Annotated in this window: 45 protein-coding genes, 1 other RNA gene and 1 riboswitch; of the genes, 24 read left to right on the top strand and 22 right to left on the bottom strand. The window is 62.8% G+C overall.

What is annotated here, in order from left to right; translation table 11 throughout:
• Both P3T25_RS44215 and P3T25_RS44210 read left to right on the top strand, forming a co-directional pair.
• A partial coding sequence (locus P3T25_RS44215; RefSeq protein ID WP_429363678.1) for a hypothetical protein occupies nt 1–231 on the top strand: 231 nt, incomplete at its 5' end.
• Between the two features lie 43 nt (nt 232–274).
• Nucleotides 275–1201: a bestrophin family protein gene (locus P3T25_RS44210; protein WP_266241366.1), complete on the top strand. Its 927-nt coding sequence runs from the start codon at nt 275–277 to the stop codon at nt 1199–1201.
• 11 nt (nt 1202–1212) lie between these two features.
• Here the strand turns inward: P3T25_RS44210 and P3T25_RS44205 are convergent, their stop codons facing one another.
• The 5 genes from P3T25_RS44205 to apbC all read right to left on the bottom strand — a co-directional run bounded on the left by P3T25_RS44205 (nt 1213) and on the right by apbC (nt 6915).
• Nucleotides 1213–1968 (bottom strand): lysozyme inhibitor LprI family protein, encoded by a 756-nt coding sequence (locus P3T25_RS44205; RefSeq protein ID WP_171928870.1) that lies wholly within the window; start codon nt 1966–1968, stop codon nt 1213–1215.
• A gap of 2 nt (nt 1969–1970) precedes the next feature.
• Entirely contained in the window at nt 1971–4256 is a 2286-nt protein-coding gene (locus tag P3T25_RS44200; protein ID WP_154562075.1) for an arginine/lysine/ornithine decarboxylase, read from the bottom strand.
• An 84-nt stretch (nt 4257–4340) separates the two neighbouring features.
• Nucleotides 4341–4910, bottom strand: coding sequence for a dCTP deaminase (dcd, locus tag P3T25_RS44195; protein WP_012432068.1), 570 nt, complete (start codon nt 4908–4910; stop codon nt 4341–4343).
• Nucleotides 4911–5161: 251 nt separating this feature from the next.
• Nucleotides 5162–5695, bottom strand: coding sequence for a superoxide dismutase family protein (locus tag P3T25_RS44190; protein WP_171928866.1), 534 nt, complete (start codon nt 5693–5695; stop codon nt 5162–5164).
• Nucleotides 5696–5826: 131 nt separating this feature from the next.
• Nucleotides 5827–6915, bottom strand: a complete 1089-nt coding sequence (apbC, locus tag P3T25_RS44185) for an iron-sulfur cluster carrier protein ApbC (RefSeq protein WP_154562079.1) — start codon at nt 6913–6915, stop codon at nt 5827–5829.
• A gap of 340 nt (nt 6916–7255) precedes the next feature.
• Here apbC and P3T25_RS44180 point away from each other — a divergent pair, with 340 nt between their 5' ends.
• The gene (locus P3T25_RS44180; protein ID WP_154562081.1) at nt 7256–7909 is read left to right on the top strand and encodes an OmpA family protein; all 654 of its coding nucleotides are present in this window, start codon (nt 7256–7258) and stop codon (nt 7907–7909) included.
• Between the two features lie 407 nt (nt 7910–8316).
• On the top strand, nt 8317–10452 hold the full coding sequence (gene metG / locus P3T25_RS44175; RefSeq protein ID WP_429363674.1) for a methionine--tRNA ligase: 2136 nt from the start codon (nt 8317–8319) through the stop codon (nt 10450–10452).
• Between the two features lie 119 nt (nt 10453–10571).
• Here the strand turns inward: metG and P3T25_RS44170 are convergent, their stop codons facing one another.
• Complete coding sequence (locus P3T25_RS44170; protein ID WP_429363672.1) at nt 10572–14825, bottom strand: translocation/assembly module TamB domain-containing protein; 4254 nt, start codon at nt 14823–14825, stop codon at nt 10572–10574.
• Between the two features lie 28 nt (nt 14826–14853).
• Entirely contained in the window at nt 14854–16692 is a 1839-nt protein-coding gene (locus P3T25_RS44165) for an autotransporter assembly complex protein TamA (RefSeq protein ID WP_429363670.1), read from the bottom strand.
• Nucleotides 16693–17104: 412 nt separating this feature from the next.
• On the opposite strand from P3T25_RS44165, the gene P3T25_RS44160 reads away from it, so the two are divergent.
• The 4 genes from P3T25_RS44160 (at nt 17105) to panD (ending at nt 19626) form a co-directional block, all read left to right on the top strand.
• Entirely contained in the window at nt 17105–17290 is a 186-nt protein-coding gene (locus P3T25_RS44160; protein ID WP_154562089.1) for a DUF3460 family protein, read from the top strand.
• A gap of 4 nt (nt 17291–17294) precedes the next feature.
• The gene (locus P3T25_RS44155) at nt 17295–18167 is read left to right on the top strand and encodes a segregation and condensation protein A (protein ID WP_093636239.1); all 873 of its coding nucleotides are present in this window, start codon (nt 17295–17297) and stop codon (nt 18165–18167) included.
• 188 nt (nt 18168–18355) lie between these two features.
• A complete protein-coding gene (gene panC / locus P3T25_RS44150; RefSeq protein ID WP_154562093.1) occupies nt 18356–19189 on the top strand; it encodes a pantoate--beta-alanine ligase in 834 nt (277 codons plus the stop codon).
• Between the two features lie 50 nt (nt 19190–19239).
• Nucleotides 19240–19626 (top strand): aspartate 1-decarboxylase, encoded by a 387-nt coding sequence (gene panD / locus P3T25_RS44145; RefSeq protein ID WP_012432059.1) that lies wholly within the window; start codon nt 19240–19242, stop codon nt 19624–19626.
• A 74-nt stretch (nt 19627–19700) separates the two neighbouring features.
• Here the strand turns inward: panD and P3T25_RS44140 are convergent, their stop codons facing one another.
• Entirely contained in the window at nt 19701–20339 is a 639-nt protein-coding gene (locus tag P3T25_RS44140; RefSeq protein WP_429363667.1) for a ParA family protein, read from the bottom strand.
• Nucleotides 20340–20549: 210 nt separating this feature from the next.
• Here P3T25_RS44140 and P3T25_RS44135 point away from each other — a divergent pair, with 210 nt between their 5' ends.
• Nucleotides 20550–20969 carry a PaaI family thioesterase gene (locus tag P3T25_RS44135; protein ID WP_429363665.1) on the top strand — a complete coding sequence of 140 codons (420 nt, stop codon included), beginning with the start codon at nt 20550–20552 and terminating at the stop codon, nt 20967–20969.
• A 160-nt stretch (nt 20970–21129) separates the two neighbouring features.
• Here P3T25_RS44135 and P3T25_RS44130 read toward each other — a convergent pair whose 3' ends face one another.
• Together P3T25_RS44130 and P3T25_RS44125 are read right to left on the bottom strand one after the other, a co-directional pair.
• On the bottom strand, nt 21130–21546 hold the full coding sequence (locus tag P3T25_RS44130) for a DoxX family protein (protein ID WP_266260041.1): 417 nt from the start codon (nt 21544–21546) through the stop codon (nt 21130–21132).
• 143 nt (nt 21547–21689) lie between these two features.
• Nucleotides 21690–23159 (bottom strand): cobyric acid synthase, encoded by a 1470-nt coding sequence (locus P3T25_RS44125; protein WP_429363680.1) that lies wholly within the window; start codon nt 23157–23159, stop codon nt 21690–21692.
• Between the two features lie 167 nt (nt 23160–23326).
• Between P3T25_RS44125 and cobU the strand changes: the two genes are divergently transcribed.
• Genes cobU through P3T25_RS44105 form a run of 4 tightly spaced genes read left to right on the top strand, consistent with a single transcriptional unit; the run spans nt 23327 to nt 26754 of the window.
• Nucleotides 23327–23881, top strand: coding sequence for a bifunctional adenosylcobinamide kinase/adenosylcobinamide-phosphate guanylyltransferase (gene cobU / locus P3T25_RS44120; RefSeq protein WP_266260040.1), 555 nt, complete (start codon nt 23327–23329; stop codon nt 23879–23881).
• Nucleotides 23881–24816, top strand: a complete 936-nt coding sequence (gene cbiB / locus P3T25_RS44115; protein ID WP_154562103.1) for an adenosylcobinamide-phosphate synthase CbiB — start codon at nt 23881–23883, stop codon at nt 24814–24816. The genes cobU and cbiB overlap by 1 nt, the downstream gene beginning before the upstream one ends.
• A complete protein-coding gene (cobD, locus tag P3T25_RS44110) occupies nt 24809–25846 on the top strand; it encodes a threonine-phosphate decarboxylase CobD (RefSeq protein WP_429363662.1) in 1038 nt (345 codons plus the stop codon). The genes cbiB and cobD overlap by 8 nt, the downstream gene beginning before the upstream one ends.
• Nucleotides 25843–26754, top strand: a complete 912-nt coding sequence (locus P3T25_RS44105) for a cobalamin-binding protein (protein ID WP_408518675.1) — start codon at nt 25843–25845, stop codon at nt 26752–26754. Before cobD ends, P3T25_RS44105 begins: the two co-directional genes overlap by 4 nt.
• A gap of 36 nt (nt 26755–26790) precedes the next feature.
• Here the strand turns inward: P3T25_RS44105 and P3T25_RS44100 are convergent, their stop codons facing one another.
• The 7 genes from P3T25_RS44100 to P3T25_RS44070 all read right to left on the bottom strand — a co-directional run bounded on the left by P3T25_RS44100 (nt 26791) and on the right by P3T25_RS44070 (nt 34741).
• Nucleotides 26791–28206, bottom strand: a complete 1416-nt coding sequence (locus tag P3T25_RS44100; RefSeq protein WP_266260037.1) for a Fic family protein — start codon at nt 28204–28206, stop codon at nt 26791–26793.
• 206 nt (nt 28207–28412) lie between these two features.
• Entirely contained in the window at nt 28413–29003 is a 591-nt protein-coding gene (gene cobC, locus P3T25_RS44095; protein ID WP_429363659.1) for an alpha-ribazole phosphatase, read from the bottom strand.
• Nucleotides 28988–29764 carry an adenosylcobinamide-GDP ribazoletransferase gene (locus tag P3T25_RS44090; protein ID WP_429363657.1) on the bottom strand — a complete coding sequence of 259 codons (777 nt, stop codon included), beginning with the start codon at nt 29762–29764 and terminating at the stop codon, nt 28988–28990. Before P3T25_RS44090 ends, cobC begins: the two co-directional genes overlap by 16 nt.
• Before the next feature lie 63 nt (nt 29765–29827).
• Nucleotides 29828–30889, bottom strand: a complete 1062-nt coding sequence (cobT, locus tag P3T25_RS44085; RefSeq protein ID WP_266260035.1) for a nicotinate-nucleotide--dimethylbenzimidazole phosphoribosyltransferase — start codon at nt 30887–30889, stop codon at nt 29828–29830.
• 37 nt (nt 30890–30926) lie between these two features.
• Nucleotides 30927–31766, bottom strand: a complete 840-nt coding sequence (locus P3T25_RS44080) for an ABC transporter ATP-binding protein (protein WP_429363654.1) — start codon at nt 31764–31766, stop codon at nt 30927–30929.
• On the bottom strand, nt 31763–32818 hold the full coding sequence (locus P3T25_RS44075; RefSeq protein ID WP_154562119.1) for a FecCD family ABC transporter permease: 1056 nt from the start codon (nt 32816–32818) through the stop codon (nt 31763–31765). Before P3T25_RS44075 ends, P3T25_RS44080 begins: the two co-directional genes overlap by 4 nt.
• Before the next feature lie 27 nt (nt 32819–32845).
• A complete protein-coding gene (locus P3T25_RS44070) occupies nt 32846–34741 on the bottom strand; it encodes a TonB-dependent receptor domain-containing protein (protein WP_429363652.1) in 1896 nt (631 codons plus the stop codon).
• Between the two features lie 91 nt (nt 34742–34832).
• A riboswitch (cobalamin riboswitch) is annotated at nt 34833–35089 on the bottom strand.
• A gap of 207 nt (nt 35090–35296) precedes the next feature.
• Here P3T25_RS44070 and P3T25_RS44065 point away from each other — a divergent pair.
• From P3T25_RS44065 to P3T25_RS44045, 5 genes are all read left to right on the top strand, one after another.
• Nucleotides 35297–35653, top strand: coding sequence for a hypothetical protein (locus tag P3T25_RS44065; RefSeq protein WP_054035121.1), 357 nt, complete (start codon nt 35297–35299; stop codon nt 35651–35653).
• On the top strand, nt 35650–35961 hold the full coding sequence (locus tag P3T25_RS44060) for a cell division protein ZapA (protein WP_054035122.1): 312 nt from the start codon (nt 35650–35652) through the stop codon (nt 35959–35961). Before P3T25_RS44065 ends, P3T25_RS44060 begins: the two co-directional genes overlap by 4 nt.
• A 93-nt stretch (nt 35962–36054) precedes the next feature.
• A non-coding RNA gene (gene ssrS / locus P3T25_RS44055) (6S RNA) lies at nt 36055–36236 on the top strand.
• Between the two features lie 91 nt (nt 36237–36327).
• Nucleotides 36328–36786, top strand: coding sequence for an EVE domain-containing protein (locus P3T25_RS44050; RefSeq protein ID WP_154562123.1), 459 nt, complete (start codon nt 36328–36330; stop codon nt 36784–36786).
• A 196-nt stretch (nt 36787–36982) separates the two neighbouring features.
• Nucleotides 36983–37714 (top strand): SIMPL domain-containing protein, encoded by a 732-nt coding sequence (locus P3T25_RS44045; protein WP_429363649.1) that lies wholly within the window; start codon nt 36983–36985, stop codon nt 37712–37714.
• 100 nt (nt 37715–37814) lie between these two features.
• Here the strand turns inward: P3T25_RS44045 and lgt are convergent, their stop codons facing one another.
• Both lgt and P3T25_RS44035 read right to left on the bottom strand, forming a co-directional pair.
• Nucleotides 37815–38720: a prolipoprotein diacylglyceryl transferase gene (lgt, locus tag P3T25_RS44040; RefSeq protein ID WP_171929421.1), complete on the bottom strand. Its 906-nt coding sequence runs from the start codon at nt 38718–38720 to the stop codon at nt 37815–37817.
• Between the two features lie 143 nt (nt 38721–38863).
• Entirely contained in the window at nt 38864–39847 is a 984-nt protein-coding gene (locus tag P3T25_RS44035; protein WP_429363647.1) for a LysR family transcriptional regulator, read from the bottom strand.
• Between the two features lie 225 nt (nt 39848–40072).
• Between P3T25_RS44035 and ilvD the strand changes: the two genes are divergently transcribed.
• Nucleotides 40073–41746, top strand: a complete 1674-nt coding sequence (gene ilvD / locus P3T25_RS44030; RefSeq protein ID WP_429363645.1) for a dihydroxy-acid dehydratase — start codon at nt 40073–40075, stop codon at nt 41744–41746.
• A 188-nt stretch (nt 41747–41934) separates the two neighbouring features.
• Entirely contained in the window at nt 41935–42276 is a 342-nt protein-coding gene (locus P3T25_RS44025) for a c-type cytochrome (RefSeq protein WP_266241321.1), read from the top strand.
• A gap of 83 nt (nt 42277–42359) precedes the next feature.
• Here P3T25_RS44025 and P3T25_RS44020 read toward each other — a convergent pair whose 3' ends face one another.
• The 3 genes from P3T25_RS44020 to P3T25_RS44010 form a co-directional block, all read right to left on the bottom strand.
• Nucleotides 42360–43052, bottom strand: a complete 693-nt coding sequence (locus tag P3T25_RS44020; RefSeq protein WP_429363642.1) for a DUF2486 family protein — start codon at nt 43050–43052, stop codon at nt 42360–42362.
• A gap of 93 nt (nt 43053–43145) precedes the next feature.
• Nucleotides 43146–43562 (bottom strand): DNA polymerase III subunit chi, encoded by a 417-nt coding sequence (locus P3T25_RS44015; RefSeq protein WP_134960722.1) that lies wholly within the window; start codon nt 43560–43562, stop codon nt 43146–43148.
• Nucleotides 43563–43614: 52 nt separating this feature from the next.
• The gene (locus tag P3T25_RS44010) at nt 43615–45156 is read right to left on the bottom strand and encodes a leucyl aminopeptidase (protein WP_408518683.1); all 1542 of its coding nucleotides are present in this window, start codon (nt 45154–45156) and stop codon (nt 43615–43617) included.
• Between the two features lie 137 nt (nt 45157–45293).
• Between P3T25_RS44010 and lptF the strand changes: the two genes are divergently transcribed.
• The 4 genes from lptF (at nt 45294) to P3T25_RS43990 (ending at nt 48786) form a co-directional block, all read left to right on the top strand.
• Nucleotides 45294–46391 carry an LPS export ABC transporter permease LptF gene (gene lptF, locus P3T25_RS44005; RefSeq protein WP_408518684.1) on the top strand — a complete coding sequence of 366 codons (1098 nt, stop codon included), beginning with the start codon at nt 45294–45296 and terminating at the stop codon, nt 46389–46391.
• Between the two features lie 3 nt (nt 46392–46394).
• Nucleotides 46395–47543 carry an LPS export ABC transporter permease LptG gene (lptG, locus tag P3T25_RS44000; protein ID WP_171929427.1) on the top strand — a complete coding sequence of 383 codons (1149 nt, stop codon included), beginning with the start codon at nt 46395–46397 and terminating at the stop codon, nt 47541–47543.
• 11 nt (nt 47544–47554) lie between these two features.
• On the top strand, nt 47555–47935 hold the full coding sequence (locus tag P3T25_RS43995; protein ID WP_408518685.1) for a sirohydrochlorin chelatase: 381 nt from the start codon (nt 47555–47557) through the stop codon (nt 47933–47935).
• 317 nt (nt 47936–48252) lie between these two features.
• Nucleotides 48253–48786 carry a transposase gene (locus P3T25_RS43990; RefSeq protein WP_429363638.1) on the top strand — a complete coding sequence of 178 codons (534 nt, stop codon included), beginning with the start codon at nt 48253–48255 and terminating at the stop codon, nt 48784–48786.
• The last annotated feature ends 80 nt before the right edge of the window (nt 48787–48866 follow it).

Below are 48866 nucleotides of genomic sequence, written 5' to 3'. Positions count from 1 at the left end.
TTCGTGCGTCAGGTCCTTGAAATCGGGCATCTTCGTCATGTCCTTCACTATGCACAGCCTGGTGGCAGTTTACAAGCGCTGAATAGTTACGCGGCGGCAAAGAAAGTAAGTGCCGCCCCGCACAGGGGCAACGCTAATAGACCACTAACAATTCAAGGAAAGGCCAAAGCCCTAAGAACACGGCCAATGCCGCCGCCAAAGGCAAAAAAAACCATGGTCCAACGCCATTAGCGATAATAGAACCCCACCCGCCGAAGGCAAAAACCCCCTTGCGATGATCATCCGCCCCCACCTCCATTGGTTCCGCATGCTGCTTGCCTGGAGAGGCTCCGTCCTCCCGCAACTGCTGCCCAGGCTATTCCTCATTTTCTGCATCGCGATCGTCGCGGTAGCCGCCCACGACCACCTGCTGCCGGTCTCGCTCAATCTCAATACCACCGCCCCATTTTCCCTGATAGGCATAGCGTTGGCAGTCTTTCTAGGCTTCCGGAACAACGCCAGCTACGACCGCTGGTGGGAAGCCCGCAAACTCTGGGGCCAGTTGCTGAACGAGTCCCGCTCGCTCACCCGCCAGGCCCTCACGCTGCAAAATAAACAGTTGCCGAAGGAAGACATCAAGGAGTTCGTCGCCGCCCTCAGCGCCCTCCCCCATGCCCTGCGTCACCAGCTCCGCAATAGCGACCCGCGTGAAGATCTCGCAGCACGCCTGCCCAAAGCGCTTTTCGACCGCGTCATAGCGTCGCGCTACAAACCGGCAACACTGCTGCTGTTTCTCGGCGAATGGGTGCAGCGCCACGCACAAACAGGCGCGATCGATCCGATGGCGGTGCTCGCTTTCGATCGGAACTTGAATGGTCTGTCGGATGTGATCGGCGGTTGCGAGCGTATCGTGTCGACGCCGCTGGCCTTCGCCTACTCGGTGATGATTCACCGCACGGTGTATTTCTTTTGCGCGTCCCTGCCGTTCGGACTGGTCGACAGCATCGGCATCTTCACGCCGGTCTTCGCAGTGTTCGTCGCGTACACCTTCATGGCGCACGAAGCGATCGCCTCGCAGATCGAAGAGCCCTTCGGTACCGACGACAACGACCTCGCGCTCGAAACAATGTCGCTCGGTATCGAAGACGCCATGCGCGACCTGCTAGGGGAGCCGGCACTTGCGCGGCCCTCGTCGCAAGCCGAAGCCTACCTGCTCACGTAAGCCGCGAACACTCAGTCGTTGCCGACCGTCTCCGACAAGCGCTTGAGCGTCGCCACCCGCGCACCGATGATATCGATACGGCTGCCTTCGTCGATCACCGGCGTGGCGGCGTTGAGATACGCGGTCCAGGCCTTTTGGGCGCGCGCAAGCGTCGGACGCGAGCGCGTCGGCATCTTCGATTGCAAGCGGCGGTAATAGCGGTTCAGATCGAACATCGCGTGTTCGCATTGCGCGTCCGCGGTACAGGCGCGCGGAGGGCGCGGTGGGTCCCCGCCGCCGGCGCTGGTCCTGGCCAAGGCGCTGCGCAGCGCAAGCGCGCGGTCTCGCACCGGCTGTAATTGCATATCGGCTTCGGCCAGCACATACATCGAGCCATGCGTCGTCGCGAACACGGCCGCCAGCAACTGCTTCTCGACATCGCGCGAGGCCAGCCAGCTTGCCTGGCTCTTTTCCCATGGTTTGCGTTGCGCCGGCGGCAACTTCGCCTGAAGCTGCTGCCACGCGCCGTCCAACGCGGCCTTCCAGCCGATCCGCGCGGTGTCCATGCACTGCACCTGCCCCGCCGTCGACGACATGTCACTGCGCGCAAGACAGGTGCGCATCGACGCGTCGATCGGGTCGGCAGCGGCGACTTCGGCATGCGCCGCCGAAGGCATCACACCGAGCGCCACAGCAAGCAGCCCCACCGACAGCGCCGACGTCAGGGTCAGCGCGCCAAACGCGCGCCGCCAGCCGTCAGCACCCAGCGGGGACTTCACCACCCACATCGTCAGGCGCGCACGCAATCGACGAAGTATTCGATGCGCCCGTTGATGGTTTCGCCGACAAGCCCGTGGATATCCGTGTGGAAACCCGGGAAGCGCTCGTTGAACTCGCGCGCGAAACGCAGATAGTTGACGATGGTCTTGTTGAAGCGTTCGCCCGGAATCAGCAGCGGAATGCCCGGCGGATACGGCGTCAACAGGATCGAGGTGACACGGCCTTCGAGTTCGTCGATCGGTACCCGGTCGATCTCACGGTGCGCGAGCTTGGCGAACGCATCCGACGGTTTCATTGCCGGTTCCATGCTCGACAGGTACATCTCGGTCGTCAGGCGCGCAATGTCGTTCGCGCGATACACGCTGTGGATCTGCTCGCATAGATCGCGCAGACCGACACGCTCGTACATCGGATGATGCGAGACGAACTCGGGCAGCACGCGCCACAGCGGCTGGTTGTTGTCGTAGTCGTCTTTGAACTGCTGCAACTCAGTCACCATCGAGTTCCAGCGGCCCTTGGTGATGCCGATCGTGAACATGATGAAGAACGAATACAAGCCGGTCTTTTCGACGATGATGCCGTGCTCGGCCAGATACTTCGTGACGATCGCAGCCGGAATGCCGGACTCGCCGAAGCCGCCGTCCATATCCAGACCCGGCGTGACGATGGTCGCCTTGATCGGGTCCAGCATGTTGAAACCTTCGGCGAGCGGGCCGAAACCGTGCCACGCATCGTTCGGGCGCAGCATCCAGTCTTCGCGCGAGCCGATGCCTTCTTCCGCGAACGTCTCCGGGCCCCACACCTTGAAGAACCAGTCGTCGCCGTATTCGGCGTCGACCTTGCTCATCGCGCGGCGGAAATCCAACGCTTCGGCAATCGACTCTTCAACCAGAGCCGTGCCGCCCGGCGCTTCCATCATGGCCGCCGCCACGTCGCACGAGGCGATGATCGCGTACTGCGGGCTGGTCGACGTGTGCATCAGATACGCTTCGTTGAAGCGATGCTTGTCGAAGCGGCTGTTCTTCGAATCCTGCACGACGATCTGCGAAGCCTGCGAAATACCGGCCAGCAGCTTGTGCGTGGAGTGCGTGGCGAACACCAGTGCGCCGATGCGCGGACGGCCGGCGCCGATCGCGTGCATGTCCTGATAGAACTCGTGGAACTCGGCATGCGGCAGCCAGGCTTCGTCGAAGTGCAGCGTATCGAGCCAGTCGCCGAGCATTTCCTTGATCATCTCGACGTTGTAGATCACGCCGTCATAGGTGCTCTGCGTGATGGTCAGGATGCGCGGCTTCAGGTCCGGATTCTTGGCCAAGGCTTCGCGGGCGAACGGATTCGCCAGGATCTTCTTGCGAATGTTTTCCGGCTCGAATTCGCTGCGCGGAATCGGGCCGATGATGCCGAAGTTATTGCGCGTCGGCGTGAGGAACACCGGAATCGCGCCGGTCATCGTGATCGCGTGCAGGATCGACTTGTGGCAATTGCGGTCCACCAGCACGATATCGCCCGGCGCAACCGTGCCGTGCCAGACGATCTTGTTCGAGGTCGACGTGCCGTTGGTCACGAAGAACACGTGGTCCGCGCTGAAGATGCGCGCCGCATTGCGCTCGGAGGCGGCAATCGGGCCGGTGTGATCGAGCAACTGACCGAGTTCGTCGACGGCATTACACACGTCGGCGCGCAGCATGTTCTCGCCGAAGAACTGGTGGAACATCTGGCCAAGCGGGCTCTTCAGGAATGCGACGCCGCCCGAGTGCCCCGGGCAATGCCATGAATACGAGCCTTCGTCCGCGTACTGCACCAGTTCCTTGAAGAACGGCGGTGCGAGCGAATCCAGGTACACCTTGGTCTCGCGGATGATGTGGCGCGCGACGAACTCCGGCGTGTCCTCGAACATGTGGATGAAGCCGTGCAGCTCGCGCAGGATATCGTTCGGCAGGTGGCGCGAGGTGCGCGTTTCGCCGTACAGGAAGATCGGAATATCGGCGTTGCGGCGGCGCACTTCGGTCACGAACGCGCGCAGCGCGATGATCGCGGCCGCCAGTTCCGGCGTCTCGCCTTCCACCACCACGTTGTCGACGTACGGCAGCAACTCGTCGTCGTCGATCGAGAGGATGAAGCACGACGCACGGCTCGACTGCTGCGCGAACGAAGTCAGGTCGCCGTAGCTCGTCAGCCCGAGCACTTCCGCGCCTTCTTTCTCGATAGCTTCGGCCAAAGCCCGGATGCCGGAACCCGAGATGTTCTCGGAGCGAAAATCTTCGTCAATGATGACGACGGGAAAACGAAACTTCATGGGCGATTCTCCAAAAAGAACGACCGCTGCATTTGACTAAGCAGCGGTCACCCGAATAGCTGGTGGGTCAGTACGCTGCCGACGTCACGTCTTGGGCAACGTGACGCCGTGCTGACCTTGATATTTGCCGCCGCGATCCGCGTACGACGTCTCACAAATTTCGTCGCTTTCGAAAAACAGCACCTGGGCGACGCCTTCGTTCGCGTAGATTTTCGCAGGCAAAGGTGTCGTATTCGAGAATTCGAGCGTGACGTGTCCTTCCCATTCCGGCTCGAACGGCGTCACGTTCACGATGATCCCGCAACGCGCATACGTGGATTTGCCCAGACACACGGTCAGGACGCTGCGCGGAATGCGGAAATATTCGACGGTGCGAGCCAGCGCGAACGAATTCGGCGGGATGATGCAGACATCGCCCTTGAAGTCGACAAACGACTTCTCGTCAAAGTTCTTCGGATCGACGATGGTCGAGTTGATATTGGTGAAGATCTTGAATTCGTCGGCGCAGCGGATGTCGTAGCCGTAGCTCGAGGTGCCGTAGCTGACAATCTTCCGGCCGTCTTCGGAGACGCGGACCTGATCCGGTGCAAACGGCTCGATCATGTTGTGCGACGCGGCCATGCGCCGGATCCACTTGTCGGATTTGATAGTCATAGGTGAACGCTGCTCGACTTGAGTGACAGATGTGTGACGGGTAACGATCCGGGGTAAGGTCCGGGCCGGGCGCCGCCGGCTACGCGCCCCGGGCTCGGCGACCCCGGCCGAAAGGCGCTTATTTTACGCGATCAGGAGAATGCTGCCGCGGGCGGGGCCTGAGAGCCGTTCCCTGCACCGCAAAAGGCTTGCCGCAAGGCCATTCAAACGGCTAACCGCTTGCACCGGATGAGACCCGCAGGGCATTGCCCTCACTGGCGAATCAACCCGCATGCGAGCGCGGGACCTGCGCCATGCAGCGGATACGCGTAAGGGTCGGTCGCGTCGTGATGCAACAGAACCGCGCGTTGCAACACCGAGCGGATACCGTCAAGCGACACGTCCGGCGCAACGATGAAGCCGGTGGCCACGCCGTTCGCGTCCGCGTGGATGTTGCCGAGATCGCCTTCGACCCGGGCACCGGCTTTCAGACGCTCGGCTGCCGGCGAGAACACCTGGCCGGCGCTGGAGCCGTCAGCGGCATTGCAGTCGCCGCGCTCATGCACTTGCAACGCGTGATCGCTATCGGGTGGCAAGCCCGTGAGATTGTAGGTGACCTGCACACCGTCCGAACGCTCGATGAACGTGACGAGACCGCGTGCCTGATTGCCCACGGTGGGCAGCAACTGCGCGTCGGCACGCTTTTCCTGTGGTCTCAGGAACGTGCTACAGCCGCATAACAGCACACTGCTGGCAGCCAGGACGATGAACGCATGCACCGCCTGCCCGTCGATTCGTTTTCCCATGCGATCCTCTTGCCGGCCTGGTGGCCGCCCCTGCGGCCGCCGAGCCGAACTTGTGAAGTCGACATGATACCGCGAGACCAGACGCAAATTGGCGACTTGGCCCCGCTTTAACCCCTTGTCCGAACGGCTAGTCAGGTGTTCTGGACAACGATGCTGGGAAACTTCGAGGTCATGTCGCGCGCCCGCTCGGCGATATGGATCGCAACCTTGCGCGCGATCGACCGGTAGATCTCCGCAATACGCCCTTGCGGGTCCGCCACGACGGTGGGTCTGCCGGAGTCGGCCTGCTCACGGATGGCGATGTCGAGCGGCAGGCTGCCGAGCACGTCGACGCCGTATTCCTTGCCCATCCGCTCGCCGCCGCCCGCTCCGAAGATATGCTCTTCGTGGCCGCAATTCGAGCAGATATGCATACCCATATTCTCGACGATGCCGAGAATCGGAATGCCGACCTTCTCGAACATCTTGAGACCCTTCTTCGCGTCGAGCAGCGCGATGTCCTGCGGCGTCGTGACGATCACGGCGCCCGTCACCGGCACGCGCTGCGACAAGGTTAGCTGAATGTCGCCGGTGCCCGGCGGCATGTCGACGATCAGGTAGTCGAGGTCTTGCCAGTTGGTCTGCCGCAGCAACTGTTCGAGCGCTGAGGTTGCCATCGGGCCGCGCCACACCATCGGATTGTCCTGCTCGATCAGAAAGCCGATCGAGTTGGCCTGCAAGCCGTGGCCGGTCATCGGATTCATCGACTTTTCGTCGGGTGATTCCGGACGGCCGACAATCCCGAGCATCATCGGCAGCGACGGGCCGTAGATGTCCGCGTCGAGGATGCCGACCGACGCGCCTTCGCTCGCCAGTGCCAGCGCGAGGTTCACCGCGGTCGTGCTCTTGCCGACCCCACCCTTTCCCGACGCCACAGCAACGATGTTTTTAACGTTCGGCAAGAGTTTCACGCCGCGCTGCACGGTGTGCGCGGCGATCTGCTGGGACACCTGGACGCGTGCGCCTGCCACGCCGGGAACGGCTTTCAGCGCGTCGGTGAATTGCGTGTGGATCGCTTCAAACTGCCGTTTGGCCGGATAGCCGAGTACCACCTCGAGGCTAACCGTGTCACCCTCCACGGCCACGTTCTTAACGTTTTTGGCAGCCGCGTAGGGCTTGCCCGTGTTGGGGTCAGTGACGGCCGCGAGGGCAGCGTCGACCAAAGCCCGATCGATACTCATTGACACTCCGTGGGGAACACTTGCGGCGCGGTGGAATCCAAGTCTTCGCCACGCGCCAGAATTTGAAAAAAATTGTTAGACAGCATTGCTAAAACCAGGCACGCCGTGCACCCTTCGGGCAGGCGGAACGCCATGGGGTCGCATCGCTGCGTACTTCATTCATCATTGTAGTGGCTGACGCCAAGCCTTGCCGGAAGACCCTTCTCCACTGTCGGACCGGGAACAGGGAAGACGCAGGATTCTCATATTGTCGAGTAACGCGCTTTACGGCCGTCACGTTCGACGGATAGATTGATCGCTTCCACCCGCTTTACTCGCTTCACTCAAGAGGAATCAAAAAATGAATGCAAAAATCATGACTCGCCTGGCTGTTTTCGCCGTTGCAGGTTCGTTGCTGGCAGGCTGTGCAAGCCAACAAGGTACGGACACCGCCGTCGGCACGGGCGTGGGCGCCGCCACCGGCGCGGCGATCGGCGCGATCTTCGGCGGTGGCAAGGGCGCGGCGATCGGAGCGGGCGCCGGCGCAGCGGTGGGCGGTATCACCGGCTACAACTGGCAAGCCATTCACAACAAGCTGTCGGGCGCCACCAAGGGCACCGGCACGCAGATCACCGAGCAGCCGGACGGCTCGCTCAAGCTGAACATCCCGAGCTCGGTCACGTTCGATACCAACAGCTACGCGGTCAAGCCGTCGTTCGCGCCGGTGCTGGATCAGTTGACGCAGACCATGCAGCAGAATCCGGAACTGATCGCCCAGGTAATCGGCTACACGGATAGCACGGGTCAGCCGGCTTACAACCAGACGCTGTCGGTCAACCGCGCTGAAAGCGTGACGGGTTATCTGGGGCAACGCGGCGTCGCGCCGCAACGCCTGTCGGCAAGCGGCATGGGCCAGAACCAGCCGGTCGCTGACAACAACACCGAAGCCGGCCGTGCCGCAAACCGTCGCGTGGAAATCTATCTGCGCGCTACGGCTCAGCACGCCACGCAATAACGACACAGACTGAAGAGGGAGAAGCAACCGGGCGCCGGGCGGCTTTTGCCACTGGCCCTTGCCACCTTGGCCAGAGGCGTCCGGCAAGCCGTAAAAAGCGGGGGAAACAAAATCTCGCGCGAGAACGAAAAAAATTTCGAACTCTGCCGAAAATCCGCGGTCTGTCTTTACGGTACGTGGCTGGCGAAGCCGCCGCGTCACCATTCTCCTCTTGTCGTTGTTGCTCCGGGGTTAATAGCCCCGGTTTTTTTTGGGCGCTCGGTTTTCGCTCCGCAGGAAGTCTCCCTGGGGGACACACCGTCCTGCCCTGGCAGCGACCCAGCCGCGGCCCAAGCGGCCCAGCCCGCGCCGGGCGTCCGCCCTGCTAGAATCAACGTTTCGTCCCACCGCAGGCTCCCACCATCCTTATGTCAGCACCCGCAACCGATCTCTCCGCAGGCGCGCCGTCAGGCTGTCGCCAGGTTCTCGTCACGTCGGCCCTTCCGTATGCGAACGGGCAAATCCATATTGGCCATCTGGTTGAATATATCCAGACGGACATCTGGGTCCGGACGTTGCGAATGCACGGGCACGAGGTCTACTACGTGGGCGCCGACGACACACACGGCACACCGGTCATGCTGCGCGCGGAAAAGGAAGGTTTGACGCCGAAGCAACTGATCGACCGCGTCTGGCAGGAACACAAGCGCGATTTCGACAGCTTCGGGATTTCGTTCGACAATTACTACACGACCGATTCCGAAGAGAATCGCGTGCTGAGCGAATCGGTCTATCTGGCGCTCAAGGAAGCCGGCCTGATCGAAGCGCGCGACATCGAACAGGCATACGACCCCGTCAAGGAAATGTTCCTGCCGGACCGCTTCATCAAGGGCGAATGCCCGAAGTGCGGCGCGAAAGATCAATACGGCGACAGCTGCGAAGTGTGCGGTTCGACCTATCTGCCGACCGATCTGATCAATCCGTATTCGGTCGTCTCGGGCGCCACGCCGATTCGTAAGACCTCGACGCACTACTTCTTCCGCCTGTCCGATCCGCGCTGCGAGAATTTCCTGCGCGCGTGGGTGGGCGGTCTGGCACAGCCGGAAGCCACCAACAAGATGCGCGAATGGCTCGGCGACGCCGGCGAAGCCAAGCTCGCCGACTGGGATATTTCGCGCGACGCACCGTATTTCGGCTTCGAAATTCCGGGCGCACCGGGCAAATATTTCTACGTCTGGCTGGATGCGCCGGTCGGCTATTACGCGAGCTTCAAGAACCTCGCTGAAAAACGCGGCCTCGACTTCGACGCGTGGATTCGCAAGGGCTCGACCGCCGAGCAGTACCACTTCATCGGTAAAGACATTCTGTATTTCCACACGCTGTTCTGGCCGGCCATGCTCGAATTCTCGGGCCACCGCACGCCGACCAACGTGTTCGCGCACGGCTTCCTGACCGTGGACGGCGCAAAGATGTCGAAGTCGCGCGGCACGTTCATCACCGCGCAAAGCGTGATCGACACGGGCCTGAATCCGGAGTGGCTGCGCTATTACTTCGCCGCCAAGCTGAACAGCACGATGGAAGACCTCGACCTGAACCTCGACGACTTCCAGGCGCGCGTGAACAGCGATCTGGTCGGCAAGTACGTGAACATCGCGAGCCGCGCCGCCGGTTTCCTGATCAAGCGTTTCGGCGGCCGCGTGCAAGACAGCGCCATGCAGCACCCGTTGCTCGCCACGCTGCGCACCGCCGTGCCGCAAATCGCCGCGAACTATGAGGCGCGCGAGTACAACCGCGCGCTGCGTCAGACCATGGAACTGGCCGACGCGGTCAATGCGTACGTCGACACCGCCAAGCCGTGGGATCAGGCAAAAGACCCGGCGAATGCGGCCGCGCTGCACGAGACCTGCAGCGTGAGCATCGAGGCATTCCGTCTGCTGTCGCTGGCGCTCAAGCCGGTGCTGCCGAAGCTGGCGGAAGCGGTCGAAGCTTTCCTCGCCATCGAACCGCTGGTGTGGGCCGACGCGAACGTGCCGCTCTCCTCCACGCGCCCGATCAACGCGTATAAGCATCTGATGACCCGCGTCGATCCGAAGCAGATCGAGGCGCTCATCGCAGCGAATCGCGATTCGCTGCAAGCCACGCCGGAAGCCGCGGCGCCGGCGGATGCCAAGGCCAAGTCGAAGGCAGTGAAAGCAGCCGCCGCAGAGAAGGATGAAACGCCTGACATCATCTCGATCGACGACTTCGCCAAGATCGATCTGCGCATCGCGAAGATCGTCGACTGCAAGGCGGTGGAAGGCTCGGACAAGCTGCTGCAACTCACGCTCGACGTCGGTGAAGAGAAGACGCGCAACGTGTTCTCGGGCATCAAGTCGGCCTATCAACCGGAGCAACTTGTCGGCAAGCTAACGGTGATGGTCGCGAACCTCGCGCCACGCAAGATGAAGTTCGGCCTGTCCGAAGGGATGGTGCTGGCGGCTTCGGCCACCGACGAGAAAGCCGAGCCGGGCCTCTACGTCCTCGAGCCGGATAGCGGTGCAAAGCCGGGCATGCGCGTGAAATAACGCGCGCGGCGTCGAACGCTGCAGGCATCAACAGAAACGGCACGCTTTAAAAGGCGTGCCGTTTTCTTTTGTGTCGTGGCGTTGTTCACACCACGGCCACCGCCGTAGCCTCCATCAACTCACCACCGGACCCGATCGAAGCGCCGCGTGTACAGCAATTCTATGCCGTCGAACGTGCCGCCATATGCCGCGACCGACCAATAGCGTGTGAGGTTCACCGTCGCCTTGATCGCATTGCTCGCCGACTGCAGACCCTGCTCGTAGCCCACCACGAGCCACTCGTTGATCGCCTTCGACACCATCACCACTTGCGGATCGGTCAGCCCGACTTCGCTTCGCCCGATCGAGAACTCGTCGAGCCCGAAGGTCTGCGCGATCCGTTTGCCGCTCGCGCTGCCGAGCAAGGCGAGCGCGGTCGTCATGGTGCTTTGCTGACCGAGGTTGTTGCCCTGATCCGTGCCGTGTCCGAACAGCAGCCACGAGAGCTTTTCGTTATCCGCCACGTTCGGCTCGGACACCAGCTTCGCGACCGGGAACTGGACGGTGCCCGTGACCTGCACGCCCGCCTCGACCTGCTGATTGCGGCGCATGGCCAGGATATTGATGCCCGGATTGGCCACCGGACCGTTGAACGTAAAGAAGCCATTCTCGATGTTGAGCTTGCGGCCGAACGCGGTATAGGTCGAGCCCTGCGTCACGCGGACATTACCGACCGCGCGCAACGGCAGGTTCGGCGCGCTCATCGCGGTGATCGTGCCAGTCAGGCCGAGGTCCGCGCCCATACCGCGGAAACGGAAGCTGTTGCCGAGACTGATGTCGATATTGGCGCGTGGCGCAAACGGGCCGATCGGCTTGTTGGTGCCCGCCACTTGCGGCGGTGGCCGCTCGCCCGCCACCGTGCCGTCCGGACGCACCACCACCACGTCGTCGCCAAGCTTCGGTGCGGACTGCTCCGGCATATCGAACAGCGCGTGATCGACCACGAATTTGCCGTTGATCGCCATGCCGCCCTCTGCCCCGGCGTTCGCCACGCTTGCGCTGCCCGACAGCGACAGATTGCGGTCCGGCGCCGCAAACAATTCCAGCTTGTCCGCGACGATGCTCGCGGTCAAATCCGGCTGCGCGCCATCCAGGCGCACACGGCCGGTGGCGCGCAGCGTGCCGCTCGCACCGTGAAACTCGACCTGCTGGAAGTCCACCAGATTTTGCGAGAGCGCGATGCGCACCACGCCGTCCTTCAACTGCACGCCCTGGTCGACCATCGTCGCCGACAAGCCATCGCCGAGCAGCGACCCCGTCAGGTTCGGCTTGGCGACCGTGCCGCCGAGCGCGAGTTTCAGCGCGAGGTGGCCGTCGAGCAGATAGCTCGGGCCGAACAGGCCGCCGGTCGTTTTCAACGACGGCACGTTCGCATTCACATTGCCGCTGACCGCGCCCTCTTCGTTGACAGTCAGGAAGCCGTCGCGCATTACGAGTGTGGTGTGCGCGTCGGCGTCGACCACACCGATCCGGCTGGCCTGCGCGTGCACGGTCGCATTCAGCCGGTTGCCGCCGCTGAATTCGGCGCGCGCGCTCATATCCGTGATGCCCAGCGACGCCAGACCACGGCCGATCTCGACCGTGACGTCGCCGCTGCGACGCTTCAACTGGACGTGGCCGCTCGCGGTGCTGCCGAGCGCGAAGTCCCAGTCGCCGTCGAACATCAGATCGGTTTTGACGGCTGGCGGTTCGCCGGTGATTTGCCGCCGCAGATCCTGCAGGCGCACGAGCGAAATGTCGGTCAAGGTGCCCGCGGACTGGATCTTGCCGTGGTCGAACGCGAACGATTTCAGGCTCAGCACTGCGCCTTCGAGCGTGAGGCGGGTCGCGCCAAGCGTCAGACGGTCCGGCCCGGCGCTCACGGCGAGCGGCGACTCGAGATTCAGCGCCGGTGTGCCGCGATTCTGCAGGCGGGTCACGGTGCCATCCCAGCGCGTGCCGTCGCGTGCTTCGGTCAATTTGCCGTTGGCAGCGAGTGTCAGATCGAGCGGACGGTCCTGCAATTTGCCGGTGGCCGCCGCCTCCAGCGTATGGTTGGCGCGCGTGCCCGACAGGCGCGCCGTAAGCGTGGTGAGATCGACGCCGCCGGCGCTGAGATTGCGCGCGTCGGTCGTGAAAACGAGCGCGCCGTTCGCGCCGTCGCGCAATTCGGCATGGCCTTCCGCATGGCCGATGCGGTTACTGCTGAACACCACACTGTCTGCCTTGTAGTTCAGCACGACATTCGGATGCGCGAACGAGCCGGTGACGTCGCCATCCGCGGCGATAAGACCGGCGAGGCCGAAACCGAGGCGTTCAAGTTCCGGCGCATCGACACGAAAACGCAGCCGGTCGCCGCGCGCGCCGAAGCTGCCCTGTAAGTCCACCTGATTGCCCGCCACCGAGAGATTCGCGCGGCTCGGCAGAATCCGCGAGCCGGACAACTGGACCACGCCGCCGCCCGTCAACGGCAGGCCGTCATAGACGCTCGGGCCGAGTTTGAATTCGGCCTTGGTGCTGAAGACCGGGCCGAGCATGCCGGCTGCCGTGAGCGTGCCGTTCACGCGTGCCTCGATCTTGCGTGCGGGCGGCGCTTTGGACGGCCTGGGCGGCACTTTGCGCTGAACGACTTCAGCCTTCACCACCGCCTTGGCCGTGTTCTTGACCACCGCTGCGGCCTTATCGCCGGGCGCCGCGCTTTTCGCGCCGGCGGTGCTGCCCGCGAGTGCCGCCGCTTCGTTCGCGTGGGCCGCCTCCGGTTTCGTGGCCTGCGGCGCTTTCGTCGCCTTCGCGGTCCCCGCCGTGGGGGTCGCCGGCGTGCGCGACGGCATCTGCGAAGTCAGCGTCAACGGATCGAAATCAGTCAGTTGCGCTTTCAGGTTGTAGGTGGAATTCGCGTCGTGCTTGAGCGCGCCGGACAGATCGATGCGGCCCTTGCCCGACGTGACACGCACGTCGTTGAAGCTCATGCGTGCGGGATCGAAGGTCACCTTGCCTTGCGCGCGCAACCCCGCTTTCGGGTCGGCGAGATCGAGGGTCAGGCTTTGCACGTCGTCGTTCAGACGGATGCCGATCGGACCGGAAAGCTGGGTAGGCCGCACGGTCGCTTCGAGCGCGTTCAGGTCGAGTCCGGCGACCTGCAGATCGAACTGGCCGCGCTTGCCGGTCAGCGCGCCGCCGCCGGTGAGCGTGGCGCTCTTCACGAGCCGCACCTTCAGGTTCGAAATACGCTGCGCCTGCGCGTCGAGCCGCACGTCGGCGTTGGCATCGATCACAGGTAGCAGGTTCTGGTCGATCGCACCGGGTTTGGCGTTGACGATCGAGACATGGCCGGCGACGGCGAACCCCGCTGCGGCTTTTGCTGCCACCCCCGCAGCAGCCTGCCCCACCGGCTGCAGTTCAGCCCGCACCGCCAGATCCGCCAGCGGTGCGCCTGGCGCAAACGCCTGCGGGTTGACGTGATCAAAAGTCAACGTGGCACGTTGCAACGGCACGTCGCCGAACGGCGTGGCCTCGACTCGCGCATGGCCGGCGAGCTTCATGCCGCTAGCATCGAGTTCGGCGATGAGATTCTCCAGCGAACCGCTCAGATGGCCACCCACCTGCACCGCCTCGTTGTTGACCTTGCCCGAATAGCCAAGATCGCCGGTCAGCGGAAACGGCCGCACCCCATCGAGCTTCGCCGTCGCCGTCACGGCGCCGAACGGCGTGTCGAGCCGCTCGATCGCGGCCTCGTGGTGTCGGCCATCGCTGCGGCCATGGAACATGAAACGGGACAGCTCGGTCGTCGACCCGCCCTCACGCAACAGCAGTTTGTCGACCTGCACGTCGCGCACCTCGAGTTGCATCGGCAAGCGCAAGTCTTGCGGCAGTTTCAGCGGCCCGCTGCTGCTCGACGACGAGCCGACCCGGGCGTCGATCGTACCGACATGCAGATAGTCGATCGCGAAGCGCCAAGGCTTGTGTGTCAGTTCCCAGCGGCCGGCCACGCGGTCGATCTGGATATCGGTGCCGCTGCCGTCGAGGCTGCGCCAGCGCACCTGGCGGAGTTGCACGCCGTGGGCGATAGCGCCGCTCTCGAGCGTGCCGGTCAGCTTGCCACCCAGCAGTTTGACGGCCGCCTGCCACGCGTAAGCCGTCCCACGCTCAGTCGTCAGCGCGCCATACACCAGGCCGATCACCACGGCGACCAGCAGCACCAGCACGGCGACCATCCACGCAAGCGTTTTCAGCAACAACCGGCCCAGACGGCGCTTGGGCTGCGGCGCATCGGGCGGAGGTTGGTGTCCGGGCTCTCCTGGCGGAAGAGCACCGGGCGGCTGCGCGGGGGGTTGGGCGGAAACGTCCGTGGTCATGCGTGGATCATGTAAAAGCAGGTTTCCATCAGAAGGCAATGCCGAGGGTCAGGTACGGCCGCACGCTCCGGTTGCGGATCCCGTAGGCGACATCGACATTGACCGGGCCGACCGGGCTGCGCCAGCGCGCCCCAACGCCGACACCGGGATAGAAGACTTTCTCGCCCCAGGTATCGGTAGCGGTGCCGACGTCGAAGAACGCGGCTGCGCCCCAGTCATGATTGAACCAATGCTGGTACTCCGCCGACGCGGTCACGAGATACTTGGTGGGCAGCACCGAGCCGTCGACGTTATTACCAATGCTCTGATAGCTGTAGCCACGGATCGAATTCGAGCCACCCGCGCGGAACAGCAGCGAAGCCGGAATCCCGCTCGAACTGCCGCTTGTGAACACGCCGCCGAGTTCGGCACGGAACAGCACGAGGTCTTCCTTGCCGATCGGCAGGTACTGCTGGCCGCGGGCGTAGCCGCGGGCGAACGTCTGATCGGTCAGCACGCCTTTGACCGCAAAGCCCGCTTCGACGTGAATCAGGTTGCCCGAACGCGGGAACAACGGATCGTCGGTATTGCGGCGGGTCCACGACCATGACGGCACCAGCGCGCGACTGGTAGTCGGCGCGGCCGAATTCTGATCGAGCCGATCCTGGTAAAAGAGGATCGCGTAGTTGTAGTCGATGAACTGCGACGTACGGGCCCGCTGCACGCCGCCGCGGATACTGTAGATGCGCGTGTCGGACACGTCGGTCGTGGTGTAGGAAGCCAGCACGCTATTGGTCCACGCGCGTGGCCCCGGCGGCATTGCGAGCTGGATTTGCCCGTACTGCTGGATCTGGTCGATGCGGCCGTCGACCGTGAACGGCCACGCTTTGCCGAATGTGTCGAGATACGAATACGAACCCTGGATCAGTGGGCCGTTGTCGGTCGAATAACCCACCCCGCCGCGGATACTGTTGTACGGATATTCCGACACCTTCACGTGCATCGGCGTCTCGACCGGTTTGGCGGGATCGCTGTCCACGTCGATCGCCACGCTCGCGTAGTACGGGGTGTTCTGCAACTGCCGCTGCAATTCGGTAATGCGCTGCACGTCGTAAATATCGCCGGCTGAAATCGGATTCACGTTGTTGACGATCTGTTCCGGATAGCGCCGCGTGCCGGACACGTCGAGCTTGCCCATCGTGAAGGTCGGGCCGCTGTCATAGGTAACCGACAATTTCGCTTCGTGCGTACGCGGGTCGATCCGCGCCTCGGAGTGGTAGATCTTCGCGCCCAGGTAACGGCGCGACTGCAACGCCTTGAGCGACGCGTTTTTCGCGTCGTCCCAGTCGCCTTGCGAAAACGGGTCGCCCTCGTGTAGTGAAAACGCGAAGCGCGCGGCATTTTCCTGCGCCGGGTCTTCGGTCAGCACCGGGCCGCGAAACGACAGCGAAATCGACGTGACGAGGGTTTGCGGGCCGGGATCGACGCTCACGGTCACACGCTTCTGGTCGTCGACGGTTCGCACGTCGGTGCGCACGACCGGCGAGAAATAGCCCTGCGTGGCGGCCAGATCGCGCACCTGTTGCGGGGTGGCCGTAATCAGAAACTCAAACTGGTCGTCGCTGATGTCGGGACGCTTGGCGAAGCGCGCCACGTCCAGATGCGCTTCGAGCAGCTTGCGCAGCGAGCGCGGCGTGGCTTCGATATCGACCTTGTAGCTGGCGGGCGCGCGCCGCGCCGCGTGCGCGTCGACCGAGGCAAGCATGAGCATGACGATGCCGAACGTCAGCCACGCGTGCAGCCAGCGCCGAATGGGCGTCAGAGGCCCTCGCTTGTCACCGGTTTTGCCGCGCCGCCTATGCGGCTTTTCGATCGCACACCCCGCCAAACGGGACCTCCGGCCGTGGTTGATGAATTCTGTCGCTCGGGCTCGCCGCGGCGGCCGAAGCTCGCTATTTGACCACATCGGTGAAGCCGCGCCATCTCTTAAAGGAGCGTTTGCAGCGCGAAGCGTGGCGAGCCTTTCGGCCGGTACGCCGCGTCCCATGCGGCACGGGTAATGATGTCCGCCCGGACGCACAGCGCGAATTCACACCTCCCCGCCAGCCACGCGCCCGCCTTTGGCGCATCGCAGCAGCGCGGGTTCCAGGCGTTTTTGCAGGCGGGCCGCTCGCGCCGGCCATCGTTTTTCGACCACGCGCGGCGCATGCGGTAAAATTATGGAATAGGAGCGATGCCGCGCGGGTTCGCGCTTGTTCCCGCCAAGCAGCCGCCACTCCCCAAACCACGGACGTCTAGCCATGTATCAATCGGACATCACGCAGTTCCTGAACCAGCTCAAGCAACAAAAACCGAATCTGGAAGCTGAGCAGCGCCGTGGCCGGTCGCTGCTGTGGGACAAACAGCCGATCGACCTCGAAGAACGCGCCGAGCAGACAGCCTCGCGCGTGGAGCAGACGCCTTACTCGTACTATCAAAACTTCTAAGCGCGTGAGTCACGCCGACGAGGCAAAGGGCGCCGCACAGGCGCCCGACGCCGCGCTTGCCGCGCCCGCCACCGATTCGACGCCGGACACTGTAGACGGCATCGCTTTCGCACGCCTGTACGGCGAGCCGCTCTTCAAGCTGCCGACGGATCTGTACATTCCGCCGGACGCGCTCGAAGTGTTCCTCGAAACGTTCGAAGGCCCGCTGGATCTGTTGCTCTACCTGATCCGCAAGCAGAACTTCAACGTGCTCGACATCCCGATGGCGGATGTCACGGTCCAATACCTCGGCTACGTCGACCAGTTGCGCCAGACCAATCTCGAACTCGCGTCCGAGTATCTGCTGATGGCCGCGATGCTGATCGAGATCAAGTCGCGCATGCTGTTGCCGGTGAAGAAGGCCGATAGCGGCGACGAAGCCGAAGATCCGCGTGCCGAACTGGTGCGCCGCCTGCTCGAATACGAACAGATGAAGCTCGCCGCCCAGCGCATCGACCATCTGCCGCAGCTTGGCCGCGATTTCCTGCGCGCCGAGGTGTATATCGAGCAAAGCATCACGCCGCGTTTCCCGGATGTGGATAGCGAAGACCTGCGCGCCGCGTGGGCTGACGTGATCAAGCGCGCCAAGCTGGTTCAGCATCACAAGATTTCGCGCGAGGAGTTGTCGGTGCGCGAGCATATGAGCACGATCCTGCGGCGACTGCAGAACGCGCGCTTCATGGAGTTCTCGGACCTGTTCGACACGAGCAAAGGCGTGCCGGTGGTCGTGGTGAACTTCATCGCCATGCTCGAGTTGTGCCGCGAGTCGCTCATCGAAATCACGCAGGCCGAGCCGTTCGCACCGATCTATGTGCGCCTCGCCTATCTGCCGGCCTGATGCCGCAAAACGGGGCCTGCATGCGCCAGCGCTGCCGCACACGCCTCGTTTCGGTGCACCCCGGGAACAAATCCACTACAATCCCGCGCTCCGAACCTGTCATTACCAGTGAGGCCGCGGGCCACGCGAAAACCTGAGTTTTTGCGCCAACCGAGTCTCGCGCCGCGCGAGGAAATCCCTGTCCGATCATGAAAGTCATCAGCTCGATCCATGAATTGCGCGACCAGTTGCGCGGCCAGAATCGCACCGCCTTTGTGCCGACCATGGGCAATCTGCACGAGGGCCATCTGTCGCTGATGCGCCTCGCGCGCCAGCACGGCGATCCGGTGGTGGCGAGCATCTTCGTCAACCGCCTGCAGTTCGGCCCGAACGAAGATTTCGACAAATACCCGCGCACGCTCGAAGCCGACATCGAGAAGCTGCAGAAAGAAGGCGTCTACGTGCTGTTCGCGCCGACGGAACGGGATCTGTACCCGGAGCCGCAGGAGTACCGCGTGCATCCGCCGCACGATCTGGGCGACATCCTTGAAGGCGAATTCCGGCCTGGTTTCTTCCAGGGTGTGTGCACGGTGGTGATGAAGCTGATGTCTTGCGTGCAGCCGCGCGTCGCGGTGTTCGGCAAGAAGGATTACCAGCAGTTGATGATCGTGCGCAGCATGTGCCACCAGTTCGCGCTGCCGACCGACATCATCGCCGCGGAAACCGTGCGTGATACCGACGGCCTCGCGCTCAGCTCGCGCAACCGCTTTCTGCAAACGGCCGAACGCGCCGAGGCGCCGATGCTGGCCGCCGAGCTCAATCGCGTGCGCGATGCGGTGCTCGCCGGCGATCGCGACTTCGCGAAACTCGAACAGGCGGCAATGGCGGCACTGGCCGCGCGCGGCTGGCAGCCTGATTACATCGCGGTGCGCAAGCGCTCGAATCTGCTGCCTCCGGGCGCGCAAGACGCGAATGCGGAGTTGGTCGTGCTGGCTGCCGCCAAGCTCGGCACCACCCGTCTCATCGACAACCTCGAAATCTGAAGCCGTCTTAGTTTGCGCAAACGCGCATAAGAAGCCACAAGGGATTGGTCATGCAACGCAACATGCTGAAGTCGAAAATCCATCGCGTCGCGGTCACGCACTGCGAACTGCACTACGAAGGTTCGTGCGCGATCGACGAGGACTTGCTGGAAGCCGCGAACATCGTCGAAAACGAGCGGATCGACATCTGGAATATCAACAACGGCGAGCGTTTCTCGACGTACGCGATCAAGGGCGAACGCGGCAGCGGCATGATTTCGCTGAACGGTTCGGCCGCGCGGCGCGCGCAACTGGGCGATCTGGTGATCATCGCGGCGTTCGCCGTGGTCGACGAAGCGGAACTGAAGGCAGGCTGGAAACCGGATCTGGTATTTGTCGACGACAACAACAAGATCAAGGGCAGCCGCGATCACGTGCCGACCCAGAACTGGACCTGAGCGGGATCTGAACCGGCCTTTCACCGCGCGGCACGGTTCCATGTAGCGGGCGGCCTCGCCGCCTGCTATTCACTTCAAGCCTTCTTACCGGCGCCGTTGGTCCATTGGATGATCGGGTGCCACTGCTCCAGATCCTTCTCCACGCGGCTTTTCGCGACGTCCCACAAGGTCAGGCCGTGCGCCGCCAGTTGCACGTAATTCTGCGTGTCGCGCAGGTAACCCAGCACCGGCAGCTTCAACCCCTCGACAAAGCGATGCAATTGCTCCGCTGAACGCGTGCGCGCGTCGACGCGCATGCCCACCACCCCGATCTCGATTGCGCCTTTCCTGACCGCCTTCTCCTTCGCCAGCCGCTCGAGAAAATCCTGGGTGGCGAGAATATCGAACATGGAGGGCTGCAGCGGCACGATCACCTTGTCGGCCAGGTCCAGCGCGATATTCAGGCGATTGCCGTGCAACCCGGCCGGCGTGTCGATGACCGCGTGTTCCAGACCTCTGGGCGGTTTGGCGGGGTTTTCCAGGTCGACCTCCCAGGTCTCGATGGCCGGCAACGCAGGCGGCCGCAGCGACAGCCACGCGTGCGAAGACTGCTGTCTGTCCATGTCCGCCAGCGCGATCCATTCCCCTTGCGACGCGAAATAGCCGGCCAGATTGGTGGACAGCGTGCTTTTGCCCACGCCGCCCTTCGGATTCGCCACCACGATTACCGTCATGAATTCTCCCGGAAAGAAGGCTGGGCGCCGCCAGCCGGTTTACCGCGCAGTTTGCTCTGACTTGCGCAGATGTGCCCTGATCCGTACCGGTTTCAGGTTCACCCGCCGATCCAGCCGTTGATAATATCGACAAATTCACCGGGGCCGAAGCCCCCAAACGGCTATTGACCGCCTTACATCGCTGTTTTTTCCATCGAGGACCCGAATCTCATGAGCAAACTTCGTCCGGAATACTCCATCGAGCGCCTGCACGAACGTCAGAAGGGCAAGCTGCCCGGCTTGCTGGGTGTGTATGTTCTGGCGCTGGAGGAAGGCACTCTGACCGCGGAATTGACCGTGCGCGAGGAGTTGCTGGCGCCGAACGGCTTTTTGCATGCCGCCACGGTGATCGGCCTCGCCGATACCGCCTGCGGCTATGCATGCCTCGCCCACCTGCCCGAGACGGCGCGCAATTTCACGACCATCGAGCTGAAAAGCAATTTTCTCGGCACGACGACGGAAGGCACGATCCGTGCGGTTGCCAAGGCGGTCCATCTGGGTCGCAGCACGCAGGTGTGGGACGCCACCGTCACCGATCCGAACGGCAAGACGATGGCGCTGTTTCGCTGCACGCAGATCGTGTTGTATTGATTGACTGGCGCGGGGGGTGCGGCGCAGGGTCCGGAATGCCCGGAACGCCTGAAGTACGCATTCCTCAGCGCAACAAAAAAGCACGCGGCCACACGGCGCGTGCTTTTTTGTTGCCGGCGCGGCGGAGTGCCGGCGCGGTTTCGTGCCTGGGTGAACCGTATCAGGCGGCCACTGCGCTCGGCGCCTTCGCACCGCTCAGCGCCAGCGCCCCAGCGCCAAGCAGCGACTGCACAGCCAAAGTCACTGCCCAGAAAGCCGGATATTCCCAGCCGCCGTGCGGCGACGCGAACCCCCAGCCGTTATGCAGATGCTGCGACGTTGCGCCGAGCATGAACGGCAGCAGCACCAGCGCGACCCAACGGACCTGCACGCCGAGCAGCAGCGCAATACCGCCGATCAATTCGACGAACGCCGTCACATAGCCGAGCCAACCCGGCAAGCCGAGCGAGACGAAAAACTGCGCCGTTCCCGGCAGCGTGAAAACAAAGATCTTCTGCAAGCTGTGCGCGAGATAGAGAACGCCCAAGGCCAGACGAAGGATCAAGGCGGCCAGATCGGCGGAGCGGTTCGAGTTCATGACGAGTCCTTTATGAGAGGGAGACGACCCGCATCGGGCGTCGATGTCAAGACTGTATTCGAACCAAATGAGGTGAAAAACTGCTTCTTGGGCTTTGATTATTTCCCAATGGGATTTAATCGCCACCATCCAGCCAACCTCGCTCAGCCAATCACAGCGAAAAGCTTCGAAAGATCGAGATGCTCGGCGAGCGTGTCGGCCAGACGATCCAGCGAGGCCTCACGCAACGCCGGGTAGTCGATTTTCTCGGCGTCGCTCAGCCCTGCCCACGCCAGCAGTGCGGCGCACGCGGCCGGCGTGTCGAACAGCCCGTGCACGTACGTCGCGAGGATTTGGCCATCGGCCGAGATCGCGCCGTCGGGATGCGCGTTTGACGTTTCGCCCAATTGCAGCGCGGGCGAGCTGAGCGCCGGGCCCTGCGTCTCGCCCATGTGAATCTCGTAGCCGGCCACCTCGGGCGACCCCGGCAACGCGAGATGCCCCGTCACGTTTTTGAGCGTTTTTTCGCGCATCAGCACCGTCGAGTAATCGAGCCAGCCGAGGCCCGCGCTCGTTCCAGGCGAGCCTTCCACGCCGTGCGGGTCGGCCACTTCGCGTCCGAGCATCTGCATGCCGCCGCAAATTCCGATAACACGGCCACCGTAGCGTAGATGCCGTTGCAGCACCGCGTCCCAGCCTTGCGCGCGCAAAAAGGCCAGATCGCCCGGCACGTTTTTCGAGCCCGGCAGGATAATCAGATCGGCCGGCGGGGGCGGCGTGCCGCTTCGCACGTAATGAAAATCGACCTGCGGATGTGCGCGCAGCGCGTCGAAATCCGTGTGATTGCTGATGTGCGGCAACACCGGCACGACTACCCGCAACATCCGGTTCAGATCGTCGCTTTGGCCGCTGTGCGCCGCGCGCAGCTCGGGGGGCAGCATGTCTTCGGCGTCGAGCGTCAGACCGTGCAGATACGGGACCACGCCAAGCACCGGTTTGCCGGTCTTCGCTTCGAGCCAGTCGAGCCCGGGCTTGAGCAAACTGACGTCCCCGCGAAAGCGATTGATGATGAAGCCGCGCACGCGCGCCTGCTCGCTGTCCGACAGACACGCGAGCGTACCGGTCAAATGCGCGAACACGCCGCCCCGGTCAATGTCGGCCACCAGCACGACCGGACAGTCGACCGCTTCAGCAAAACCCATGTTGGCGATATCGCGGTCGCGCAGATTGACCTCGGCGGGACTGCCCGCGCCTTCGACAAAAATCGTGTCGTACGCCGCTTGCAGACGCGCATACGATTCCAGCACCGCCTCGAAGGCGACCGGCTTGTAGTCGTGATACGCGCGTGCATCGAGATTCATGCGCGCCTTGCCGTGGATGATCACTTGCGCGCCACGGTCGCTCGTCGGCTTGAGCAACACCGGGTTCAGATCGGTGTGAGCAGCAATGCCGGCCGCCACCGCCTGCAAGGCCTGCGCGCGGCCGATCTCGCCGCCATCCACCGTCACCGCGCTATTGAGCGCCATGTTCTGCGGCTTGAACGGCGCGACCCGCACGCCGGCTCGGCGCGCCAGCCGGCACAGGCCCGCGACGAGCGTGCTTTTGCCGGCATCGGACGTGGTGCCCTGAATCATCAGCGTGCCGCGCGGCACAGGTACGACGTCATGCGGGTTCGAAATGGCGGTCACGGAATATCGGCTTGGGCGGTGAATAGACAATGAATGCGGACAATGAATGCGGGCGATGAACGCGGCATTATCCCATCGTGCCGGCACGCGCTGCACGCCGGTACAATCACGCGATGATTTCCCGCGACCTCACCTTCGTTCTCGGCGGCGCCCGTTCGGGCAAGAGCGTGCACGCCGAACAACTGGCGAACGACAGCGCCCTGCCCGTCACGTACATCGCCACCGCGCGCGTAGCCGACGACGCCGAATTCAGCGCGCGTATCGCGCATCATCGCGAGCGGCGTCCGGCGCATTGGGCTTTGCACGAGGCAGACGTGGATCTCGCCGGCGCCGTCACGCAAATCGACGCGCCGGGCCACTGCATTCTGATCGACTGCCTGACGCTATGGCTCGCCAACCTGCTGTGCCCACCGGACGGCGACGGCTTGCCGGTCGATCACTATCACACGCACTTTGCCGCTTTCGAAGCAGCGCTCATCAACGCCAGAGGCAAGATCATCGTGGTCAGCAATGAAATCGGTTTGGGCGTGGTGCCGCTCGGCGCGGAAACACGCCTCTATGTCGACGAACTCGGGCGGCTCAATCAGCGCATCGCCGCGTTGAGCACCCAGGTCACGATGATGGTCGCGGGCTTGCCCCTCGCCTTGAAGACAGCGGGAGGCGCGTGATGCTGTCGCTGCCTTTGATCGTGACGCTGGCAACGGCGGGTGTCGCCGTCGACCGTTGGCTCGGTGAGCCGCGCACCGCGCATCCGCTGGTCGGCTTCGGCAAATGGGCGATGCGCCTCGAAACGCACTACAACACCGGCCGGCGCTTGCGTCTCAAGGGGCTGCTCGCCTGGTCGCTGACGGTGATGCCGCCGGTGCTGATCGCCTGGTGGCTCGTCTCGGTGCTGCCTTTTTTTGCGGCCTGCGCGGTGCATGTCGTGCTGCTGTGGTTCGCCCTTGGCGCGCGCAGCCTGCACGACCACATTGCGCCGATCGCCGAGGCACTGGCGCGGCGCGATCTGGCACAAGCGCGTCTGCTGACCTCGCGCATCGTGTCGCGCGAAACCACTCATGCCGACGAAGCGGCGCTGTCGCGCGCCGCCGTCGAATCGGCGCTCGAAAACGGCAATGACGCGATCTTCGGCGCGCTGTTCTGGTTCGCGATCGCGGGCGGTCCGGGCGCACTGGGGTTTCGTCTGGCCAACACGCTCGATGCCATGTGGGGCTACCGCACGCCGCGCTATTTGCGCTTCGGCTGGGCAGCCGCGCGCATCGACGACGTGCTCAATTGGATTCCCGCTCGCCTCACCGCAGCGAGCTACGCTTTGCTCGGTGACACGCGCACCGCACTGCGTTGCTGGCGTGAACAGGCGCCGCGTTGGGACAGTCCGAATGCCGGGCCGGTCATGGCGTCGGGCGCGGGCAGTCTGAACGTATTGATCGGCGGGCCCGCGGTGTATCACGGCGCACTTGAACACCGCCCGACGCTCGGTTTCGGACACCCCGCGAAGGCCACTCATGTCACGGCGGCGTTGATGCTGGTCGAACGGACGGTCATTCTCTGGCTGGCAGTGCTGATCGTGCTGGCGTTGCTGAGTGTGCCCTTTCATGGTTGATCGAATAGCTGGCCACGGAGCCGATACCGGCACCGCGCTCGACGCCGTGGTTCACGGCGGCAATCTGCACGAAGCGGCCGAGCGTTACGGCATTCCGTACGCGCAATGGCTCGACCTGTCGACGGGTATCAATCCGCACGGCTATCCGGTGCCCCCAGTTCCCGCCGATGCCTGGCACCGCCTGCCCGACGACGGTGACGGTTTTGCCGCCTGTGCCGCGCGTTACTACGGCGCGCCCGATGCAGCCCATGTGCTACCCGTCGCGGGAAGCCAGGCAGCGATTCGCGCACTGCCCTCGCTGTTGCCACGTGCTCGGGTCGGCATCGCACCGCTCACGTACAGCGAATATGCGCCCGCATTCGAGCGGGCAGGACATGAGGTCGTGCCACTCGATGTATCCTGGGACACTTTGCCCGACGCGCTCACTCATGTGGTGGTCGTGAATCCTAACAATCCCACCGCGGAGCATCTGAGCGCCAGCAAGCTGCTGCGCTGGCATGCGCAACTCACCGCACGCGGCGGCACGCTGTTGGTCGACGAGGCTTTCGCGGATACGATGCCTTCGGCGTCGCTCACGGCAAGCACCCATCGCGATGGGTTGATCGTGTTGCGTTCACCGGGGAAATTCTTCGGGCTCGCCGGCGTGCGCGCAGGCTTCGTACTCAGTGCGCCGGTTTTGCTCGATGCATTGCATCGTTCGCTCGGGGCATGGACGGTTAGCGGCCCGGCTCGTCATGCCGTCAAAGCCGCGTTTGCCGACGTGACGTGGCAGCAGCAGATGCGTACGCTGCTCGAGGGCGAAAACGCCCGTCTGGTAGGTCTGCTGCACGCACACGGTTTCGCCACACACAGCACGCCCCTCTTTGCATGGACCGACGATGCACGCGCCGCTGCACTGCATCAGGCGTTGGCGCGACGCGGCGTGTGGACACGGCTCTTCACGGCAACGGGCAGTGTGCGTTTCGGGCTGCCTGCCAGCGACACGGAATGGGCACGCTTTGAAGAGAGTCTGCGCGAGGCTGTTCGTTGATTCGACTCTCACGCCTCGTCGCCGCCGCGGCACTTTGTGTGAGCACGCTGCACGCGTATGCCGCGATCACCGTCACCGACGACACCGGCGCAACCGTCACGCTGCCCGCTCCCGCACAGCGCGTCATCAGTCTCGCGCCGCATGTTACCGAACTGCTGTACGCCGCGGGCGGCGGCGCGAAACTGGTCGGCGCCGTGTCCTACAGCGACTACCCGCTTGAAGCGAAGCAATTGCCGCGTGTCGGCGACAACAAGGCGCTCGACCTCGAACGGATCGTCGCGTTGAAGCCCGATCTGATCGTCGTGTGGCGGCATGGCAATGCCCAGCGCCAACTCGATCGTCTTCGTGAGATGCATGTGCCGCTGTTCTTCAGCGAGCCGCATCATCTCGACGATGTTGCCGTGTCGCTGACGAAGCTCGGGCAATTGCTCGGTACCTCGCCGACTGCCGACGCCGCGGCGGCGGCATACCGTCAGGACATCGCACGACTGCGCACGCAGTATGCGGGCCGCCCGCCTGTCAGCGTGTTCTATCAGGTGTGGGATCAACCGTTGATGACGCTCAACGGCGAACATATGGTCAGCGACGTGATTACGCTATGCGGCGGCCGCAATGTATTTGCGAAACTCGAGCCGCTGGTGCCGACCGTCTCGACCGAAGCGGTGCTCGCAGCGAATCCGGAAGCGATCGTCACCGCCGCCCCCGGCGCGACCAAACCGGACACCGCCTTGCCGCAACTCGACACATGGCGCGCTTGGCCGAGCCTCAAAGCGGTGGCGAACAACAATCTGTTCGCCATCGACGGCGATCTGATCAACCGCCCGGCGCCGCGTATCGCGCAAGGGGCGAAGCAAATGTGCGAAGACCTGGAGGTAGCGCGCTCGCGGAGGAAGAATGGTGCGCAGTGATGCCGCTGCGAAAGTCGTGAAGCAGGCAGTGCCGCGTTAGCGCGAAACGGCGTCCGCCCGCTTGAACGGCCAGCGTTCGAATTCGGAAAGCCGCAGCCGATAGCGCGCGACATTGCCCAGATAGAGTTGATCGAGATCGGACTGGATCGCATCGACGAACGAAGATAGTTCCGCCGCATCCACCTGATTCTGTGCGAGCGTTTCAATCTCGCCACGCGTACCGGCAAGGCCACCGCGAATCACCTCCTGCACCACTTGTATCAATGCATTGCGATACTTGAGGCGAAACGCGTCCGGCTCGCCGATCGATTGTCGAATCGCCAGATAACGCTGACACGAGCGCTCGTATGCCCAGATGAAAACGTCGCGCAACAACTCGACACGATTGGCCTCGTACACCCCAAGCGTACCGTCGACGTAGGCCTTTTCGGGAACGTCGATGAACGACAACGGACACAGATTCTGCCGGATCAGCGGGATATTCGCGGTCAGACGCGAGACCCGTTTGTTGACGTCTTCGAACGGCTGCAGATAGGGCAGGTGCACCATGCTGAAGAAAGCCTGCTCGAAGGGATCGTCGATCTGGGCGGCCTTGTTCAACACCGCCTCGAAGCATTCCGCGATTTGCTGCGGCACCGCGAGCGGAAAAAATACGGTGCCGCTGATCTCCACTTCGCGCGCGCGCAAACGGCCACTGGCGAACGGGTCAGACATCAGGTTGTCGGAGAGAATCGCGTGCAGATTCAGTACGGTGAATCGATTGAAGCCCACTTCGTCCGCGCTCTCGACGATCATTTCGATCGCGGCCTTGTGATTCAGGATCATCTGCGTTTCCTGAGCGTCTTTGCCTTCCGCAATGTGCCCTTGCTCGATCAGCCGCACGGTGTCGAGCCGCGTGTAAGTATTGCCCTCGAGCCGCGACGACGCCCACGACAAATCGATCAGAAGCCGGCTCATGATGTCGCGTGCGTAGGTGCCGGCCGGCCGCACATCCGCCGACGTACGGCCCCATTCATGCAGGCGTTCACGCTGTGCTTGCGATAGATACGCGTCCTGATTCGGACGATAGCGTTCGAGAAACGCACGGTTATAGCCGACCGGCCGGCGCTCGTGCAACGGCCTGTTCACTTCCGCGCGCACCTCGAGGCCCGCACTCGATACGGGCACGTAGGCCTCGCCGGAAGTGCTTGCGCCAGCGATAACCTGTGTGGGGAAAACAGCCTCGCCAGGAGCCGCAGTCTGCTTGTAGGATACTGCCCGGCCGGCACCTTCCGAGACGATCCGGCCTGCTTCGAGCAACACGTCGAGACGACGTTGCAGCGTGCGGCGTTGCATGGGATGGCGGCGCGCAGCAAGTGCCGCGGCAAGCGCACGAACGCCTCGCCCCTCGGCGCTTGCAGCGATGAGCTGCTCGATCAGATCCAATTCCTGCTTGATGCCACTGCTGTTCATGCGCGCCACCTTTTGCCAATGTGTCGCAATAAATCCAAATCGCGACACTTTTTCATGACATTGTGGCACAAATCGCGCGAATCGTGACACTTTTTACGTCTTAAAGTGTCACGATTTCTGTTTTCGCGACAAATTTCCCGAAAAAGTGTCACGAATAAGGCTGAGCTGACGCGATTCGGGGGGCTGCAGGGACCAAGCCCCTTCCCTCACACATTCCACCTCACCAACGACCACTGCTGCGTCTCATCATCCCGGCGTAGCCAGACAATCCCCGCCATCTCCAACGACCAGCGCAGACAGCTTTCCACCGGCACCTCCAACACCAGCGAAGCGATCACCCGCATGACGCCGGCATGCGTGACCACGTACGCGGGCGACAACTCGCGTGTCTGCGCAAACGCGTCGAACCACGCCCGCACCCGCGCGACGAATTGCGCGACGCTCTCGCCGCCATGCGCACGCGCGTGCTCGAAGTTAGCCGCCCAGGCGTCGAGCAACTCGCGATCGATTGCGTCCCAACGCTGCTCCTCCCAATCGCCGAAATTCATTTCCTTCAGACGATCGTCGTGACTGAGCGCGCAACCGAAATCGTTCGCCATGACCGCGGCCAGTGTCGCGCAACGCGTCAACGGACTCGACATCAGCACACGCGGCGGCGGTATCTGCAAGGTCGCCAGTTTCAACGCAAGGGCACTCGCCGATATCTCGACGTCTTCGGCGAGCGCCACGTCGCTGTGGCCGTAGCACACCCCTGAATCGAGCGCGACGGCAGGATGACGGATCAGGACGATATCCATGCGAGCCCCACGAGGTAGATGCTCAGTTCAAAGATCTGTTGCGCGAAGCCGAGGCAGTCGCCGGTGTAGCCACCAACGCGTCTGACGAAATAGCGGCCCAATGCAAAGCGCAGCACCACCAGTACGGCGAGTGTCACGCAGGCAAAGCGCAAATTCGGCGAATCCAGCAAGTCCGGCCAAAGCAACAACGGCAGACCGAACACCGCTGCGCAGAGCAACGCGGGGCCGCTCAAGCGTTGCGCAACCGGTTTGGCTTTGCCTTCGGCGCGCACGTAGTCGAGTGTGGCCAGATAGCTGATGGCGAACACACGGCTCGCGGCATGCGCTGCAATCATCAGACTTGCGGCGCGCATCGGCGGCAACGCGGTGAGCGTTTGCCACTTCAGTGCTAGCGCGATCACGAGCGCGATGGCGCCGAAAGCACCGATGCGCGAATCATGCATGATGCGCAACGCGTCCTCGCGCGTATAGGCGCCACCGAACGCATCGACGCAATCGGCAAGTCCGTCCTCGTGAAATGCGCCGGTGACGAGAAGCGACACCGCCATCGACAGGAGCACCGCCACGCCCGCTGGAAAGACATGCAACGCCGCGAGATAAACCAGCGCGCTCAATCCGCCGACCAATAGACCGACGAGCGGGAAATAACGCGCCGCCGCATTCAGATAGTGCGGCTCATAGCCGACCCAGCGCGGCACCGGCACGCGCGTGAAATAGCCGAGTGCCGTGAAGAAATAGCGGAGTTCAGCGAGCGGATTCATGAGTGAGCCGGACGCACGCTTCTGAATGACTGCGCGTCGTACAACAGCGCTTCGTATAACGGATTACACATCGCGATTTGCGACACCGGCCGATTCGAAGCTGGCCATTTCGTTCACGAACGCCACTGCCGCGCGCAGCAGCGGCACCGCGAGTACCGCGCCGGTGCCTTCGCCGAGACGCATATCGAGCGAAAGCAATGGCAGCGCGCCGAAATGATCGAGCATGCGCCGATGCCCCGCCTCGTTCGATGCATGCGCGAACACACAATACTCGCGGACGTTCGGTGCGAACGCATCGGCCACCAGCAACGCAGAGGTCGCGATGAATCCGTCGACAAGGATCGTCATACGCGCTTGCGCGGCAGCGAGATATGCGCCCGTCATCATGGCGATTTCGAAGCCGCCGAAGGTGGCGAGCACCTTGAGCGGATCATTGGAAACGGCGTGATGCGCGAGCGCGGAGGCAAGTACGTTGCGCTTTTTTGCGAGCCCCGCGTTGTCGAGCCCCGTGCCACGTCCGACGCATTCGTCGATCGGCACGCCGCACAAGCGGCTCATCAGACACGCGGCCGACGACGTATTCGCAATGCCCATTTCGCCGAAGCCGATCACATTGGTGCCGAGCGCCGCGTGATGCCGCACACGAGCCGCGCCCGCTTGCATCGCGGCAAGTGCCTGTTCGTGCGTCATGGCGGGTTCGTGCGCGAAGTTGCGCGTGCCGGCCGCAACCGGAATGTCGATGAGCCCCTCCGTCGACGGCAGCGGCGTCGCAATGCCTGAGTTGACCACTTCGAGCTCGACGCCGGAGACGCGGCTCAAGGCATTGATCGCCGCGCCGCCCGTGAGAAAGTTAGCGACCATTTGCGCGGTCACCGCTTGCGGATACGGACTCACGCCTTCCTGCGCAATACCGTGGTCACCGGCGAACACGATCATCGCCGGACGTTCGACCGTGGGGTGTGTCGTACGCTGGATCAGCCCCATCTGGCGCGCGAGCGTTTCCAGCCGCCCAAGACTGCCGGGCGGCTTGGTCTTGGTATCGATGATGTGTTGCAGTTCGGCACGCAGCGTTTGATCGAGCGGTTCGACTTCGGTCAATTCCGGCAAACCTGGCAAAGAAGTCATAGACGTTTCTAAAAGAGAGAGTGTTTTTATAAAGCGCTTAGCCTGCCGGCGTGTCATGCGCCGCAGGCGATTCGTGACGCGAGCGCGGCGCGGGAATCAGCGCCTCATGCTCGCCGTCGCGAATCAGAATCAACGGATAGCCGAACGCACGGCTCGTCAGCGAGGGCGTCAGCACATCGTGCACCGGTCCGGCATACGCGCCGCCGTTCCCGTCGAGCAGCAGCGCATGCGTCGCGAAGCGGCGCGCCAGGTTCAGGTCGTGGCACGAAAACATCACTGTACGCCGAGGTTCGCGCGTCCAGGCGGTCAGCGCTTCGAGACAGTCGATCTGATGGTGCAGATCCAGATGCGAGAGCGGTTCGTCGAGCAGCAACAACGGCGCCTCCTGGCACAACACTCCTGCGAGAGCAACGCGTTGACGTTCGCCACCCGAAAGCGACAGCACGTCGCGCGCGGCGAATGCGGCGAGTCCCAAAACGTTCAGCGCGGCATGCGCGGCAGCGCGATCGGCCTCACCCTCCCAACCCCAGCCGGTCAGATGCGGAAAACGGTTCAGCATCACGATGTCGAGCACACTCGCGCTAAAGGCGTCCGCAGCGCTTTGCGGCATCAGCGCGCGACGCTGCGCAAGCGGCAACGGCTGCCAGTCGGCGAGACGCACGCCGTCGAGTTCGACATGCCCCGCCGACGGCTGCGCCAGACCGGCGAGCGTGGATAGCAAGGTCGTCTTTCCCGCGCCGTTGGGGCCAGCGATACACCAGATCTCGCCTGCGTAGAATGTATGCGTGAACGCGTCGAGCAAGGTGCGCATGCCCGCACGCAAGGTCAGGCGTTGCGCGCTAAGCGCCGAATGCGGGGCGTTGTGTGCGTTCATCATCGGCGCCTGCGCAACAGCATCCACAGGAACACGGGCACGCCGACGATCGACGTGATCACGCCGACCGGCAATTGCGCCGGTGCGATCACAGTACGCGCAATCAGGTCCGCGCCCATCACCGCGACACCACCACCGAGCGCCGCTGCTGGCAGCAGCATGCGCTGATCGTTGCCGAACGCGAGCCGCAGCATATGCGGCACGACGAGCCCGACAAAACCGATCGTACCGGCCGTGGTCACAGCCGCGGCGGCCGCCAGCGACGCCACCAGATACACGCGCAAGCGCAGCGGCATCACAGCAACGCCGAGTGCCTGCGCGGCGGCGTCGCCCCGCAGCAGCACATTCAGGCGCGGCGCAGCGGGTACGATCGCCACCAGCACGATGACGAGCGCGGCGAGCGCCGTCCATGGCATCGCGCCGCCGTTCAGATCGCCGGTCAGCCAGAACAGCATGCCGCGCAGCCGATTGTCCGGCGCAAGGTTGAGCAACAGGGTAATGAGGGCGCCCCAGCCGGCCGCGATCACCGCGCCGGTCAGCAGCAAACGCGGCGACGTATCCTGCGGCTCGCCTCGCCACAACTCACGGCGTGCGAGGCCAAGCACCAGCAGGATCGACACGAAGGCGCCGGCGAACGCGCTGGCGTCGACGATCCACCACGCACAACCGGCGATCATCGCGACCAGCGCGAATGTCGCCGCGCCGCCGGAGACGCCTAATACGTAGGGTTCGGCCAACGGGTTGCGCAACAGCACTTGCAGCAGCGCACCGGCCAGCGCAAGCAACGCGCCGCACGCGAAGCCGGCCAGCGCGCGCGGCAAACGCAGCGTGCGCACGATCTCACCGGCAAGATCGCCGGACTCGACATGCGACGCGTGCGACGGCAGCAACGCCGCCAACACGCGCGCTGGCGCGAGCGACACGCTGCCCAACGCGAGCGACGCCATCAGCACAACCAGCGCGACTGCCGCGAGCACGAGCCAGATCGCGGCCGCGCGCTTCGCGCTCATCACGCGCAACGTGGTCGTGGACATCGGGCTCGAGCTACGGTTCATCGGCGCGTTCTCATGCAAATACGTTCGTCACTGCTGCTGCCAACCGACCGTGACATACGCACCGCGTCGCGGCGAGTTATATGAGTAGGCCGTTTCATAGTCCTTGTTCAACAGGTTCTGGATCTGCGCGGCGACATACCACGCCTTCGTGATGTTGTAGCGCGCCGACAGATTCACCACACCGTAGCCGCCCAGCATGCCGCTGCTATCTTCACGGGCGCCGCTGACGATCCACTCGCCGCCGACACGCCACCCGGCAATGCTGCGATTTACCGCCAGCGACGCGAAGCGCCTTGCACGCCGCACGAGATCGGTATCGCTATCGAGGTCGACGGCATTCTGCAGCGTTACCGACGCGCGCACATCCGTCTTGCCCACATGGCCGCTCCACGATCCCTCAAGCCCCTGCACCTTCGCATGGCCGACGTTCTCGGCCAGATAGATGCCGGGCGTAACCTGCTCGTAGTCGATCAGATTCGAATAACGCGTCTGGAACACGCTCAGACGCATCACGCCAAGCGCGTTCGACGCGTACTGCAACGCTGCTTCGATCGAATGGCTGCGCTCCGGCTTGATCGACGGATTGCCGCTGAGCGGATAGTACAGATCGTCGAAGCTCGGCGCGCGGAACGAATCCGAATAGCTTGCAGTCGCCTTCCAATGCTCAGTGATGTCAAAGCCGTAGCCGAGATAGTAACTGTTCGCCCCGCCGAAATCGGAATACTGATCGCGCCGCACGTTGGCCTGAATCTGATTGCGCCCAAAGCGCCCCGTGTAGCCGACAAAGCCCGAATCGACATGCCGGTCGGGAGCGGCGAACGTATCCGAGTCGAGACTCTGATCCAGATGCTCATAGCCGACCTGCAGTTTCTGCTGCGCGGCGAGCGCGAAATCGTTCTGCCACGTGTACTGGCGATTGTCGCTATCGAAGCGACCGTTGTAGATGCCGTTGGTATTCGCCACGCTGCGGTCGTCGCCTTCGGAAACGATGAAGTGCGTGGTCCACCAGTCGGTCAGTTTGCCGTTCGCGAACACCGACACCTGGCGCACTTTGCTGTAGAGGTTGTTCAGATCGGTCGGCACACCGTACGCGTTGTCGTAGCTGTTATTGCCGTTCGACTGGAAATAGGTGACGCCCGCGTCCCACTTGTCGCTGAACTTGTGACGCAGCGAAGCCGAGATGCTTTCGTTCAGATAGCCGTTCGCGTTCGGATTCGCGTTGGGTGCCTGTGACGGATTGAGCGACGAAAAACCGTCGTCTTTCGAGCGCGCGAGCGAAATGCTGAAGGTGGTGTTGCCGTCTTTATCCAGCCCGCCGTTCACACCGGCTTGCTGCGTCTGCGTGTGATAGCTGCCATAGCCCACCGAAAAATTGAAACGCGGCGGATGGTCGCCGCCGTCTTTGGTGAACACCTGCACCACGCCGCCAATTGCGCCGGAGCCGTAAAGCGCGGACACGTTGCCATTCACCACTTCGACGTGATCGATCTGGTCGAGCGGAATCTGCGCGAGTTGCGGCGCGCCCAGGCTCACGGAGTCGACCCGTACGCCGTCGATCAGCAAAAGCGATTGCGTCGACGACGCGCCGCGCAGAAACAGACTCGTCGTGGAGCCCGGGCCACCGGTGCGTGAAATTTGCGCGCCGGGCGCGAGTTGCAGCAGACCGGGCAAATCGGTCGCGGTCGTATCGGCGATATCCTGCTGATCGAACAGCGTGGTCTGTGGGATCGCATCGGCGAGCGGTTGCGGCCCGCGCTCCGCGGTCACGACAACGGGCGACAACACCGCGGGTGACGAACCGGTCGCCCCCGTATCGGCAGAAGAAGAAGAGGGCGACGAAGAAGAAGCAGCAGCTTGAGCATGCACGACGAGCGGCAGGCTCGCAACAGCGAGCAACGCCGCGCGAGCGATGGGGGACAGCATGGGATGACATTCCTGTGGATAGCGTGCGCGGCCCGCTTCCCCGCGGGCCGATGCGTAACGAGGCGCCCGCGTTGTTTTACGTTTGCGCGGGAACGAACCTCTCCCTCCGGCCGGTATCCGGGCTGGCGACACATCGATCCCGCCTTCCCACGCGTGACGCGCAGTGGCACACTCGCGTGTTCAGCTTCAAACACGCGATCAGGATCGACCTGCATGACGAATGCGGTCGCTTACCGTTGCGGGGGCAGCGCAGGTTAGCGCGTTCAGACGAGGCGCGCGCCCTGCTTCCCGTTTAACTGCGCACACTGTGGAAAAGCGTGCGCGAGCACCAAAGTGCGGCCAGTTTAGGAGCGGCCTTCAGGTCCGTCAAGAATGGTTAATCCGTGCGCAAACTGTTCTGTTAAGTGCAGGTTATTGTCCGATGCATGAGTTGTTTTTCATCATATGGTCGACAAAAGCCTGCACAAAGCGATGTTGTTACGTCTCGAAACGAGACAATTGTCGGAACGTGCGACATTCCGCGCTAAAATGCGATGTCTTTAGAGGACGCAGCAGATGCTCACCGAACTCGAAACACTTTCACAGAATATCGGCAAGCTGATCACGATCAGCCAACGCCACAATGAAGCGCGGCTCGCGCTCGAAGATCAGCTCGCCCAAACGCGCGCCGAAGCAGAGGCCACGCGCACGGAACTCGCGCTGATGCGCGAGGAGCGCGATGCACTGCAGGCGGAACGCGACGCGCTGTCGGCAAAGATCGACGATGCACAGGTGCGCCTCAATGCGATCCTCGAAAAACTGCCGCGGGCCCGCGCGCACAGCGAGCCGGACAATCAGCTCGATCTGCTCGAGGCCGCGCCGCATGAGGAAGAAGCGGAGAGCGACGTCACCCGCCATGGAGAAAATGCATGACCACCAAGCAGATCGAAGTATCGATTCTCGGCGTGCCCTATCGTCTCGCCTGCTCGCCGGAAACTGAAGGCGCGCTGCTTGAAGCGGTTGCACGCGTCGACGCCGAGATGTCGAAGATCCGCAATAGCAGCAACGTGCGCGGCACGGATCGCATTGCCGTCATGGCCGCGCTGTCGCTGGCATCGGAACTGCTTAAGCTGCAAAGCAGCGTGCGGCACGGAGAAGCATTTCCCGCTGAAGAAATCCGGCGTACAATGCACCAGATGAACGAGCAACTGGGTACTGTGATTCAGCAGTACAGCATGTAAAAGTATCTTGTAGCCGGTCCTGAGATCGGCTGCGGATTCAAACGAGGTGCATGAGCAAAGATTCATGCAAACGTTTTGAATTCAATCGGTTTGACTTCCCTGCCTGGTTCGCCAAGGTCATATATTCCTTGAACCAATGCCATGTGCACGGTTGTGGAAATTTGTAGCATGGGTGTGCGCGTCACTCTGTCTGATGTACCCGAAGTGCTGCTAACTGCGACCAATTCTGAACCCCCGGTTCAGGATGCCGGCCTAGCGGCTAAGGCGGGGACCTATTCAAACGGCATCGGACTTCGGTTCGGTGCCGTTTTTCTTTGGGCCTCGATTTTTCTTGCTGTATCAAACCTTTAACGTTCAATTCGATTCATGCGCTACTGGCTAATGAAGTCCGAACCGGACGAAGCAAGCATCGACCATCTTGCCCAGGCACCGCACCATACGTTGCCGTGGACTGGCGTGCGCAACTATCAGGCGCGCAACTTCATGCGCGACACGATGCAGGTCGGCGACGGTGTGCTGTTCTATCACTCGAGTTGTCCGGAGCCAGGTATTGCGGGGCTCGCGGAGGTATCGTCCACCGCGTATCCGGACCCCACTCAATTCGATAAGAAGAGCCCCTACTACGACCCGAAGTCGTCGCAGGAAACGCCGCGCTGGCTACTCGTCGATGTGGTGTTCAAGAAGAAGATCCCGTTGATTCCGCTTGCCGCGCTGCGCGAGCATGAGGAATTGAAGGACATGCGTGTGCTCGTCAAAGGCAACCGCCTGTCGATCACACCGGTGACCGAAGCTGAATGGCGCTTCATCACCAAACGTCTTGTTTAACGTTGCATACGCACATGTGACCCGTTGCGGCTTGTTTCACGCGCAAGTCTGTGCGCGGATGAAAGCAAACGTTGAGCAAACGTCAAATTAGGGAACCAAGCTCAGGTTACAAGCGCCTAACGGACTCGCAAACGTTGTGCCATCGCATGGCGTTCGCACCAATCGTGCACAACCTGTTCAAGCAAGGAGTCCAAGAATGACGAAAAACACCGCACGTGCACTCGCTCTCGCTCTCGTATGCGCCGCCCCTGCCGCGTTCGCACTGACGCCGGCCATGGCCCGCGCGCAAGGCGTGACGCAGTATCAGCCCGCCGGCGTGCTGTCGCTGAATGCGCAAGCAAGCTCGGAAGTGCCGCAAGACGTCGTCGATATCACGCTGTTCTACGAGCAGGAAGCGAGCGATCCGTCCGCGCTCACCTCCACACTGAACCAGCGCGCCGACGCAGCGCTGCAAAAAGCCAAGGGCGTGAACGGCGTAACAGCTCGCACCGGCTCCTTCTCTATCTACCCGTCCACCGATCGTGACGGCCGTATTTCCGCATGGCGCGGCCGTACTGAAGTTGTGCTCGAGTCGCACGACTTCGCCGCGGCGTCGAAACTCGCAGGCCAGATGGCATCGATCATGCAGGTCGGCAACGTGCAGTTCTCGCTGTCGCCTGAAGCGCAGCGTGCCGCGGAGCAGAAGCTCACCGGTGAAGCCATCAAGTCGTTCCGTGAGCAAGCCGCTTCTTCGGCGCAGGCGTTCGGCTACAACGGCTATTCGATTCGTGAAGTCAACGTCGGCCACAACGGCGTCATGCCCCGTCCGATGATGATGATGAGCGCACGTGCAATGGGTGCCGATGCTAAGGCATCCGCGCCGGTGCCGATCGAAGGCGGCACGTCGACGGTAACGGTCAATGTGTCGGGCTCGGTGCAGATGAAGTAACGCGTTTTTACGGCAGACGTCCTGCTGTAGAGAAAAAAGCCACGGCATTCCGTGGCTTTTTTTCATTGGCTACTCAGCTCACTACGATAAAACGTAGCGCTCAATTCGCGCCGACCGTCTGCGCCGGTTCACGCCGCGCACGGCGATAGGACCACACCAGTATCCCGATGCCCACGAGGATCATTGGCAGCGAGAGCCATTGGCCCATCGAGAGACCCATTGCCAAAAGCCCAAGGAAATCGTCCGGCTCACGCGCGAATTCCACCGTGAAACGCGCAAGGCCGTAGCCGATCAGGAACACCGCGGAAATCGCGCCCATCGGTTTCGGTTTGCGTGAGAAGAAGAACAGCACGAAGAACAGCGCCACGCCTTCCAGCGCGATCTCATACAACTCCGACGGATGACGCGGCAGCATGTGATATTGCGCGAATACGTCGTTCAGATGCCATTGCGCGGCCAGTTGCGGATGCGCGGTGAGCCACGCGGCATCATCGGGCGCGGCGCCTGGAAACAGCATCGCCCAGGGCGCTGACGGATCGGTCACGCGGCCCCACAACTCACCGTTGATAAAGTTGCCGAGGCGCCCTGCCGCGAGCCCGGTCGGCACCATTGGCGCGACGAAATCGGTGACCTGCAACCACGAGCGCTTGCGCTGATAGGCGAACAGCACCATCGCCAGCGTCACGCCGAGGAAGCCACCGTGAAACGACATGCCGCCTTCCCACACCTTGAAGATGTCGAGCGGATGCGCGAAGTAAAAGCTCGCCTTGTAGAACAGCACGTAGCCGAGCCGGCCGCCGAGGATCGTACCGAGCACGCCGTAAAACAGCATGTCGTCGATATCCTTAGCGGTCCAGCCCTGTGCGGCGACGTACGGCAAACGCAGCCGCAACCGGCCGACGACGATCGCCGCGATGAACGCAACGAGGTACATCAGTCCATACCAGCGCACAGCAAGCGGCCCCAGATGAATGGCAACGGGGTCGAAATTCGGGTGAATGAGCATCGTGTTGTTATGGGCAGTTCAGGTTCAGAAGCGGATTTCTAGTCGAGTTTCAAGTAGCAGCCGGCGGTGGGCGCATCATGCGGCGCATGCGTTGGACGGTTTCGCTTGCAATGCGTTCGCGGCAGCGGCTCACCTAAGCTCGCCTAAACACGAGGCGCCGCGAACTGCGCCTCCATGGTGGCCGCGTGCGCTCGGACGATCTCGATGAAGCCGGCCAACACCGGACTCACCTCCGCCGTGCGCCAGACCAGCCCCGTCTCGATCGCCGGCACCGATTCGGAGAGCGGCCGGTACACGACACCCGTGCGGCGCAGATTACGCAACGATTGCGGCACCAGTGCGACGCCCATCCCGGCCGACACAAGGCTCACGATCGTCTGCATCTGGATCGCCTCCTGGCCGACCCGGGGTGCCAGGCCCGCCACGCCGTAGCAATCCATAATGATGTCATAAAAGCCTGGCGCCAGACGTCTTGGGAAGATCACGAGCGGCTCGTCGGCGACGTCACGCAGGCTGATGGGCGTTTCCAGCCACTCCGCGTGCGAGTCAGCCTTGGAGCCGGCGGCGCGGCCCACGCGCTGCGCCATATCCGTCGACATCGCGATCACCAGCGGCTCGCGGGCGATCGGCAACCACGAGAGCTGGGTGGCATGGCGCGACGGTAGCGGCGCGATCACGAGGCCTGCGTCGATGCGCCCGGCCACCAGTTCCTCGATCTGCACGTCGCTGGTGGCTTCGGTCAGTTCGAGGCGCACCCGTGGATGGCGCACGCCGAAATCGCGCAGCAGCAACGGCAGCAGGCCGTAATCGGCCGTCGAGACGAAGGCCAGCGACAGCGCCCCGGCCTCGCCTCGCGCGAGGCTCTGCGCCAACGGCCGCAGCCCCTCAGCGCTCGCCAGCAGGCGCTGCACTTCGGGCAACAGGTCAGCGCCCACCGGGGTCAACTCCACCGAGCGCTTGGTGCGCGCGAACAACTCGACGCCGAGTGTTTCCTCCAGCGCCCGAATCGCCTGCGACAACGGCGGCTGCGTCATGGAAAGACGCACGGCCGCCCGCCCGAAGTGCTTTTCTTCAGCGACGGTCACGAAATAGCGCAACTGGCGCAGGTCAGGAAACGTAGGCAACATGATTAATACATTTTACGACCTAATCGAGCCTGAATAATATATTGGACACGCGCTTCGCAAAACTGCACCCTTGCGCAACGCGTCGGAACTAAACTGAACTGACCAGAAGCGCCGTATCGGCCGACGCCGCCGGCAACGCAAAGGCAGCGTCAGCGCAGCCTTTGCGGCAGCACCTGAGCCCCGCATACGCAGCACGGATCAAAACAAAACAGATTGGAGTTCCCCATGGCATACAACCGTCGTTCGAAGAACATCACGCAAGGCGTGGCGCGCTCACCGAACCGCTCGATGTACTACGCACTCGGCTACGAAAAGGCCGACTTCGACAAGCCGATGATCGGCATCGCCAACGGCCACTCGACCATCACGCCGTGTAACGCCGGCCTGCAGCGTCTGGCCGACGCGGCCGTCGCCGCGGTCAAGGGCGCCGACGCGAATCCGCAGATCTTCGGCACGCCGACGATCTCGGACGGCATGTCGATGGGCACCGAAGGCATGAAGTACTCGCTGGTGTCGCGCGAAGTCATCTCCGACTGTATCGAGACGTGCGTGCAGGGCCAGTGGATGGACGGGGTGGTCGTGATCGGCGGCTGCGACAAGAACATGCCGGGTGGCATGATCGGCATGTTGCGGGCCAACGTGCCGAGCATCTACGTGTACGGCGGCACGATCCGTCCGGGCAACTGGAAGGGCACCGACCTGACCATCGTGTCGTCCTTCGAAGCCGTGGGCGAATTCACGGCCGGCCGGATGTCGCAGGAAGATTTTGAAGGGGTCGAAAAGAACGCGTGCCCGTCCACGGGTTCGTGCGGCGGCATGTACACCGCCAACACGATGAGCTCGTCGTTCGAAGCGATGGGCATGTCGCTGCTGTATTCGTCGACGATGGCCAATCCGGACCAGGAAAAGGTCGACTCGGCGGCCGAATCGGCACGGGTGCTGGTCGAAGCGGTCAAGAAGGATCTGAAGCCGCGCGACATCGTCACGAAGAAGTCGATCGAGAACGCCGTGGCCGTCATCATGGCCACGGGCGGCTCGACCAACGCCGTGCTGCACTTCCTCGCCATCGCTCATGCGGCTGAAGTGGAATGGACCATCGAAGACTTCGAGCGCATGCGCAAGAAGGTGCCGGTGATCTGCAACCTGAAGCCGTCGGGCCAGTTCGTGGCGACCGACCTGCACAAAGCCGGCGGTATTCCGCAAGTCATGAAGATCCTGCTCGACGCAGGCCTGTTGCACGGCGATTGCATCACGATCACCGGCAAGACGATCGCTGAAGAACTGAAGGACGTGCCGAGCAAGCCGCGCGCCGATCAGCAGGTGATTTTCCCGATCGAGCAAGCGCTGTACAAGGAAGGCCATCTGGCGATCCTGAAGGGCAACCTGGCCGTCGACGGCGCGGTCGCCAAGATCACCGGCCTGAAGAACCCGGTCATCACCGGCCCGGCCCGCGTGTTCGACGACGAGCAAAGCGCGCTGGAAGCCATTCTGGCCGACAAGATCGTCGCCGGCGACGTGGTCGTGCTGCGCTACCTCGGCCCGAAGGGCGGCCCCGGCATGCCGGAAATGCTCGCGCCTACGTCCGCGATCATCGGCAAGGGACTCGGCGAAAGCGTCGGCCTGATCACCGATGGCCGCTTCTCGGGCGGCACGTGGGGCATGGTGGTCGGTCACGTCGCGCCGGAAGCGTTCGTGGGGGGCACGATCGCGTTCGTGCAGGAAGGTGACTCGATCACGATCGACGCGCACAAGCTGCTTCTGCAACTGAACATCGACGACGCCGAACTGGAACGCCGCCGCGCTGCATGGCAGCAACCGAAGCCGCGTTACACGCGTGGCGTGCTGGCGAAGTACTCCGCGTTGGCGCTGCCGGCCAACAAGGGCGCAGTGACGGGCTAAGCGGGCATTTAGCACGCGCTGCGCTGATCCGCCCCGGTTCTTCGGGACGGATCAGCAGCATCGCTCGACGCCACATCGGCTGCGTCAGTTACGAAAAAAGCGCAAAGGGGCGCACGGGAAACCGTGCGCCCCTTTCCTTTTATAATGCGTGGACCACGAGTCGGGCACCTGCACCGACGGAGACCAGAATGAAATCAATGTCGTATGCAGCGCTCGCGGCGGCCAGCGTGCTGAGCGCTATGTTAGGCGCCGGCAGTCTGGCGGCGCACGCGGAAGTGCCCGCCGCCCTCGCGCTTGCCCAGCAGCAGAACTGCATGAGCTGCCACTCGGTGACGCGTCCATTCATGGGACCGGCGCTGCATGACGTCGCCTCGAAATATGCCGGCCGCGAAGATGCCGCCACCTATCTGAAGCACAAGATTCTGGATGGCAGCACGGGCGTGTGGGGCGCGGTGCCGATGCCCGCGAATACGCAACTCACGCCCGATCAGGCGGCTACGCTGGCGAGCTGGGTGATGACGCTCAAATAACGGCGCTTAGACGAAAACTCAAATGAACCCCGCTTGATGAAAGCGGTGAGCGCGCCCGGATAACGGCACGCCCCCAGCCACGATCAAGCGCTGCCCGAGCGCCGCGCGATCTCCTGATCGACCGCTTCCCTGACCCAGCCGGTCAATTCCGTCTCCAGCGCCAGCGCCACTTCGCGCGTGATCTGGTTGACGAGCCAGGATGTGTGATCCTGCAACGCATCGCGGCAACGTGCCTCGATGATGCCGCGCCCCTCGCCCGTCAGAAAACCCGCGAACCGTCCACGCAGACGTTCGGCGATGACATCGGCATCGAGATTCGGTTGCGGCTGCGCTTCGTGAGCGATATCCGGCGGCACGATCGTACCCGCCTCGATCGGCGCATGCGGTTCAGCCCGGTCGAAGACGCCCGCAGACGCAAAGGCCGGCTCATGTCCGTGCCGGTGATCGGCAGCATGGTGTGCCCTCGAGCGCTTTTTCGGGTGGGCGTGCTCGGCCGGATGCGCTTGCTCCGACACATGCGCTTGCTCCGCCACGTGCGCGGGCTCCGGCGCGAGCGTCGGCTCCTTCTGTGCCTGCAGGGTTTCTGGCGCAAGCACCGGCTCAGGCTCGTGCCTGGGTTCCGGCGTAAGGACCGGTTCTTGCGCAGTCGCGGGATCGGCCGCCGGCTGGGTAGCCGGCGCCGCTGCGCCACCCTCCGCCTGGCGCGCCTGGGCAGGATGGCCCGGCACGAGAATCTCGTTGAGAACCGGGATCGAACTATCGTTAGGATCGGACACGCGCGCTCTCCGTGTTTGAGTCCAAGCCGAGGCAGGCCGCGCGCGCGTCGAATCCATCCGACAAAACACCACGCGACGCGGACGAAATGGTGCCTAGCTGCCTTGCTTGTAGTTGTTCAAAGCATAGCCGCGATCGCGATAGAAACGATAGCGTTCGCGGCCAGCCGCGAGTTCGTCGTGTGCGTTACCGACCACTTCCAGCAATCTTTCGAAGCGCGCGAATTGCGCCGGCACCGTGGCGCCGAGATTGAGCAGCACCTGATGATGCGGCACATCATCGAGGTTCGACGCCAGCACGATTGGCGTTTGCGCAGCGAGCGGCGTGCCCGCCATGCAGTGCGGCACGAAATCGAGGGGCGAGAAGGTCCACAACTGCTCGTCGAAAGCCCGCAGACGCTCGGGCTCGGCCAGCACGATGGTCGGCTGGCCCGCCTGATACGCCTTGCGGATCAGGCGGCACGCATACAGCAGCGAATCACCGACGTTCGAGTGAAAATCGATTCTCGTCATCGGCGGCTCCGCTTTGCGTCTGCAGCAATGCCCGCAACCTTACTGCAATGCGTCATTGTGCAGCGCGACCGTCCGCGGCCCGACCGTCAGCGGCCCTGTCGATCAGGAACTGCGCGAGCAAGGGCACCGGGCGGCCGGTGGCGCCCTTCGCCGCGCCGCTCTTCCACGCGGTGCCGGCGATGTCCAGATGGGCCCACGGATACGCTTCAGCGAAGCGCGACAGGAAGCACGCCGCCGTCACGCTGCCCGCCGGACGACCACCGATGTTGGCCAGATCCGCGAAATTCGACTTGAGCTGATCCTGATACTCGTCGTCGAGCGGCATGCGCCAGGCCGGGTCGGACGCTTCACGCGAGGCATCGAGCAGTTCGCCCGCCAGCGCGTCGTCTTTCGAGAACAGACCGCTGTTGTGATGACCCAGCGCGATGATGCAGGCGCCCGTCAGCGTGGCGATATCGATCACCGCCGCCGGCTTGAAACGCTCGGCATAGGTCAGCGCGTCGCACAGGATGAGCCGGCCTTCGGCGTCCGTGTTCAGCACTTCGATCGTCAGGCCCTTCATGCTGGTGACGATGTCGCCAGGCTTCGTGGCGGTGGCCGACGGCATGTTCTCGACGGCCGGGATGATGCCGACCACGTTGATTTTCAGGCCCATTTCCGCGACGGCGCGCAACGTGCCCAGCACCGAGCCGGCGCCGCACATGTCGTACTTCATCTCGTCCATGCCCTCGCCCGGCTTCAGCGAAATGCCGCCGGTATCGAACGTGACGCCCTTGCCGACCAGCACCACCGGCGCGGCTTTCGCGGCGCCGCCGTGGTACTGCAGCACGATGAACTGAGCCGGTTCGACCGAGCCGGCCGTGACCGACAGGAACGAGCCCATCTTCAGCGCTTCGCACTGCTTTTCGCCGAGCACTTCGACTTTCAGCTTCCAGTCTTTGGCGAGCTTCTTCGCGGTGTTGGCAAGATAGGTCGGCGTGCAGACATTGCTCGGCAGGTTGCCGAGGTCGCGCGTCAGATCCATGCCGTTGGCAAGCGCGGCGCCCTGCTTGGCCGCGAGCTTGGCGGCCTTCTCGTCGCCGGTGTTGACGCTGAACACGATGCGCTTCAGGGCGCGCGGCGCGTTGTCCGGCTTGCTCTTCATCTGTGTGAAGCGGTAGCTCAACTCGCGCAGCGCGAGGATCGCGGCGCGCACGCCCCAATCGGCCGAGCGCTCGAGGATCGGCAGTTGGGCGAGCGTGAAGGTGACCTGGACGATCTTGGTGCCGAGCAGTGCGCGCCAGGCGGCCCGCACTGCCTCGCCGTAGGCTTTCTGATTGAAAGCATCCTGCTTGCCGAGGCCGACCAGCAATACGCGCGAAGCGCCGATGCCCGAGACTTCGTGCAGGAACAGGGTGGTGCCGGCCTTGCCGTCCATGTCGCCGGCCTTGATGACGCGGGTCAGGAGGCCCTTGGTGGCCACGTCGATCTCCAGCGCAGCGCCCGAGAGCGTTTGCGACTCGAACACGCCGATTACGATGCAATCGGATTTCCCGGTCAGGAAACCGTTTGACGAGCCTTTGGTCCAATCACAGGCTTTTATGCTAAAGTCCATCGCGCTTGTCCTCGGATAAAATCTGGGCTTAGGATGAAAGCCGCAATTATCCGCTATTTTTCCCGCGGCGGCTGCACCGGAGGCGTGACGGGAACCAATCCGTGCGTCACTGAGAGCGCCCCACCTCATCATCAATAATGATCTTCGAACGCTCCCTCCAGCGCGAACTCGCGTATACGGCTGGTGCCGTGTTCATGGTTCTCCTCACGCTCGTGCTGACGACGATGATGATCCGCATCGTCGGCCTCGCGGCCTCGGGCGAGATCGACCCGCGCGACGTGCTGGTCCTGATCGGCCTGACTGTGATCGGCTACCTGGCGATAATGCTCGTCGCGACCCTGTTCGTGTCGATCCTGTTCGTCCTGACACGTTGGTACAAAGACTCCGAGATGGTCGTGTGGCTGTCCTCCGGTGTCAGCCTGACGCAATTCATCAAGCCGATCGCCATTTTTTCCACGCCGATCATCATTCTCATCATGTTCTTCGTGTTCGTCGGCTGGCCGTGGTCGAACCAGCAGAACAAGCTGCTGCGCGCGCGTTTCCAGCAGCGCGACGAAGTCTCGCTGCTCGCGCCGGGTCAATTCCGCGAGTCGGCCACGAACCACCGCGTGTTCTTCATCGAGAAGATGTCGCCCGACCAGGCGCGTGTCGAGAACGTCTTCGTGACCAGTACGGAGAACGGCAAAGTCAACGTGGTCGTGTCGAAAACCGGCCACACCGAAACGCATAAGAACGGCGACCGCTTTGTCGTGCTGGAAAACGGCCGCCGCTATGACGGCGAACCGGGCCACCCCGATTTCCGCATCATGGAATTCGAACGCTACGGCCTGAAGATCCAGAGCCAGCCGGTCGTCAATACGCCAACTACCACCAGCCTGCCCACGCTTACCCTTCTGCGTAACCCCACCGACGACAATCTCGCCGAGTTCGCCTGGCGCGCGGGACTGCCGCTGATCGCGATCAACCTGATGCTGCTGGCGATTCCGCTTGCGCACCAGAATCCGCGACGCAGCCGCACGATCAATCTGGTGATGGCTGTCCTGATCTATCTGACATATTCCAATCTGTTGAACGTCGTGCAGTCGTGGATCGAGCAAGGCAGGATGTCGTTCGCGGCTGGCCTGGTGGGCCTGCACGTTATTGTGGCGGTGATCGTCGCGTTCATCTTCTGGCTGCGCGTGCGCAACCGGCCGCTATTCACGCGGGCGATGTTCAGCCGTTCGCAGGGGGCCTAACCGATGCGCATCTATGAAAGGTATTTCGCGCGTCAGATCTATCTCACGTTCATCTTTATTCTGTTCGCGTTTTCGGGTCTGTTCTTTTTCTTCGACCTGATCAACGAACTGAATTCCGTCGGCCACGGCAACTACAAGTTCCAGTACGCGGTGCTGCGCGTCGCGCTGCAAACGCCGTCGCGCTTCTACGAAATCATTCCGGTTGCTGCGTTGATCAGCGCGATCTACGTGTTCGCGCAAATGGCGGCGAACTCCGAATACACGATTTTTCGCGTGTCCGGCCTCGCCACCAATCAGGCGCTGCGCTCGCTCATGAAGATCGGCATTCCGCTGGTGTTCCTGACTTACCTGATCGGCGAAGTGGTCGGTCCATACACGGATCAGTTGTCGGAACGCGTGCGGCTCGAGGCATTGGGGTCGTCGGTATCGAGCAACTTCGAGTCGGGCGTCTGGGTGAAGGACACGCTCACCGCGAGAGCGGACGGCGAGCAGGTGACGCGCTTCGTCAACGTCGGCGAATTGAAGCCGGACGCGACGATCAGCAACGTGCGAATTTACGAATTCGATTCGAAGTTCCGTCTCTCGAACGTGCGGATTGCGAAGAGTGGCACGTATCAGCCGCCGGGTCATTGGCAACTGACTGGCGTGACGGACACACAATTGATCGACGTCCCCCCACCTCCGGGCACGCCGGCCGATGCGTTGAATCCGGTGTACCGTGCAAAGCAGGTGGAGTTGCCGGAGTATTCGCTGCGCTCGGAACTGACGCCACAGATCTTGTCGGTGCTGCTGGTGTCGCCGGACCGGATGTCGATGTTCAATCTGTTCCGCTACATCCAGCATTTGACCGAGAATCATCAGGACACGCAGCGGTATGACATTGCGCTGTGGCGCAAGCTGCTGTATCCGTTTGCGGTGTTCGTGATGCTGGTGTTGTCGTTGCCGTTTGCGTATCTGCATACGCGTGCCGGTGTGGTTGGCGTGAAGGTTTTCGGCGGGATTATGCTGGGGATGAGCTTCCAGTTGTTCAATACGCTGTTCTCGCATATCGGCACGTTGAACACGTGGCCTGCGCCGTTGACTGCGGCTACGCCTGGGCTTGTTTATCTCGTGCTCGGGCTGGTTGGGTTGAAATGGGTTGATCGCCATTAGGGGCCTTTGTCATGGCTACGCATGGACTTGTTTTGTTTGCGCATGGCGCGCGGGATGTGCGGTGGCGGGAGCCGTTTGAGAGGCTCGCTGAGAAGGTTCGCGCAGCGCGCGGCTCTGATGCTGAGGCTGGGCCGGTTTTGTTGGCTTTTCTTGAGTTGATGGAGCCGGATTTGCCTACCGCTGTGGGTTCTCTTGTCTCCGACGGGTGTTCTGTTGTGACTGTTGTGCCTGTGTTTTTTGGGCAAGGTGGGCATGTTCGCAGAGATCTGCCGGAGGTGATAGCGCGGTGTCGGGGGTTGTATCCTGCTGTCGAGATTAAGTGCGCTACGGCGGTTGGCGAGGATGAGGGTGTGTTGGACGCTGTTGCTGGGTATTGCCTTCGGCAGGGTTGATTTTGTTTGCCTGCTCGGCGCTTTTGTCTGTTTGCCTAGGGCGTTGGCCTTTCCTTGAATTGTTAGTGGTCTATTAGCGTTGCCCCTGTGCGGGGCAATGCTCTCAACTTAAGCCCGAAAGGGCTTGTATACGGGGCGTTCGACCTGTAAACTTCATCGCATAACTGATTGATAAATCGACGATATGAACTCAAATACCAGCGTCCTCCCAACTCCTGGCTGAGTTCTCCGATTTCCTGTTCGATCCGGCGCTCGCTGAGCGCGTGCGTCTTTCTCCCACTGCATTCACCCGCAATCGCACACTGACATTGCCGCGCATGGCCGCGCTGATGATGTCGGGCATGTGCGCGAGCGTGCAGGCCGAACTCGATGGCCTGTTTGGTGAGCTCGGCGAACGCGGCGTGCGTACCCGCGGCGTCAGTGCACAGGCCTTCAGCAAGGCGCGCCGGGGGCTGTCGGCCGAGCTGTTCGAACGGGCGCGCGCACGTCTGATTGAACTCGCCCAACCCCATATTGACTCGATGCGCTGGAACGGCCTGAGGCCGGTCGCAGCCGACGGCACCCGGCTGCGGGTGGGGACCCGCCAGGGCCATGCGTTGCGCGCCGATCACTACGCGTTCGCGCTGTTCCTGCCGGGGCCCGAACTGACGTTGCATGCCGCGCTCCATCCGGCCGACGGCGCCGAGCGGCAGATGCTGTTCGAAGCGCTGGATGTGCTTCAGCCGCACACCGATCTGCTGCTGCTTGATCGCGGCTATATTGGCAACATGATGGTGGCCGCGCTGGCGCAGCGCGAGATCCACTTCTGCCTGCGCGTGGATACCCGAGGATGGAAAGTAAGCGCGAATTAACGCACACCACAATGAGCCGGCGCGTAGGGCTAGATCATGCAGGAACTAATACGTCGCGCGGCTTGGCAACGTTGAACGGC

Source organism: Paraburkholderia sp. GAS32 (assembly GCF_050434225.1).
Classification (GTDB): Bacteria; Pseudomonadota; Gammaproteobacteria; order Burkholderiales; family Burkholderiaceae; genus Paraburkholderia; species Paraburkholderia madseniana.
This window is presented reverse-complemented; position numbering and strand designations above follow the sequence as displayed.

Coding starts and splice junctions, on each gene's coding strand:
- P3T25_RS44210 (WP_266241366.1), top strand. CDS start 275: ATGATCATCCGCCCCCACCTCCATTGGTTCCGCATGCTGCTTGCCTGG.
- P3T25_RS44205 (WP_171928870.1), bottom strand. CDS start 1,968: ATGTGGGTGGTGAAGTCCCCGCTGGGTGCTGACGGCTGGCGGCGCGCG.
- P3T25_RS44200 (WP_154562075.1), bottom strand. CDS start 4,256: ATGAAGTTTCGTTTTCCCGTCGTCATCATTGACGAAGATTTTCGCTCC.
- dcd (WP_012432068.1), bottom strand. CDS start 4,910: ATGACTATCAAATCCGACAAGTGGATCCGGCGCATGGCCGCGTCGCAC.
- P3T25_RS44190 (WP_171928866.1), bottom strand. CDS start 5,695: ATGGGAAAACGAATCGACGGGCAGGCGGTGCATGCGTTCATCGTCCTG.
- apbC (WP_154562079.1), bottom strand. CDS start 6,915: ATGAGTATCGATCGGGCTTTGGTCGACGCTGCCCTCGCGGCCGTCACT.
- P3T25_RS44180 (WP_154562081.1), top strand. CDS start 7,256: ATGAATGCAAAAATCATGACTCGCCTGGCTGTTTTCGCCGTTGCAGGT.
- metG (WP_429363674.1), top strand. CDS start 8,317: ATGTCAGCACCCGCAACCGATCTCTCCGCAGGCGCGCCGTCAGGCTGT.
- P3T25_RS44170 (WP_429363672.1), bottom strand. CDS start 14,825: ATGACCACGGACGTTTCCGCCCAACCCCCCGCGCAGCCGCCCGGTGCT.
- P3T25_RS44160 (WP_154562089.1), top strand. CDS start 17,105: ATGTATCAATCGGACATCACGCAGTTCCTGAACCAGCTCAAGCAACAA.
- panC (WP_154562093.1), top strand. CDS start 18,356: ATGAAAGTCATCAGCTCGATCCATGAATTGCGCGACCAGTTGCGCGGC.
- panD (WP_012432059.1), top strand. CDS start 19,240: ATGCAACGCAACATGCTGAAGTCGAAAATCCATCGCGTCGCGGTCACG.
- P3T25_RS44140 (WP_429363667.1), bottom strand. CDS start 20,339: ATGACGGTAATCGTGGTGGCGAATCCGAAGGGCGGCGTGGGCAAAAGC.
- P3T25_RS44135 (WP_429363665.1), top strand. CDS start 20,550: ATGAGCAAACTTCGTCCGGAATACTCCATCGAGCGCCTGCACGAACGT.
- P3T25_RS44130 (WP_266260041.1), bottom strand. CDS start 21,546: ATGAACTCGAACCGCTCCGCCGATCTGGCCGCCTTGATCCTTCGTCTG.
- P3T25_RS44125 (WP_429363680.1), bottom strand. CDS start 23,159: ATGATTCAGGGCACCACGTCCGATGCCGGCAAAAGCACGCTCGTCGCG.
- cobU (WP_266260040.1), top strand. CDS start 23,327: ATGATTTCCCGCGACCTCACCTTCGTTCTCGGCGGCGCCCGTTCGGGC.
- cbiB (WP_154562103.1), top strand. CDS start 23,881: ATGCTGTCGCTGCCTTTGATCGTGACGCTGGCAACGGCGGGTGTCGCC.
- cobD (WP_429363662.1), top strand. CDS start 24,809: ATGGTTGATCGAATAGCTGGCCACGGAGCCGATACCGGCACCGCGCTC.
- P3T25_RS44100 (WP_266260037.1), bottom strand. CDS start 28,206: ATGAACAGCAGTGGCATCAAGCAGGAATTGGATCTGATCGAGCAGCTC.
- cobC (WP_429363659.1), bottom strand. CDS start 29,003: ATGGATATCGTCCTGATCCGTCATCCTGCCGTCGCGCTCGATTCAGGG.
- P3T25_RS44090 (WP_429363657.1), bottom strand. CDS start 29,764: ATGAATCCGCTCGCTGAACTCCGCTATTTCTTCACGGCACTCGGCTAT.
- cobT (WP_266260035.1), bottom strand. CDS start 30,889: ATGACTTCTTTGCCAGGTTTGCCGGAATTGACCGAAGTCGAACCGCTC.
- P3T25_RS44080 (WP_429363654.1), bottom strand. CDS start 31,766: ATGATGAACGCACACAACGCCCCGCATTCGGCGCTTAGCGCGCAACGC.
- P3T25_RS44075 (WP_154562119.1), bottom strand. CDS start 32,818: ATGAACCGTAGCTCGAGCCCGATGTCCACGACCACGTTGCGCGTGATG.
- P3T25_RS44070 (WP_429363652.1), bottom strand. CDS start 34,741: ATGCTGTCCCCCATCGCTCGCGCGGCGTTGCTCGCTGTTGCGAGCCTG.
- P3T25_RS44065 (WP_054035121.1), top strand. CDS start 35,297: ATGCTCACCGAACTCGAAACACTTTCACAGAATATCGGCAAGCTGATC.
- P3T25_RS44060 (WP_054035122.1), top strand. CDS start 35,650: ATGACCACCAAGCAGATCGAAGTATCGATTCTCGGCGTGCCCTATCGT.
- P3T25_RS44050 (WP_154562123.1), top strand. CDS start 36,328: ATGCGCTACTGGCTAATGAAGTCCGAACCGGACGAAGCAAGCATCGAC.
- P3T25_RS44045 (WP_429363649.1), top strand. CDS start 36,983: ATGACGAAAAACACCGCACGTGCACTCGCTCTCGCTCTCGTATGCGCC.
- lgt (WP_171929421.1), bottom strand. CDS start 38,720: ATGCTCATTCACCCGAATTTCGACCCCGTTGCCATTCATCTGGGGCCG.
- P3T25_RS44035 (WP_429363647.1), bottom strand. CDS start 39,847: ATGTTGCCTACGTTTCCTGACCTGCGCCAGTTGCGCTATTTCGTGACC.
- ilvD (WP_429363645.1), top strand. CDS start 40,073: ATGGCATACAACCGTCGTTCGAAGAACATCACGCAAGGCGTGGCGCGC.
- P3T25_RS44025 (WP_266241321.1), top strand. CDS start 41,935: ATGAAATCAATGTCGTATGCAGCGCTCGCGGCGGCCAGCGTGCTGAGC.
- P3T25_RS44015 (WP_134960722.1), bottom strand. CDS start 43,562: ATGACGAGAATCGATTTTCACTCGAACGTCGGTGATTCGCTGCTGTAT.
- P3T25_RS44010 (WP_408518683.1), bottom strand. CDS start 45,156: ATGGACTTTAGCATAAAAGCCTGTGATTGGACCAAAGGCTCGTCAAAC.
- lptF (WP_408518684.1), top strand. CDS start 45,294: ATGATCTTCGAACGCTCCCTCCAGCGCGAACTCGCGTATACGGCTGGT.
- lptG (WP_171929427.1), top strand. CDS start 46,395: ATGCGCATCTATGAAAGGTATTTCGCGCGTCAGATCTATCTCACGTTC.
- P3T25_RS43995 (WP_408518685.1), top strand. CDS start 47,555: ATGGCTACGCATGGACTTGTTTTGTTTGCGCATGGCGCGCGGGATGTG.
- P3T25_RS43990 (WP_429363638.1), top strand. CDS start 48,253: ATGGCCGCGCTGATGATGTCGGGCATGTGCGCGAGCGTGCAGGCCGAA.